Origin of the sequence: Schaalia sp. Marseille-Q2122 (genome assembly GCF_903645355.1) — a bacterium.
Classification (GTDB): Bacteria; Actinomycetota; Actinomycetes; order Actinomycetales; family Actinomycetaceae; genus Pauljensenia.
In genome coordinates this window covers 1-52237 of record NZ_CAHJXR010000010.1, presented here as the reverse complement: position 1 = coordinate 52237, position 52237 = coordinate 1, and the positions used below count along the sequence as shown (strand labels likewise).

Below are 52237 nucleotides of genomic sequence, written 5' to 3'. Positions count from 1 at the left end.
CTATTGGGGTGGGCGCACTCCAGGTTGGTGAGTGATCGGCGGGAGCAAGGGTCTGCCTGCCGTAGGCATCCTGTTGGATCTTTTGAGCGGCTGGGTTGGCCGGTGAGGGCTCGGTGATGATGATTCCGGCGATGCGGTCGGGCAGGGTCTGTCCGTGTTTCGCAAGCAGGTGGGTAAGGAGAGGGCCGATGGCGGTGAGGTGGAGGAGGGCCATGATCAGTGTGTGAACGCTTTGTGCACGCAGCCCGGGTGCTCCTCCGTGCTGAGCGTGGCGTGCTCGCGTGCGGGTGATGAGTGATCCGGGTGTGTGGCCTGTGGCGGCTCGCGTGAAGGTCATGACCACAGCCAGCTCGATCATGGTGGTGAGGGCAAGGAGCAGGGAGGGGCGGAGCAGGTAGGCGCTTATCGAGATGCCGCTGACGATGAGAGCATCGATGACGTAGGCGAGGGTTGCGCGTCCTGCGCGAGCAGGAGCGCAATCTTTCGGGAGAGCGGCAGGTGAGGGAGGGGTGTGGCTACGCATTATGAAGCTACCTGTCGGATGAAGTCGAATAGGCCAGAGGCAAGGGCGGAGGAGGGGAGCAGGAGCAGCAGGGACAGTGCTTGGAGGATGTCTGCTGTTCGGCCGATGAATGCCGAGTGGGGGCGTTGGGAGAGGCTCAGGGTTGTGGTGACGATGAGGAAGGCGGTGACCACAAGTGCGAGGACGGTGCCAGTGGGGGTGAATTCCCAATGTGCGTTGATGGTGATGATGAGGGCGATGAAACCTGCGATCGCGGGGATTCGCGGAAGAAGGTGGATGCCTCGGCCTTTGGCTGTGCGGGGCAGGAGAGAGAGGGAAACGGTAGCAGCAAGGAGGAGGGTCAGGGACGCCCAGCCCTGAAGGCTGGGGGTATCGAGGTTAATGCTGACGAGGGGAATGCAAATGAGGGCGAGGAGGCTCCAGGCTGCGGTGAGGGAGCGTGAGATCTCTTGACCTTCTCGGATGGTGCGCATGACGCGGGCTGCGGTGATTTTGGCTGGGGAGGGCGTGTGGGGCGCGCGGACGGAGGGGGCTACGGTCCGGACGAGGGGAAGATCGATCAGTTGGCTGTCGGGTACGCGAAGCGAGAATGCCGAGGTGCTGGCGATTCCCCAGATTGCGAATGCGAGGGCTAGTGGGGCTAGTGCCGTTAGTGGGATCGACAAGAAGGTCGATAGGAGTGTCAAAACCGCGCCCCCGGCCCACAGGAAAACAAAGGTGGCGGCGGTGTAGCTGCGAGAGCGTATCCACAGTGTGAGGGAGGTGAGGAACGCTCCGGTGGTGACGGTCATTGGGGCGAGGGCGTGGGCTTGTGGGGAGCTAGGCAAGAGTGCCAGCAGGGTGCTCCCCGCCAGAAGGGTGAGGAAGAGGTGGTCGCCTGCAGAGCGGTGGTGAACGCGGTAGATGAGCATGCTGCCCAGGATGAGAGTCGAGAGCGTCGCGATGAGAATGCGCAAGCCCAGGGATGGGGTGGGGAGCAAGCCTAGGAGAGGCAGAAGAACGCCGAGTGTATGGAGGGGGATGAGAAAGAAGGCGACGCTGGCGCGAGTGAGGGCGTGGTTGAACCAGGGGCTTTCGATACGTTCGCGTGCTTCGATTTCGGCTTGGCGACTTGCTGCAGTTCCTGTGACGGAAATGATGCTTCCGGAGGGAAGGTCGTGTCCGAGTGCAGCTGACAGTGATGCCTCTTGACCATTGGGTAGAGAGACAGCGTATTGGCCGTTGGAGGTATCGACTTCCAGCATCGCTAGTAGTCCTGCGACGGTGGTTCCGCGGGGGACGGAAAGGTCGTGCTGGTCACCGTTGTGGCGGATTGTCACGAACGTCATGGGACGGACCACTGTTTCACCTTTCGTAATCCCGTATCAATCGGACCTAAAAATGCTACCGCGTAGCGATAGGATGATTCAGACACTTTGCGCGTTTTCGTTGAATGCATAACGGAGAAACAACTATGACCATGCCGGTTGATCCTGAGACCACCGAGGGAGTACCGGATCTTCCTTCGGGGACGATCCCTCTTCAGCTCCCTCCTGATCAACCGGAAGCTGCTGGTGTGGGAAATGTGCTGCTGATGGTCGTTCCCATGTTGGGCTCGATGGGCGTCATGGTGTTTATGGCAATGTCGCAGTCCTCTAACCCGCGCTTAATGCTGATGGCTGGCGCGATGGTTGTTGCCATGCTCACGATGGTGGGCTTTAACGTGTATCGCCAGATTGGTGGGCACCGCCAGAAGGTGGCGAACTTGCGGCGCGAGTATTTGGCGTATTTGAGTCAGACTCGCGACACGGTGCGTACCGTGGCAAAGAAACAACGTGCTCATCATCGTTGGCATATGCCCGATCCTGCCTCGTTGGTGTTGGTTGCCCAGGAAGGATCGCGCTTGTGGGAACGCCAGGAGGGGTCTCCAACGACGATGAATGTGCGGATCGGGAACACTACCCAGGCGCTCGCGATGGAGCTTGAGGTTCCGGACTTGCCGCCTCTGGCGCGTCCAGATGTGGTGTGCCATTCAGCGATGAGCCGCTTTGTTGAGACGCACGCCAAGGTCGATGATCTTCCTTTTGGCACTCCTCTGGGGGGTTTTTCTCATGTTGAGCTGGTGGGGGATGTTGATGCTGCCCGTGCGCAGCTGCGAGCAATGTTGGTGCACTTGGCGGTGTTTGTGCCGCCTACGGCGTTGAAGATCGCTGTTCTGTGTTCGGATGCGGTGCGTCCTCAGTGGGAGTGGGTGAAGTGGCTTCCGCATGCCCGTTCTGATGAGGCCAAGGATGCCTTGGGTCCTTCGCGCATGATTGTGTCGAGCCAGGCGGATTTGGAGGATCTTCTGGGCGAAGACATTGTGAATCGTCCGCAGTTTATGCCGCGTTCGGAGGAGACGGAATGGCCGCATGTGGTGGTGGTCGTTGATGATATGCATCTTGTTTCGTCTTCTCGTCTCACCTCTTTCGAAGGTGCTCTCGGTGTGACGGTGATGAAGGTATTGAGTTCTTGGGGTCCGTTGACTTCTCAGACGACGATACGCATGATGCTTCACCGTGATGCTTCGGGTTATTCTACTGGTGCAATGGAAGTCATCCTCTTGGACCAGGACTCTTTCATGACGGTGCCCGATGCGATGAGTGTCGTCCAGGCGGAGTCAGTGGCACGTCGGATGACGCACTGGTCTTCTGAAGATGGGACCGAGGCGGCCGCTCCCATTGGCCGTTCGGATCCGAAGCGTTCGGTTGATCTCATGGAGCTGTTGGGGATTGGTGATATCCGCGATTTTGATCCGGAGACTCAGTGGAAACGGCGTGAGGGGCGGGATCGTTTACGTGTGCCATTTGCTGTGACTCCCGAGGGCGTGCCCGTGATTTTGGACATTAAGGAGGCTGCCCAGGAGGGTATGGGGCCTCACGGTGTCCTGGTGGGTGCGACCGGCTCGGGTAAGTCTGAGGTTTTACGTACATTGGTGTTGGCGATGGCGTTGACGCACTCACCGGAGCAGTTGAACTTCGTGCTGGTGGACTTCAAGGGCGGTGCTACCTTTGCGGGCATGGCGGATTTGCCGCATGTGTCGGCAATGATTTCGAATCTGGAGTCGGAGCTGTCTTTGGTGGATCGTATGCAGGATGCGATCCGCGGCGAGATGGTGCGCCGCCAGGAGCTTCTTCGTGCAGCTGGGAATTATGCCAATGTCACCGAATACGAGAAGGAGCGCCTAGCTGGCGAGCACAGTTATCCGGCGCTACCTGCATTGTTTATTGTGCTGGATGAGTTTTCAGAGTTGTTGACGGCTAAGCCGGAATTCTTGGATCTTTTCATTGCGGTGGGCCGTCTGGGTCGTTCAATGGGTATTCACCTGCTCTTGGCTTCCCAGCGCTTGGAGGACGGTCGTTTACGTGGCTTGGATTCCCACCTGTCGTACCGTTTGGGATTGAAGACCTTCAACGCTTCAGAATCAAAGCAGCTTCTGGGTGTATCGGATGCGGCTGCTTTGCCTTCGTATCCAGGCGTGGGGTATTTGAAGACGACCAGTGATCAGATGACGCGTTTCCGAGCTTCCTATGTTGCTGTGCCCCCGCCGCCTCGTCGTATGGATCCGTCGTTGATGAATCAGGCGGGTTCGGCTGCTGCAGCAATCCGAGTCCTTCCTTTTAGCTCTAATCCGGTGATTGCTTTGGAAGAGTCGGCGCCAGCCACTGGGCCCATCCAGATTAGTGTGCCGGGCGATGAGCGTTGGAAGGGTATGACTGAGATTGAAATCGCCGTGGAGCGCTTGCGAGGCAAGGGGGTGCCAGCGCATCAGGTCTGGCTGCCGCCTTTGGATAAGCCCGATACTTTGGATCAGTTGATGCCTGATTTAGGGCCGGTTCCGGGGCTGGGGTTGGTTTCTCCTCAATGGCGCGCGAAGGGTGGATTGCGCTTCCCCTTGGGCACCATCGATGTTCCTTTGGAGCAGCGTCGGGATGTGTTGGAGGTGGACCTGTCGGGTGCGGGTGGCCATGTTTGCGTTTTGGGTGGCCCTTTGTCGGGTAAGTCGACAACTCTGCGTTCGATGGTGTCGGCATTGTCGCTTGTCCATACTCCGCAAGAGGTTCATTTCTTTGTTCTGGATTTCGGTGGTGGTTCCTTCGCCTCGATGCGTCGGGCTCCTCATGTGTCAGCGGTGGTGACTCGAGATCAGCCCGCTATTGTTGAGCGCCTTTTGTCAGAGATCGAGGCGATTGTTGATGATCGTGAGCTGTTTTTCCGCGAGAACGGCATTGAGTCGATGCAGGCCTATCGTCGTGGGCGTGCTCGTGGGCAGTGGGATGACGGCTATGGCGATGTGTTCCTTGTGATTGATGGCTGGGCAACCTTCCGGGCCGAGTTTGAAGGTGTTGACCTGCGTATTTCGGCTCTTCTTCAGCGTGCCTTGTCTTTTGGTGTGCACCTGATGGTGGCGACTTCGCGCTGGAATGATATGCGTCAGCAGATCCAAGAGGTAATTGGCACTCGTCTGGAGTTGCGTTTGGGAACGCCCAGCGAGTCCCTTGTTTCGCGTGATGTGGCTGAGTTGGTTCCTGAAGGCCGCCCGTGCCGCGGTATCGCGATGTCTGGTCATCAGATCTTGGTGTGCCTGCCGCGTATTGATGGTGATCAGGATGCGCAGACTCTGGCTGATGGCGTGTCGGAAATGGTGGACCGTATTGAGGCGGCGCTCCCGGCAGGACATGGGCCGAAGCTGCGCCTGTTGCCGACGATGATTCCCGCTGAGGACGTGGATCGTTTGCGGGGAGCTGAGGGACCTGGTCTGGTTGTGGGTGTCGAGGAGTCGCGGCTTGAGGCTTTGCGCCTGAACGCGGAGGCGACCGCGATGATGTGTGTCTTTGGTGAAAGTCGTTCGGGTAAGACGAATATGGTGCGCACGCTGATTCGCCAGGTGGTGACGAAGTCGAGTAGTTCCGAGGCGCAGATTGTTGTCTTTGATCCTCGCCGTCGACTGCTTGACTTTGTGCCTGCGGATTACCTTGGGGCTTATGGCAACTTGCCTGAGACTTTGCCGGGTCTGGTGGCGACGATTTCAAATGCTTTGAAGAAGCGTTTGCCGACGGGGGACGTGACGACGGAGCAACTGCGTAATCGTTCTTGGTGGTCCGGGCCTGAGGTGTGGTTGTTTATTGATGATTATGACCTTATTCCGGGACAGTCAACGCCTGTTTTGGCTGATTTGAAGCCTTTCATTCAGCAGGCGCGCGATGTTGGTTTTAATTTTGTGCTGACTCGTCGATCAGGTGGGGCTTCTCGCGCCCTGTATGATCCGACGATTCAGACGATGATGGAATCTGGGGCAACAGTTGTCATGTTGTCTGTTGACCCGGATGAGGGCCTGTCCTTCGGACGTGTGAAGGGCACGAAGGCTGAGCCAGGTCGAGCTCAGGTGCTGACTCGAGATTCAGGAAGAGTTGTTGCCCAGATTTCCTGGGTGGATCCTCATGAGGGAGAAATAGGATGAAGATGATGCGTGTTGTGCGGCCGGCGTTCGTCGCTGTTGCGTGTGTGAGCCTTCCGTTGCTGGCGGGCTGTGCTGGCGATCCGGTTGCTTCCGCCACAAGCAAGATCGATGAGCTACCGCATATTGGCGATGGGCGAAAGATTGAGTACCACCGCATGCTTGAGGCTGATGAAGCGAAGGATGCTGAATCGACGCAGTTGATCTACCGCCGCGCGAAGGCTGAGAGCGATCTTGTGGGCCGTGAGCTTCGGTGGGGGGGTAAGTACGGCGAGGTTGATGGTAAGCCTGGTGTTGTGACCTTCAATGAGGATGGCACTGTGTCAGGTGATGAGGAGGTTCTGGAGTGGTTTGGCACACCGACCCATTGGCAAAAGGGTGTGTCAAAGTTCCGCATGTGCTGGAGTGCGGAATGCGAGTACTACTCGTCTTGGACGGTGATGCCATCAATGACCACTCAGGGCATTCAGTATGAGCTGTACCTTGAGGGTTTGGGGGAGAAGGACTATCCCATCACCTTGTCTTTTAAGTCGGGATATCCCGAGGGGGATGAGCCCTTGACGTATAAGTCGCCCGAGTACACGCCGAAGGTGTACTCCGATGAAGAGGATGCTCCGCAGTCCTAGCGTGCTTGTGGGCGGGGATCGTGTGGGTGCCGTGGAGGGGAGCAATGCTTGTTGTGAGGCGGGTTTTTGTGCGTGTGGTGGGTGTGTGTGGTCTTGTGGTGTGTGCTGCCTTGGTGGGGGCTGGGGTGGCGTGGGCTGATGAGGGTGTGATTACGGATCAGCCTTATGTGGAGTATTACGGGTTTAAGAATGCTCATGCGGTGGGGTTGGATGGTTCGGGTGTGACGATTGCGGTGTTGGATGGGTGGGTGGATCAGTCGGTGCCGGAGTTGGCGGGTGCTGATATTGAGTCGGTGGAGAAGTGTCCGGTGCAGAAGGCTTCGTATGACACTGTTCATGCCACGGCGATCGCTTCGATGCGGCTTTCGTCGGATTATGGGTGGGTGCCTCGGGCAAAGATTATGAGTTATCCGCTGAGTTATCAGGAGACGAAGGCGGATAAGTGCAGGTGGGAAACTTCGGATGCTATCCATGATGCCCTCTCTAAGGGCGTGGACATTATTACTATTCAAGTCACAAGTGATGAGGGGGGGAATCGAGAGGCGTCGCTGGCAGTAAGACGGGCTGCCGAAATGGGTGTACCGGTGGTGTGGGGTGCAGGGAATGGAGGTAACTCCCTTGAAACGACGGGGATGGTGACCAACGGTGCTGTTGCTGTGGGGGCTGAGACTCTTGATCAGAAGTCGGTGGAGTGGGGGACTTACGGTGATGGAATGACTGTTTCTGCTGTGGGTGAGGGTATTACTTTGCGTGATCCTGATGCTTCGGGTGTGTTGAGTCGTATTTCTGTGAATCAGCAGGGGACGTCTTTTTCTACTCCGATGGTGTCGGGTGCGTTGGCGTTGGGGGTGCAGAAGTGGCCGGGGGCGTCGGGGAATCAGTTGATTCGTGCGTTGATTGAGACGGCGATTCCGTGTTCTGCGGATGGGGGTTGGTCTGAGAAGTGTGGGTATGGCTTTATGGATGTGGGGGCTTTCTCGAAGCATCCGAATCCTGCAGCGTTGGAGGACTCGAATCCTCTGTTGGAGAAAGCTCAATATCACGTCAAGGGTGACCGAATAGCCTGGCAAGAATACCTGGATGGTATCTCGAACCATGGGTACTTGATGTATGACACGTCTTATGTCTATCGAGGGACCTTTATTCCGGTTGAAAACAAGCGTGCTGCTGATCGAGGGGAGTTTGGAAGTTCTCCGCGCTACATGAGGCGCGTGGCAGAGGCGGAGAAAGCTGCAGGCTTGACGCCGATAGCCAAATGAAATCCTTCCGAAGAGTCGAAGGAATCGGTAGGCTTAGGCTGTCGTGCTCATTTATAGTGAGGGGTCCCTAATGTCCGAAGAAGCGTTGTATAAACCTCAAGAAATTTGTGCCCTGGCCATTCAGGTGACTCATTCAGCAGAGCGTCCGGCGAAGCGGGCAGAGGAACTGGTGATGGATACGGCGAGCTATCAAGACGCTGGAAAATGGGGTGATGGGGATCTTTTCGTCACTCAAGCTTTTGGGGACTTATATGGGAGTCGCCTTTTAGAGCTTGAGGGGCAAATACATAATCTCGCTCGGAAGATAGTTGATTTTTCAGAGCATGTGAAGCAGGCTGCGGAGAAGGCGGTCATTTCGGATGAGATGGTTGCGGAGCAAATGTCGCTTACGGGACGTCTCCTCAACGCCGATGGCGCCGATTCTCTAACTGCGCCTCGAAGGAACGGCTGGGGAAGCTGAGAATAGGCAAATAGGTATGGATACAACAAGTTACGACCTCTTGCAAAAGGTTGCCCAACTCCGTTACCTCGATAGTGACAAAGAAGTACTGGAGTCTGGGCAGAAATCCCTCGCTGAATCGCGAAGCTCACTAGAGGAGATTTCTGCCAATCTTCCAAATGTGATGACTGGCGAAGCACTCAGTAGCGCACAGGCAACCCTTGCCACCCTGACCGAAGAGCTGGCGACGAAAGAACGCCTCATTGCGGCCTTTCTCGGACACCATGAAAGGGCTCGCGCAAGTATGCGCCGGGCAGCGGCTGCCTTTAACGAACTGCCTACCATCCTGGTTGACCATGGCACCGAGCAGATGGTTCGGGCAGAAGAGCGCCTGTTTATTAATGGTTCCTATGTCACCCCGCAGGCCTACCTCCAGGCCCTCCGTATCCAAGCAAATGCTGAACGTGAAGCCCAAGCTGCTGCTGCCCTAGCAACTATGAATGGAGAGGTGTCGCACTACCGAGACGCTCTTGCCAGTGAGGACGGCAGAGTTCGAAACCCCTCAGATGATGCTGATCCGCTAGACCTTTTCCAGGGAGGCAGTGGTGCGACTGCTGGGGCAGCTGTCGGTGCCATAGGGGCAGCCCTTGCCAGGAATCGTTTCAACGCAGGCCGCAAGCAAACAGGCTCGACCGTCGCCGCAGGCTCCACCGGAACCACAGGCGGAGCAGGAATTATCAACCGCCCAGGTGTCTATCGTCGCCCACCCGCCTCCGGGCCAGGCAGCCGCACGGAGCCCATTAACGATCCAAACGCGCTACGCCACCTCGACCTTTACAACACGCCCATTAACCCTCGCATGAGTGCTGACGGCCCCATTGGTGGCTACCTGCCCGCTCAAGTCACCGACGGCACTGACCCACGGTGGAGTTCAGAAGCCGCCCGAGCCGCCGCACACGCCTCACGGCCAACCCTTAGCGCAGGCATGCTCCTCAGCGGAGGAGCGGGCCTCACCGCAGGAGCCCTCGGCCGCGGAACAGCCGCGCATGAAACCCGAGCCATGGGAGCAGGCGGCATCCTGGGCGGAGCCGGAGTCGCTGGCTCACGTGCCGTCATGAGCGCAGGAAGCTCCTCAGCTGCCCTAGCCGGAGGCCTCCACAACAGCGGAGCCGCAGGCACCGCCAACGCAATGGGAGTGGCCGGACGCATGCCAATGGCAGGCAACCTAGCCGCAAGCGGACTTCCTTCAAGCGCCCTCACAGGAACGAGCAGCGCAGCAGGCGCCGGAACTGCCGCCATGAACGCCACAGCAGCCAATAGCCAGGCTACGAACAGCATGAACGGCCTCGCCCGAGCAGGTGCTCCCGGCGGCATGAACCCCGGCGTCGGCGTACCCGCTGGCACCCCAGGTACCCCCGGCATACCCGGCGCCTACGCCCCCGGTGCTGCTGGGACAGCAACCGACCGCAAGGATGAAAATAAGCGCGTCGGGTATCAGGTCATCCGCATCCGCGACGACGAACGTCGACCGATTAGACTCTCTGAAGGAGCCGGAGCAGGAAACTCTGCCGACATGAAGCCCATGAGCTTCAACGACACGGACGACTCCTGGGAGTAACACCACCAAAGAGAAAGCGAACGAGCAGTGCTACAAGTCGGCACCATCGCCCACCGCGGGCACGCACTGATTGCACTGAGCGGACCTGTCGGCGTGGCGCTTGTGGACGAGGAACTGTCCACAAGCGCCCACGCCGTCATCAACGGACAAGCACCAGCCGCTGAACTCCACAACGCTATCGCCCAACACCGCGGACGCGCCCTCTTCCTTGACTGCAGCACGCGGGCACCTCGTCTATCGACAACCGAAGGAATCACGCTCACCCTTCTTCCCTGGGGCGAACAAAGCATCGTCGAATGGAAAGGCACCCGCCTCCGCCACGCCGTTGACCCCTGCGACTGGGAAATCATCACCGCATCCGTCGAAGACGCCAACGGAACGTGGCTCCCCCTCACAAACGGCGCAGCCCGTGCCAGCTCCATCCAAATCGGTATCCGGCCACCCGCCCCCCTCCATGACCTCACCGACAGGCTTAGCGCAGAGGCAGCTTCCACCCCTGCCCAGGCAATGCCGAGCACGCCGACCCCGCAAGATGAGGAACCCTCCGCCACTGCTCCAGCCGACCTCGACATTGCTCTCCCCGAAGCCGCAGAAGAACCCCCACAGCCGATCGAACAGCCCCAACTTCCTCCCCTCGAAACACCCGAACCAACCCTGGACTTCAACCGAGAAACCCCCGCGTTCTCAGCGCCAACAACCCCCGCAGCAATGCACGCCATGATGCTCGGCGCAGCAAACGACGATGATTCAGACCTCGACGACAAGACCCTCACCATCACCCAACTAGCAGAACTACGCAGACAACGCGCCCAAAAAGCAGCCGAAGCCGCCCTGCCCGAACCTCCCCCCGAGCCGCTGGGCGTAGACGCCACAGCTGAAACGTCAACGCCCCCACCACTGACTGATACCCCCACAGAAGCACCGCAAACCCCGCCGGTCGCCGACATCCCAACGAAAGCACCGCAAGGCCCGGCAGTCACCATGCCGCCCAGCGGCCCCAATAGCCTCTACAATCAGATTTTTGGAATGGGACAGCAGGCCGCCGCGCCCACCGGACCCCACACGCAGGACATCGGCGGACAGTTCCCAACTCCACATTTGGAGAGCGCGCCCCAAACGCCTCCCAGAAGCACAACCCCAACAGTGTGGGCAAGGCCAGACTCGCAGCCAGCCACCCCGCCGAGCACACCCCAAATCTGGGGCAGTGCTGCAAGCTGGGCAGACGGGCAAACCTCGCCCGCCGCGTACGCCTCGCCAAATATGCAAACTCCGCCCGGTGCTGACACTCCGCCCGATCCTCGCATCGCACTCACGGCAAACGGCCCAATGCCCCCCACTGGACACGTGGCGCCCGGGTCTTCTCCCCACTCTGCCCCCGCAGGAGGGTCACCAGTCCCCACCACGGCGACGGCCTACCTGCTGCGCGGAGGCCTCAAGCCCATCGCGATTACTGAAGCGATCGTCATCGGACGCGATCCCGACTCCCGCGCGATCGGAGGAATCACCGAGGCTCAGGTGTATCCCGTGCCCAGCCCCACAGCAGAAGTCTCACGCTCGCATTGCGCCGTGTTCTACTCGCAAGGAGGGTGGATGCTACTCGACCTCAGCTCCCGCAATGGAACCTTTATCCAACGCGCTTCTGGCGTCCGCGAACACCTGACAAGTGGGCTGAGCACACCCATCATGAGCGGAGACATTATTGCCCTCGGAGACGGCGTAAACATCGAGTTCCGCATTCACTGAAGGCAGATTAGCGGTGATTGACAGCCCTGGATGCGGCCAAGATGGAATCAGACATCTCCTGCTGATCGGATGAAATATTAACGAATCAAACTGCCGTGGGGTGGGGTGTCTCCTTGTTACGATGAAGTGAGAAATCTACTTCAAGTTGTTGGGAGATCTCGGTGAGTGGTATTGAGTTCGATCGCGACGCTGTCGGTGTGAACGCAAAAGCCAATTGGACAGATAGTCGCAGCTTTGTTGAGATTGCCGCTGGTTTTGGTGCTACCGGGGTTGACGGCGTTGCCTACCCAATTCCTGGAGCTGATGGCACAGGAGCCGCAGCGCTCACTGGCGCGTTGAGGTACTACACCGACACGTTGCGGACCGTCTGCCTCGAGTTCTCTGATGCGTGCGCAGTACTTGGCTCCGGCCAAGAAGCAGCCATTTCGAATACCGATCAAACCGAAAAAGACATTATGGCACAGTTTTCCACTTTGGCTTCACGCCTGGAGGGTCGATTGTGAGCGCCGAATCCTTAATGCCACTGCCTATCAATAGCTCAACGGGCGCTGAGCATTTCACTGAGTCGATCGAGCGACTGGCAAGCCGCCTTTCCGGCACGCAGGTTGCATCGGCATCCTCCCACGCAGTGCCCAACTGGATTGGCGAAGCTGCTGACGCCTACACAGACGAGATTGTTAAACTACGCGGCTGTGTGGATCGCCTCATCAACGTGATTCCACCCGTGAAGAAGGCAGTGACAGCATGGGGTGAGTCCGTTCATCGCGCTGCGACGATCACAGTGCCCCAACTTCACGACGAGTACGACACCGCGACCAGCAGCTACCACAGCCAAAAGGACGAGTTGCGGGCAATGCGTGAAGAGATCGACTCCGGAATCTACTACGCGGAGCTGTCTGCAATCGAAGAACACTACAACTCACGCGTGTCAGATATCGTCAGCCGATACAAGCGCGCCATGAACGAACTCGACACCGAAGCCCATGACACTGCTGTCAAGATTCGCGCGGCCATTGACGCCTACATCTCCCCTGAGGTTGTCAAGAAGGGGCGTGACGCTATCGGCGCCTCACTATTCGATGGACTGCCGCTAGTTGACGGTCAAGCAGAGTGGGAGTATGCCCAGAAGGAAGCCATTGAAGCAGCAGCCCTTCTTGGGGACGGCACAGCGACACCTGAGAAGGTTCGAGAATTTCATGAAAAGTATGGGGATATGTGTAAGAGTTCATTCTTCACATATGCGTTGTTTCAAAATATACCACCTCACAAGCTTGTGGAATTCAGTGTGGGAATCGATACACTCCGAGGTAATGTTGTAAAGGATGGCAAAGTAGATCCTGATTTTGACAGGATGCTTGATCGCGTCATTGAAAATATGGGTACCCTGTTTGTGCTTTCGACCGGGGGAATGAACCTTGCAGACGGCGGGTATAGTCAGCGGAGCTTCGAACTCGTTAAGGTAGGTCTGACTGGTGATGACGGGGCAACAATTGAGCAAATGACACAGAGGAATATTGCCGATTGGAAAGCTGTCGGAGTCACTACATATGATGAAAATGGTAACCTCGTCAATGATGAAAATCTGAAAGGTAGTAACTACGTTCACTATGGTTACGAGTACATCGGCGCAATGCTTAATCATGCGGCGTTGAAGAATGAGAACCTTGCGCTAGGTGTCAACTTCTTTGACGGGAGGAATTCTCTTGCGCAAAGCCTTCTTCGTTGGGATCGTGATACGCTACTTAGTGTAAATGGTGAGAATTCTGGGTATGGCAATTGGTTTCCGAAGCCTTATGGCGGAGATTTTCGAATGCTTGATCCCGTTCAGGGCATGCTTAGGCTAATGGATCAACCCGCCGCTCTTAGCAATGGTGTAATCGACTTTAAGGGTGATGAAGCCCTTAGGGAACTCGTGAATGATCGTTACGACGCGGTTCAACAGTTTTTAGCCGGAGACACCGCGTTCTCTGTGGATCAGAAGAATGCTCTTGAGCGAGTCCCACCTCTGTTTGAAGGTCATTTTGGGCCGAATGAGCCTATGAACGTGACTCGCTATCTGACATCCTTCCGCGGGACAGATTCTTACAGAGCAATGCCCGACGGAGGTGATGCGCTCGGCCGAGTCCTGGCTCAGAGTGCTGCAATAGCAAAGATTCCCGATGGCGTAGAGCCGGGGAGCGAAGAGTATGTGCGCTGGCTTGAGCGACAACGGCGTTCAACACAGATTGCGGCGAGCTTCCTGCAAGGCTATCAGGATGGCCTTGATATTAAATGGAGCGCTTATGGTGGAGAAAACGCTTTTGGAATCGCTAATCGTAGTCTCCGTTCGTGGTCGGGAGAAATTCTTGCGCCTCACATCGATGATATTGCGGAAATGCTGAATGCTCCCGACGGGGACACTCCCGGTCTTATTGTTGATACTCTTCCTGATAAGGAAGGCGATTGGGATATTAAAGGCTCTCCTAGCTTTAAAAAGCGCCTACTTTCCTCAAGCGGGTTATTTATTGACCTTGCATTCGATCGGGCAGATGTAAACGATGCTGAAACGCCTGAAGACCCATCTGATGATTTCTATCAAAGGGGAAGGATGCCCGCGGTTGATCGCCTCTTGCTGGCCACACAGCAGGGGTATCGAGCGGAAATAGGTGAATTGCTCTCTCGAGGTGAGATTTCTTCCATGGGTCGTGCAAGCAGAGATTGGGGGGCGTTGGTTAAGCCTTTGACAGTGGCTCCCGAAGGGGCAACGGAAAAACAGATGGATGCAATAAACGATAACAATAGGCGTCTGCGCTCTTTCTTCGATGGAGCTCTGTCATTAGTTCCACTGGATAAAATTGTTCCGCCTCAAGCAAAGCCCTTTGTAGGTGTTGCTTTTAACTACGTAAAAGCTCCCACTTTAGATGCTCTGCTTCCAACAGACTTGAGTAATGAGGAGGGCATCGATGCGGCAGAGGGGCGGGCAAAGACCTCTGCGCAGCGCCTCTTCGTTGCCGCACTTAGCGACGATCCGCAGTTGATGGAGAAGAATCCAGAGCTTAAGGCGTCAATGATTGATCGTTTAAAAACGATCCAACAGCCTATTCCTCTGTGGCTTACTGAAGACAGTTATCCGATGCCCTCGGTTGAACAAATGACAGAGGGGGAGCGGCGAGTGTTTCGAGAGGCGATAGGTGACTACAGTAAATTTCAGGATCTATATGACCAAGTGCCTGGCCTATTCCTCATGCAAGCAGAGTAGGTAATCGTGAGTCGTTTGTTATCCCAGGGAAACGTCGCGGCGTTGCGTTCGTGGTTGCGTGTTGTGGTTGCCGGTGTTGTTGCGGTGGTGGTGTTGGCGGGTTGTGGGCCTGTTGGTGGGGTTGTGGCTGATGTGGGTGTTGGTGAGTCCTTGCGGGTTGGGGGTGAGGGTGACCGGTGGGTGCGTGCTGGGGAGCTGGCGGGTGAGGCTGCTGGTGTTGTCGGGCTTGGGAGTGTGTCTGCTCAGGATGTTCGTGGGTTTTATGAGCGTTTTGGGTCGGTGTTTGACTCTGTTGTGTTTGCTCGTGCTCTGGGTGAGCGTGTTGGGCCGGGTGTGCTTGTGGATTTTGCGGTGAAGGTGGGGGAGCGTCGGGGGTCTTTTGAGACTGTTGATGGTCGTGATGTTGCTGGTGAGGTTGTTGCTGTTCTTGGTGCTGTGGCGCTCTTGTCTGCAGGTGGTGTGATTGTTGGTCAGGATCAGGAGGGGTTGAGGGAGGTTTCCGCTTCGGAGATTGAGGGGCGTGTGGGTCAGTGGCGTGCTTTGGGTGGTGCGCGTGGTTTTGATGGTGTGGAGCAGATGTTTTCTGCTGCTGGGCAGCGGTATCCGATGTTGGTGGCGGGTCCGGAGTTTGTGTTGGGTGTTGTGCCTGCGGCGTTGGAGTGGGATTTTGGGCGTGTGAAGGCGGCTTGGGAGCCGGGGTGGGTGTCGGCTCGTAGGGGTGGTGATGTTGTTGGTGCGCTTTTGTCGGTGATGGATGAGCCTGGTCCTGTTGTGGGTGATGATGGGTGGGCTCGTGTTGATGCGGTGCAGGAGGTGTTGAGTGCTCAGACTCCTTTTGATGTGGATGTGAATGAGGAGTTGAAGTGGGTTCCACGAGTGTCGTTCTATGAGGAGGGGAAGGCCCCTGTTGGGCCGATGCCGGTGGCGCAGTATTTGGTGGGGCATCGTTTTGTGGAGGGCTTTAAGGTTGGTGCTGACGGGGGTGAGGGGCTGGGTCGTGTGTTGGCTCAGGCTGCCTCTGTTGGTCGTGTGCCAGATGGTGTTGTGGATGGTGATCCTGCTTTTGATGTATGGAAGGATCGTCAGAAGCGTTCAACGTTGCTCGCTGCTCAAACACTGTTGGGTTTCCAGGAGGGGCTGGAGGTTGAGGCGCCTCGTGTGAAGGGCCAGAATGCTTTTAGCGCGGCGAATGCGGGGTTGCGTTCGTGGATGGGCGAAATCCTCGCACCACACATGGGCAATATTGCAGAAGCTCTAGACCTTTCCCTTTTGTTTCCCGATGGGGAAAATCCTTTCTTCGACCTTATTTTCCCCGGTGGGAACTGGGAGCTCCTTCTCTCGGATGAGATGGCGGATCGTCTGAAAGGCCCGGAGGGTTTGTTTGTTGAGCTTAGGTTTGATCAGCCTGAGGTAGATGATGGGGGCACTTCGGAAGATCCTTCTGATGATGTGTATCCGCGTGGACGCATCCCCGCAAGCGAACGCCTGCTGCTCGCTTCCATTAAGGGGTATCACGAACGCCTTCTTAACCCCGATCCCGCCCAAATAGATGATAGCTGGATGGTTACGATCCATGAGTGGGCGCATGTGTTTGATGCTCTGTTGGGTGACGGAGCACCCTCGTTGGAAGATGCTGTGCCAGTGAGTGCGGCGTTGAATGAGCGTGTTGCTCAATTGCTTGCTGGGAATGTGCTGAATGCTCCTCTTGCCGTAGGCGCCCAACGTCACGAGCTTGATCGGATTCAGGCATCCCCATGGACACGCGAGGCCGTTCCAACGCTTCAGGCGATCTTCCCGCAGGAAGAAGAGATTGCGGATGCTGCTGAGGCGACCTGCCGGGACAACAGGATCAACTTCCTTGAAGGTGGTTTCATTACCGCCCTAGCGTTCGATCGGGAGCTGCTGGTCAATAATCCGATTCTTCTTGAGGACCTGAGAGCGAGCACTGTTGATGCGCAAAAGAATTGGGATGCTGTGCCATTTTGGAATGCGGATGGGAGCATCCCAGAAGCAACAATGTTGACTTCTGGGCAGCGCGCGTGGCTTTCAACGATAGTGTTCAAGGAAGCACCCTTCGATGCCCAGCATGACTGGATGAACAGGGCTTTGCGAAAGGTAGAAAGGGATAGAAAGATTCTTGATCCGCAGTAGTTTTTTGATGCGGATCCGTGTTTGAAAGTTGGAGTGTGGAGGTGTTTGTGGTGAGTGGTGTGGGTTCGTGGTTGCGTGTTGTGGTTGCCGGTGTTGTTGCGGTGGTGGTGTTGGCGGGTTGTGGGCCTGTTGGTGGGGTTGTGGCTGATGTGGGTGTTGGTGAGTCCTTGCGGGTTGGGGGTGAGGGTGACCGGTGGGTGCGTGCTGGGGAGCTGGCGGGTGAGGCTGCTGGTGTTGTCGGGCTTGGGAGTGTGTCTGCTCAGGATGTTCGTGGGTTTTATGAGCGTTTTGGGTCGGTGTTTGACTCTGTTGTGTTTGCTCGTGCTCTGGGTGAGCGTGTTGAGCCGGGTGTGCTTGTGGATTTTGCGGTGAAGGTGGGGGAGCGTCGGGGGTCTTTTGAGACTGTTGATGGTCGTGATGTTGCTGGTGAGGTTGTTGCTGGTCTTGGTGCTGTGGCGCTCTTGTCTGCAGGTGGTGTGATTGTTGGTCAGGATCAGGAGGGGTTGAGGGAGGTTTCCGCTTCGGAGATTGAGGGGCGTGTTGGTCAGTGGCGTTCTTTGGGTGGTGCGCGTGGTTTTGATGGTGTGGAGCAGATGTTTTCTGCTGCTGGGCAGCGGTATCCGATGTTGGTGGCGGGTCCGGAGTTTGTGTTGGGTGTTGTGCCTGCGGCGTTGGAGTGGGATTTTGGGCGTGTGAAGGCGGCTTGGGAGCCGGGGTGGGTGTCGGCTCGTAGGGGTGGTGATGTTGTTGGTGCGCTTTTGTCGGTGATGGATGAGCCTGGTCCTGTTGTGGGTGATGATGGGTGGGCTCGTGTTGATGCGGTGCAGGAGGTGTTGAGTGCTCAGACTCCTTTTGATGTGGATGTGAATGAGGAGTTGAAGTGGGTTCCACGAGTGTCGTTCTATGAGGAGGGGAAGGCCCCTGTTGGGCCGATGCCGGTGGCGCAGTATTTGGTGGGGCATCGTTTTGTGGAGGGCTTTAAGGTTGGTGCTGACGGGGGTGAGGGGCTGGGTCGTGTGTTGGCTCAGGCTGCCTCTGTTGGTCGTGTGCCAGATGGTGTTGTGGATGGTGATCCTGCTTTTGATGTATGGAAGGATCGTCAGAAGCGTTCAACGTTGCTCGCTGCTCAAACACTGTTGGGTTTCCAGGAGGGGCTGGAGGTTGAGGCGCCTCGTGTGAAGGGCCAGAATGCTTTTAGCGCGGCGAATGCGGGGTTGCGTTCGTGGATGGGCGAAATCCTCACTCCGCATATCGACGATCTCATGGAAATGTTGTCTGCTCCTGATTTTCTTGCGCCTTCCCCTGGCGCTGATATTCTCCCCGATCAGGCGGGAGATCAAGACATTAAGCTGTCGCCTCTTGTGGTGAGTCGTCTCACCAGCCCCGAGGGTTTGTTTGTTGATCTTAGGTTTGATCAGCCTGAGGTAGATGATGGGGGCACTCCGGAAGATCCTTCTGATGATGTGTATCCGCGTGGACGCATCCCCGCAAGCGAACGCCTGCTGCTCGCTTCCATTAAGGGGTATCACGAACAACTCATCAAGGAAGTCATTACGCCTTGGAATTTTGGGCGGGAGTCTGTGTTTTATCGTTGGGCGCTGATGGTTGATGTTGTGTTAAATGACGGGAAGCGGTCGTTAGAGGAAGCTGCTGGGGTGAGTGCTGAGTTGAATGAGAGTGTTGCACGGTTGCATGCTGGAAACTTAACAGCTGTCCCACTAGTCACTGGCGAGCAGCGCCAAATGCTTGATCAGATTGAGAGTGCACCGTGGACTCGGCAGTCTGTTCCTAGTCTCCACGCGGTGTTCTCCAGTCAAGGAAAAACGGTGGACAAGTCTGATATGCCTGCACAAGACAACAGGATTGCTCTTATGAGGCGAGGCTTCCTTGTAGCTCTCACGAGTGATCCCCAGTTTTTAGAGAAGAATCCAGATTTCCGTGAGCGTATGACTATCCATTTACGGGGAGCTGAGTTTAGCGATACGACCAGGGGCGCTGTAGGGGAAGAGATCAGTGTGCCTGCTTGGTTGGAAGATCCCAGTGTTCCTATGCCTAACTATGCGGAGATGACCGACAAGGAACGGTTAAGTTTCCGTTCGAGTATCGACGCGGACCGTAAGTTGGCGGACTATTACCAACTCACTGTTAAAGGTTCGCTGAGGTGGCCTCGGTGAAGCTTGTCAAGTAGTAGTAGTACCGGTTTTGTGTTGGAAGGTTTGGGTGTTTGTGGTGAGTGGTGTGGGTTCGTGGTTGCGTGTTGTGGCTGCCGGCGTTGTTGCGGTGGTGGTGTTGGCGGGTTGTGGGCCTGTTGGTGGGGTTGTGGCTGATGTGGGTGTTGGTGAGTCCTTGCGGGTTGGGGGTGAGGGTGACCGGTGGGTGCGTGCTGGGGAGCTGGCGGGTGAGGCTGCTGGTGTTGTTGGGCTTGGGAGTGTGTCTGTTCAGGATGTTCGTGGGTTTTATGAGCGTTTTGGGTCGGTGTTTGACTCTGTTGTGTTTGCTCGTGCTCTGGGTGAGCGTGTTGAGCCGGGTGTGCTTGTGGATTTTGCGGTGAAGGTGGGGGAGCGTCGGGGGTCTTTTGAGACTGTTGATGGTCGTGATGTTGCTGGTGAGGTTGTTGCTGGTCTTGGTGCTGTGGCGCTCTTGTCTGCAGGTGGTGTGATTGTTGGTCAGGATCAGGAGGGGTTGAGGGAGGTTTCCGCTTCGGAGATTGAGGGGCGTGTGGGTCAGTGGCGTGCTTTGGGTGGTGCGCGTGGTTTTGATGGTGTGGAGCAGATGTTTTCTGCTGCTGGGCAGCGGTATCCGATGTTGGTGGCGGGTCCGGAGTTTGTGTTGGGTGTTGTGCCTGCGGTGTTGGAGTGGGATGTTGAGCGCAGTAACATGCCTGAGTCGGGGTGGTTTGCGGCTAAGGAGAGTGACGATGTTGTTGGCGCCCTACTGTCAGTAATGGATGAGCCCGTGCCGGTTATGGATGAGATGGGGTGGGCTCGTGTTGATGCGGTGCAGGAGGTGTTGGCTGGCGATACGTCGTTTGATGTGGATATGAATGAGCGGCTTGCTCGGGTTCCTCGATTGTCGTTCTATGAGGAGGGGAAGGCTCCTGTTGGGCCGATGACGGTTGCGCGTTACCTGGTGGGGCATCGTTTTGTGGAGGGCTTTAAGGTTGGTGCTGACGGGGGTGAGGGGCTGGGTCGTGTGTTGGCTCAGGCTGCTTCTGTTGGTCGTGTTCCACAGGGCCTTTCCGAGGGTGATCCTGGGTTTGATGTGTGGCAGGAGCGTCAAAAGCGTTCGACGGTGATTGCTGGTAATGCCCTGTTGGGTTTCCAGGAGGGTCTGGAGGTTAAGGCGTCTCGTGTGAAGGGGCGGAATGCTTTTAGTGCGGCGAATGCGGGATTGCTGTCGTGGATGGGGGAGATCCTCGCACCACACGCAGACGACCTAGCAGCCTACCTCGGCAATCCGTGGGAATTTGACTTCGAAATAGGACTTGATGCGTCGGGAGAATGGGATATCAAGATCTCGCAGATGATGGCCGATCGTGTGAATGGTCCTGAGGGGATGTTTGTTGAGCTCAGGTTTGACCAACCTGACGTTGATGATGGTGGTACTCCACAAGATGCGTCAGATGATGTGTATCCGCGCGGGCGTATACCCGCAAGTGAGCGTCTGGTGTTGGCCTCTCTTGAGAGGTATCACGAGCAGCTTCTTCGGGAGGTTATTGAGCCCCAAGAATTTACGCGACAGTCTGTAGTTCATGCCTGGGTTCGGATGTTTGATGCTCTGTTGGGTGATGGGGATCCTGTGCAAAAGGATGCCATTGATGTCAGTGCTGGGCTGAATGAGCGTGTCGCTCAGTTGCGTGCCGGGGATGTCATGTATGCGCCTGTGCTGGAAGGGGAACGCCGACAGATGCTTGATCAGATTCAAGGCTCCCCATGGGCTCATGAGGCCATTCCGACGCTGCAGGCGATCTTCCCGCGGAAAGAAGATGTTGCTGATGCTGCTGGGCTGACCGGCTTGCAAAACAGGAGGGATCTCCTTGGAAAGGGTTTTATCGTTGCCCTCGCAACAGATCCTCAGTTCTTGCAGAAATATCCGTCTGTTCGCGAGGCTATGTCTGCCGATATCCTCGGAGATAATTACATTGAGAAGGACGAGAGCAATACGGGGGCCGCAGTTGTCCTTCCAGTATGGCTGGAAGACCCCAGCATTCCTATGCCGCGACTTGAAGAAATGACTGAGCGGGAAAAAATTGCTTTTATGGCATCTTTTACAACTGATGCACGCTTGTTAAATTTCTTTGCGCTAACGGATAAGGAGTCCCTGAACTAGAGGTAATGCGGTACAACCTATGCGAGGCTGCTCGTTTGAGAGAGACAGTCAAGGAGCTTGGTCCTTGACGTACCAGGTGCCCTGGTTTTTCTTTGAGTGATCTCTCTGCCAATGTGACGTGTTAGTGCATGGGCGCTGTGCGTTTGTGCTTAACAAAGAGGGAGGCCTATGGGACATCCCCCATTTCAGTAGCTACGCTTAGAAACGGTACGACACAGCCAGAAGGGGCACGCCAGTGCACGCAGACTCATCAGCGCAGCAGAACGGACACCCAGAATCACCGGGCCGCACAACCAAGCGACCCCTCCGCGCGTCGACCTCGATAAACGCGAGGGTCCTCATCGGCGCATCCCTAGGCGTCGTCGCCATCGCACTGTGGGCAATCCTGAACCCCACAAGCGCCCAAGAAGCCCTCGGCGTCACCGTCAACGGCATCGCCCGCTGGTTTGGCGGCTTCTACATTGCCCTTGCAACCGCCATCCTCATCTTCGTTATTGGCCTGGCCGCCTCACGCTTTGGCACCACCCGGCTAGGCTCGCAAAGCGCCCGCCCCGAATTCTCCACCTTCGCCTGGGCATCCATGCTCTTCGCTGCCGGCATCGGTACAGACATCATGTTCTTCGCCGTGGCAGAGCCCATCAACCACTACATGCTGCCCCCCACGGCTGAACCGGAAAGCGTGCAAGCGGCCCGTGAAGCCATCACCTGGACGCTCTTTCACTACGGCGTGACCGGGTGGGGCATGTACGCCCTCATGGGCATTGCCCTGGGCTACTTCGCCTACAACCGAAAAAAGCCACTGGCTGTGCGCTCCGCCCTCTACCCAGTGCTGGGCAAGAAAGCTGACGGGCTCGTCGGCGACATGGTAGATATCGCCGCCATAATGGGCACCATCTTCGGCGTCGCCGCCACACTCGGCATCGGCGTCGTCCAACTCAATGTCGGCCTCGAACTCATCTTCGGTATCGAACGAGGCATCGGCGCGCAAGTCGCCCTCGTCCTTCTAGCAATCGCGGTCTCCATCCTGTCGGCCGTCTCCGGCGTCAACAAAGGCATCCGTTTCCTCTCCCAACTCAACGTCGTCCTCGCAATCGGCCTGGCCGGATGGGTGCTGATCGCCGGAAAGAGCGACTTCCTGATCAGCGCGATCATTATGAACATTGGTGACTTCGTCGCCACCTTCCCCCTGCGCACCCTCGAAACCTTCGCCTACTCCGATATGACAGCCTGGATGAGCGCCTGGACCCTGTTCTTCTGGGCCTGGTGGATCGCGTGGGCCTCCTTCGTGGGCATGTTCCTGGCGCGCATTTCACGAGGCCGCACCCTGCGCGAGTTCGTTGTCGGCACCATGATCATTCCCTTCCTCTACGTCCTCATGTGGATCGGCGTTTTCGGTAACGCCGCCATTGATCTTGTGCGTAGCGGGGACGCGGACTTTGCAAAAATGACCCTCGAAGTACCTGAGCTGGGCTTGTACCACCTGCTGCAAAACTACCCCGGAGCGAGCGTCATCATTGTCCTGGCAACCCTCGTGGGCCTACTCTTCTACGTGACCTCAGCCGACTCGGGCGCCCTCGTCATGGCAAACCTGTCCTCCTACCTACCGACAGTCTCTGATGATGCCCCCCGCCGCGTGCGCACCTGGTGGGCGGTGCTCACCGGCATACTGACCATCGCAATGCTCACCGTCGACGGGATCCCCGCACTGCAAAACGCCACCATCGTCATGGGACTACCCTTCGCCTTCGTCATGGTGCTGGTCATGATCGGCCTGTACATGGCCCTGCGCGACGACGCCCAGAGGCGTTTCTCTGAGGAACGCTCCGCCCGCAATATCGTCACCGGCGCGGGCGCAGCTTCAGAGCAGGCGGGCGCCTCGTGGCAGCAGCGACTGACCTGGATCTTTAAGAACGTCACGGTGGAGGAAGCCGTCGACTACCTCGACCGGGTCGCCGAACCTGCCATGAACAACCTCGCCACACACTTCAACGGTCAGCTCAACGCGACGGTGGTACGCGGCCTGGACCCGGCGGTGACGGAACTGATGGACCTCACCCCAGATCGCAAGGTCTTTGACGCCCTCAGCCTCCTCATCCCCCTGGACGACGAGCCCTTCCTCTACCACATCATTGCCGTGGAGGGCCCCATGCCCGCCTGGGGTGGCCCCTTCACCTCAGCGGCGGAAACAACGATCCGTCTGGAGGTGCACCTTCCTGAAGGCGGCCAAGACTACGACGTCATGGGCTACTCGGCTGACGCCCTCATTCACGACATTCTTGACCACTTCGACCGCCACCAGGACTACCTGCGCCTGCGTGACCAGCAATTCGCTGCCCGCGTGGAGGGAATGGGCGCCCTGGAGGGCTTGCCACGCGCGTCAACGCTGGCACGAGGCACCCGCGAAAATCTGCGGGCAATCGCCGACCGTCTGGCGCGCACCGCAAAAAAGAAAAACCCCCGCAAGTAGAGCCCTACATTGGCGGGCCTCCGCGCCAGAGCATGTCTGCGCGGCACTCCTTACGAGGTAGATGAGGGACGCCGAGCCGGAAGCGCCTGTCGGCGCGAAGGCCGCTCGTAGCGGCAGAGTTTGGAGCCCGGGGCTTACCGACCCGGCGTCACTACAAGCATACGCGCGCGCAGACAGGGCGGCGACACATACGCCCCCTCCCACGAGGTCACCGCCCGCCACTTTTAGGCCAAAGTCGGCCGTTTTGTCGAAAGGAAGTGGGCTGACAATGAGAGAAGTGGCACTGCTGGCGCAAGGACGTAGCTCCCCTGATCATCCCTCTCGCGCCCAAGGTCCACTGACGCTCTGGAAAAATGTGGGACCATGTGCGTATGGATATGTCGCACCTGCCGAGTCGCCGTGACCTCCACGCGCGCCCCGACACCGCCCCCACTCCCGCGCCGCAGACGCAACCTCCCACCAGAGGCGCGCGCCTGGGAGGCATGAGTAAGTGGATCTCGGCAGCGACCGTTGTCCTCCTCTCCCTCGTCATCGCAATCCCCGTCGGCGTCGCCTCCCTCGTGTGGCCAACCGTTCTGGCCACCAGCCTCGGAGCCCTCGCCATCGCAGTGGGGTGGGGCAAACTCGTTGACATTCCCCTAGCCCTCCCCAGCCAAATCCTCGTCGGAGCCGCAGGGATGATCTCTGCCTGCGCGGTCGCCCTCGTCGGCGATCAATCCGTCGTGTTCTTCGTCGCCGGGCTTGCCCTCGTCCTCCTCATGGGCGTGGAAGTATGGATGGCGCCAACGCCCCGCAACCACGCTGGCGTCACCGAAAGCGAGGCCATGAGTGAAGAAGAGGTGATGGCCATGCGGCGTGCAATGTGGGTGCATTCGTCGACGACGGCCTCACTGACCGCTTCGGTCAGCGGCCTACTGGTCGCTATCGGCGGAGCTACCTGGGTGGCCTTGGCCTCTCAGGAGGGCTGGCGCCTACTCCTTCCCATTGCGGCAATCCTGGTAGCAGTCGTGGTCCTCGGCGATCAGGTGGGCAACACCTGGGGTGGACAATCCCTCGGGGCTTTCATCAGCGGCATCATTGGCGGCGTGGGGGGCGCGGCGATCCTCCTCGCTGGCGGGCAGGGCGTTCCCCTGGGGGACCTCATTTTGCCGTGGACAGCCAAAATGATTGGCGAATCCGGCGCGGTAGTCCTGCTGGGGATCCTGGCCGGTACCCTCGTCGCGCTGATCGTCATCGTCGTTGACGCGCTTATGGGGGAACATCATGGGCAACGAGGCGCCCGCGCCGCCGTCGGTCGCGGGGCCGTGAAGTTCTTGATTTCCGGCATTGTTATCTACACGATCATCCGTGTGGGCGGGGCATAATCCCCAGAAACAGGGTGGACACCTTAGGCTAAGAGCCATGATCGTTATTCCTGACAACCTTCCCGTTGAACTCGCCCCCGTCGCCTGGATGCTAGGCACCTGGCAAGGCTGGGGCATGCTCTGCCAGGAGGGCGAAGCCCCCGACCTGCCTGTCATCGAGGAAATCCGCGCCGAGATTTGCGGCACCCAGATGCGCCTGACCACCAGCATCTACGCCGCAACCACCGTCAATGGGGCTGAGATCGACCCCATGCTGGACTCCTTCCAAGGCCTTGCCGCGCTTGACGCAGGCGACCTGCTGCGTGAAGAAACCATGTACCTGCGCGTCCTTCCTGGCTCGGGTCAACTGCCCCCTCCTGGCGAGTACGAGCCCCGCGAACTCATGGGCTCTGCTGCGACCACCGACGGCCTGGCCGTCCTGTGGGCGGGCGTGAGCATGGGGCCGCGCGTACAGATGATCTCCGACGCGATCGCCCGCGACGCTCAGGCGCAGCCGATCGAACACCAGGGCCGCATGTATGGCCTCGTCGGCGGGGAAATGATGTGGACTCAGGAACACACCCTGGCCGACCAGGAGACCGCTGTTGATATCTCCGGCCGCCTCGCCCGCGTTGAAGACAGCGCCGAGGCCGCCTCGACAGAAAACGAGTGACCGATGAAGCCCTCCCCTTTTGCCTCCCTTCCCGGCGCAGTCCTGAGCAACCAGCTCACCCCGGAGATGGACCTGTCCACCTCGCTGAGTGTGCCACCCATCCCCCTGCACTACGGCGACCCCGCTGGGGAACAGTGGGCGCTGGAGGCGGGCGAGGGCCTCGTTGACCGCTCTGACCTGGGGATCGTCGCCGTCAGCGGCGTGGACCGCCAAACGTGGCTGACGTCGTTGGCCTCGCAAATCGTCACCGGCATGGGGCCGGGCGACTCTCGCGAACTGCTGATCCTCGACCCTCAAGGGCATGTCGAATATGCGGCAGCAGTCGTTGATGATGGTGCGACGACCTTCCTCATCGTCGAGGGGTCCGAGGCCGAGCCTCTTGCGCAGTGGCTGGACTCCATGCGTTTCGCCCTGCGTGTCGAGGTCGAGGTGCGCGCAGACCTGCGCGTTGTTGGGACCGTGACGCGCACCGGAAAGGAAGCGCCGCTTGTGGAAGGTGCGCTGGCCTGCTGGGATGACCCGTGGCCTGGGGTTGTCGAGGGCGGCACCGCCTACTTCCAGGGCGCCCACCCTGGCCGCCACCGCCGCGCACAATTGCATATGCTGCCCGAGGATGCCCTCGGCGCTGCCCTGGAGGCGTGGCTGGCTGTGCCCGGACAACGCACGGCTGGCCTGAACGCGTGGGAGGCTGTGCGTATTGCCTCATGGCGTCCCCGTCACGGTTTCGACACGGACGAACGCACGATCCCAGCGGAGGTGGACTGGCTACGCACCGCCGTTCACATCGCCAAGGGCTGCTACCGCGGGCAAGAATCCGTGGCGCGTGTGCTGAACTTGGGCCGACCGCCGCGCCGCCTCGTTGCCTTGCAACTTGATGGATCTCGAGGCGAGCTGCCCGCTGTTGGCACGGCGATCATGCGCGGAGCCCGCCAGGTGGGTGTCGTGACATCAGTTGCCCGCCACGCTGACGAGGGCCCCATCGCGCTGGCTCTGGTGGCGCGCAATGTTCCCGTTGACGAGGTCTTTGACCTTGAGGGCGTGGCGGCAGCTCAGGAAGTGATTGTGCCGGTGGACGGTAAGGCGGATGCCTCGCCAGAGGAGCGTCCAGGTGCGGGGCTGGCGCGTTCGGAACTGCGCCGCCCGGATATGCGTGGTTCGGCGTCGGGAGGCTTGTCGCCGCGCTGACCGGGGGACGGTCGGCATCGGACCATGCTGGTTCGGATGATGTTGGTGCAGGCCACGCATGATGGGTGAGCCTGCCGCACAGCTGTGAAGGACGAGTGAAAGGGGTGGCGCTATGCGCGCCGTTATTCAGCGGGCAACCCGCGGAGTCGTTCGCGTTGACGATGAAATCGTCGGTGCTATTGACCGGCCTGGTCTCGTGGTCCTTCTCGGCGTTGCGAAGGGGGACAGTGCCGAGCAGGTAAAAACCCTGGTTCGGAAGATCGCCGAACTGCGCATCCTCAACGACGAGGAGTCTGTCCTGGATGCGGGAGCACCCGTGCTAATGATCTCCCAATTCACTCTCTATGGGGACACCCGCAAGGGGCGGCGCCCCTCATGGTCGCATGCTGCCGCCGGCCCTGAGGCTGAGCCCTTGTTTGATGCCGTGGTGGAAGGCCTACGTGAGCGTGGCATCGAGGTGGCCACTGGGCGTTTCGGGGCGATGATGCAGGTGGAGCTTGTGAACGACGGGCCCTTTACTGTTCTTGTCGAGGCTTGAGCGCAACCCAAGTTGCACCACAGGTTGCCTGTGCTGACGTTGTTCGTCTTGAACTGCCCTTTAGTTCCCGGATTGGGCCGGGCTGCTGCTTTGGGGGGCTTGGTCGGATTGTTGGCTGGATTGGGCGCTTGATTGGAGTGAGTCGAAGAAGACGGTGTCCATGGGGAGGTGTTTTTCCCATTTGGAGGTGAAGTTGACGCATTGGTCTTGGGTGAGTGAGCCTGGGCGTACTCCGGAGACGGCGTCTGCGGTCAGGCGTGGTCCGATGGTGATGGCGACCCAGCCGCCGTTTTCGAGGTCGCTCCAGTAGATGCTTGTGAGGCCGTCTCCACTGTGAGTACTCACCTTGTCGAGGCCGAGGGGGATGAAGTGTTTGTCGCCGATGTGTCGGACACGTTCAACGGGCAGGGCTTTAGGAATGAGAGTGTTAGCACTGTATACGTCGAAGCGCTTTAATTCCACGCATGTCATGAGGCTGTTCTCACTTATATAGAGTTGTGCTCCGACTTCGTTGGCGAGTTCGTTCATGAACGCCCCGTATGCGGGTACGACTGTGTCAATGTATTCCTCAATGGGTTGGCGCTGCGCCAAAGGCAGATCGCCATCACCTGCAGCCTCGTAGTGTCCGCTGTTGCTTTGGAGTGTGCAGCTGGTTAATAAGGTTGTGGCGAGCAGCAGGCTGAGGGTGAGGGCTGTGAGGGAGCGTATGTTTGACACGGTTGCTCCTTGTTAGTTCCCGGATTGGCCGGTGCTCTGGGGGGCTTGGTCGGATTGTTGGCCGGATTGGGCGTTTGATTGGAGTGAGTCGAAGAAGACGGTGTCCATGGGGAGGTGTTTTTCCCATTTGGAGGTGAAGTTGACGCATTGGTCTTGGGTGAGTGAGCCGGGGCGTACTCCGGAGACGGCGTCGGCGGCCGTGTATACACCTATTGAGATGGCGACCCACCCACCGTTTTCTGGGTCGTGCCAGTAGATGTCGGTGCTTTCTTCATCCCCTGGGGATGTCACATGATCAAGGCCGAGGGGGATGAAGTGTTTATCGCCGATTTGCCTGACGCGTTCAACGGGCAGGGCTTTAGGGATGAATGTATTGGCAGTGTAGAGGGAGAATTCAGTGAGATCGTAGCAGTGCATGTTCGTGTGGTCTGAGATGTAGAGGTCTGTCCCGGCTTCGTTGGCGAGTTCGTTCATGAACGCCCCGTATGCGGGCACGACCGTGTCAATGTATTCCTCGATAGGCTGGCGCTGCTCAAGCGGTAGATCACCATCACCAAAAGACTCGTACTGTCCGCTGTTGCTTAGGAGTGTGCAGCTGGATAAAAAGGCTGTGGTGAGCAGCAGGCTGAGGGTGAGGGTTGTGAGGGAGCGTATGTTTGACACGGTTGGTCCTTGTTAGTTCCCGGATTGGGCCGGGCTGCTGCTTTGAGGCTCCTGGCCGGACTGGAGGGTGTTGTACACATCAATCGAGGGGAGTGGTTTCTCCCAGTCTGGAAGAAGAGGGTTGGCGCAGTACTCCCTGCTGAGACTACCGGGGCGTATTCCGGAGACAGCATCAGCGGCCATGCGTTGGCCGACAGAGATGACTACCCATCCGCCATTTTCAGGGTCATGCCAGAAAATGTCTGTGCTTTTCTCGTCTCCGGGGGTGGTGACGTGGTCAAGCCCGATAGGGAAGAAGTATTTGTCTCCAATTTCTCTGACGCGTTCAACGGGTAGGCCTTTGGGGAGAAAGGTATTGGCCGTGTAGAGGTCGAATCTTTCTGGTCTGTCGGCTCCTATGCAGTACAGGATCGAGTTCTCATAGACATAGAGTTGTTCGCCGACTTCGTTGGCGAGTTCGTTCATGAACGCCCCGTATGCGGGTACGACGGTGTCAATGTATTCCTCGATAGGCTGGCGTTTGCCAAGAGGCAACGCTCCGTCGCCGAAAGCTCGATCCATTCCATTACCTCCAAACACGCAGCCAGCTAATAAAGAAGCGGTAGCTAGCAAACTGATATAGATGCCCGCGTGACGGGGCATACTTCGCGAATTCATCGCTTTGTTCCTCCAATGACACGCCCCATATCACGAAGAGTTTCAGATCCTTCGGCAAGATAGATCTCTGTTCCATGCCGAGCGAAGAACCCCCAGCCATCAGGATCAGGTGCTACGTTCGACAGATGCTTGAAACCTGGCATATCCACTGGATTTCCCCCGAAATCATCAGGATGGAATCTTGAGCCCAGGCCTTGTACCCAGTCTTCGCTGTCAACTCCCGATACGTGCGGTTGGCAGGAATCCAGGTTATAGAGCTCTGTATCTCTAACGCCTGCTCCAGGGGAGGCAAAGAGAACGAGGTCATCAATCGTATTCGTCATCGCGTGATCAGCAGCGATGCCTGCGGTTGTGGATCCGTATGAGTGTCCCAGTACGGTGAGATGCGCTCCGGTCGTTCCACTGGCCACACGCGTGGTTTCAATCCCGGCGGTAAAGGAACTCAAGCGTTCGGCTCCAGCTTTCGCGGCATCGGTATCCAGCACCGTTTGCCACCCAGGATCGGCAAATTCAGCGGGGGCATCGTATCCAAGCCACGCGACCATTGCCACTGAATCTGAGCTTTGACCTTCGAGCATAAGTGCTCTGCCAGCAGAGTCTTTTAGTCGCTTTGAATCAGCAACATACTGCTCCAGTTTCGAGTCCACCCTGGTTCCCATACCTGGCACGAAGACCCCAACATGGTCAGCTTTATCGACATCGCCAATACCAACAGCCGCTCGGAGGCGTCCGCCGCTTGTATCAAGAGTGAGAAGGCTGAGAGTCTTCGCTTCAGGGGAACTAAACTGCCGTTTCACGGCTTTAAGATCATTCAATCGTCCTTCAGCTAAGGTGAAGCGCTCACGTGAAGGCGGGTCAAGCTTTGGTCGAGTGAAGGAAGTAATATCCCCACCCTCTTCTTTAATTCTCTTATTACGATACTCCCGCCGCGCGGCATCATACTCTGCTTTCGCAGCGTCGTATTCCTTCTGAGCGGCCTCCAGCTCCCGGTCAATACGCGCCCGATTCGCTTTATCCCTCCAGGAAAACTCCACACCGTCGAGATTGCCAATCGCCTCTGGATGATGATCGACCAGCCACTGCTTCTCAGTGTCACTCATAGACGACCACCACAGAGATACTTCCGTGCTCGACCAGCTCGGATCAGGCAAATCCGCTAACCCCTGCGAACGCGCATCAGCGCCCTCGCGCGCTGACGCCGAAGCATGAGAGCTAATACTCACACCACGTTCTACTGCGGCCAATCGGCGCGCAAAATCAGCATCCACCTGCCCAGCCAAAGCCAAAGTATCTGCCACCATCTGACGTAAATCCGCACCAGCCTGACGACGAAAGGCCATCTTCTCATGCAGAAAGTAATCCTCATCTGGTGAGCTTGACGATGAAACCAGTTCTTCCAGGCGCTCGTCAACGTGGCCCGTCACCGGATCAAGGTACACGCCGCTCACCTGCGCGAGCTGCTCGCAGTCCATCACCTTGGTCTGCACCTGCCATACCCCATCGCAAGCCTCAGCGCAGGCCATCATGAGTTCAGACGTGTCAGCCACCAGATTGGAGGTGCTGTCTATCAGCTGCTTGCTCGCCTTCCGGATCGCATCGGGTGCTTCGCCCTGAGAAATGAACCTGCGTCGGCCACCCTCAAGATCATCGCAGGCACCTTCCAATAGGCTGCGAACGCCTCGAACGTCATACGAGGCATGCTCAAGTGCACTCGGAGCCCATAACTTCACATCAGACCAGGTCAAGGACACCATTAACCTCCTAAACGCATTCGCAGCCTATCGGCATCAAAAAAAGCAGGAGACGCTGCGGGTGTTGACTGAACCGTGTCACCGCTTGCTAGATGATCAAGGTCGTGGCTCACTGCTGTATCGCTGTGACTGTAATTCGCTCGTGCCTGAAGGGCATGAGCTGAGAGGTCGCGACACTCTCTCTCCCGTAAATCAATGCGATGGGCAACAGCATCAAGGGCAGCCCTCCACGCGGAAAGGGAACGCGCTCCGGGCATCGTGGAGTGGATCGATGTCATATTGCCTTCAATGTCGAGGCGGGCAAGATCATCGCCAACACTGTCGATTGCGTCGGCGAAAGCCTCGAAATCGCCCTGCACAACGTGGATGAACTCAGCCACCGTGTCCCTTCCGTCAACAAGCAGAGGACTATTGAAAACTCATAATAATGAATGAAGGGCAATTACGCTGGACATTGGAAGAGAGGGATGCACTTGCCGAAGTGCCTATTTCGCTAATGACCTGCGCTGGACTAGGGCAGCGTCCAGTTCACGGGCTCAGCACCCATCTCTACTAACAGGGCATTGGCGCGACTAAAGGGCCGGGATCCGAAGAAGCCGCGGCTCGCCGACAGGGGTGAGGGGTGCGGCGAGGCGATGACCGGCGTTGACCCCAGGCGGGGGGCGAGGTTTTGCGCGTCGCGTCCCCATAGGATCGCCACCAGCGGGGTGCCTCGTGAAACGAGGGCGTCAATCGCGCAAGCGGTCACGTCCTCCCAGCCTCGTCCGCGATGCGAGCCGGCCTCGCCAGGTTGAACGGTCAGCACCCGGTTGAGCAGGCACACGCCCTCGCGCGCCCAAGGAGAGAGGTCGCCCGAGGTCGGGCGGGGAATCTGCAGGTCAGCGCTGAGCTCGGTGAAGATATTGACCAGCGAGCGCGGTGGCGCAACGCCGGGGGCGACGGAGAAGGAGAGTCCCATAGCGTGCCCAGGCGTGGGGTAGGGGTCCTGCCCGACGATCAGCACCTTGACCTGGTCGAGGGGGTAGGTGAAGGCGCGCAGGACGTCCGTTCCAGCCGGCAAGTAGCCGCGGCCGGCGGCTGTTTCTGCGCGCAACATGTTTCCCAGCTCGTGAATGCGCTCCTCTACGGGCGCCAGGGCTGCAGCCCATCCGGGGTCGATAATCTCAGTCAGAGGGCGGGGCGTCGTCGATGAAGTCACGTCTTTCAGTGTAGGGGCACCGGAGTGAGGGAGGGGAGTATGCAGGTGTTGGGGTGTGTTTTTTGACAACGCTCGGCAGTAAACATCGAGATTTCGCCAATGTGCCGCTAGTCTGTGAGTGTGAGTTCTCAGTACCCCAAGGATGAATTTGATCTTGCTGGCGAGGATATGCCGGTAGGAATGCACCGTCCCCAGCCGTCGCGCTGGAAGAACGTCATTCCTTTCCTGGTGATCCTGGTGGCTGTTCCCGTGCTCGGTTGGGGAGCAAGCCAACTATTGACCAGCTCCAGCACGGTCACCGCACAATCGGATGTGCCGACGGTTTCTGATCAGCTTCAGTCGCAACCCCAATCTGATGCGATGGTTGAGGCGCCTCAATCTGAGCCCGCCCCTGCACCAGCTCCTGAACCCGCACAGGATCAACCTCAGTCCGAACCCCAGTCTCAGGCTGCGCAGATCAACCACAATGTTGCGATCACGGTCCTCAATGGCACGGACACTCAAGGCTTGGCTGCAAGCAAGGCCGGCACCCTGAATGAGGCTGGCTTCCCTGGTACCACCGCAGCAAATGCTGACGGCTGGGAAAGCCAAGTGTCGACGGTCTACTACGAGAGCCCCCAGGTGGAGGCCACCGCCCATGAAATCGCCCGAATCCTGGGTATTGACGCGGTTGCTGTCAACACCACCGATCTGGGTAATGCTGACGTCGTTGTCCTGCTGCGATAACGTCTGAGCGCTTTAACTGTCTGATGCTGGGGGGCGCGTCCGAAAGGACGCACCCCCCGTTGTGTTTCGGCCACCTTTGTCAACCCTGGGTTCATGCCTCGCCCGCTGCTTGGATCGCGCCCGGACCGGTTGTACCGGCGAGCCTTGGTTGCACTTCGCGCGTCTGGTTGTACCGCTGTCGCCTGGTCGATCTGCGAAGCCCGGGCCCGGAGACTCTGGATCGACCCGGAGGCAGCGGTGGAGGTTGCGCTGACGTTAATGAGCGTTGAATCTGAAACCTGGATACCTACGCATTTAGGTGGGAGTAACCTGGCTATTTCCGGAAATTTAGGTAACAGTTTGAGGTAGCCGGTGAAAGATCTTCTCTTTTGGTGAGGTGGAGTATTACACTTGCCGCTATCGACAAATGGATCATGGGAGCCAACCCTCGCAACGAGTGGCGCAAAGAAAGAATTGAGACCAGACCATTGAGTTATCCTACTCCCAGCCCAAGAGGGCAGGATCAGGCAGTTAAGCAGGACGCACACGGGGAAGTGGGCGTGTATCTCGACGCTCTTGCTCGAAGTCGAGAGATTCGCACAGACAGACGTTCGAGAGGTGGTTATGCCTTCACTGAAAGTGTTTCTTACGGCATGCCTCCAGCTGTCAGGGAGAAGATCCAGCGCCCCCTGCGAGCCTTCAGAGGAAACTGAGCGCGCTTGCTCTCTGAAACGGCCTCCTACCGCTCAGGAGGTGGCGGATTATGCTGAAGGGGTATACCGCGCAGCCATTGGGCGAGAAACGTGGATTACACGGAAGATTTCTACGTATCAGATGGTGACTCGTCGGGCAGCGAGTCAAGAATTCTCTTTCGATCTTGATATTGCGGAGATTCGTTCCTACCAGCGTGGGCTTCGGGATCTGACTGGCCGACTTTGGCTTCCGTTAATGTATCTCTCGCGTAAGTATCTCATGAGTGTTGATCTTGAGGGCCCTTGGGAGCGTCAAGTGTCTCTCGCTTCCCATCGAGAATCCGCTTTTATATGTACCCTCGCCTTGATGGGATACATGAAGTGTAGTGGGGCTGATCTGAGCTTGCTTTCAGATCAGGACTATTCTTGCCTTTTCTCCTTCATCATTGCGTTCAGCGATAAGAAGACGATTGAGGAAGATGAGCGTCTAGCAAAGTGGCCAAAAGCTCTCTATCAGTCTATCGAGGATAATGCAGAAATCTCGTTTCCCTTTGCACCGAAGCGAATGGAGGATTGCTTCCAGGATTCAGGGTTCCGTGAATTTCTGCTTGAGCTGGGCTCTCGGCATCATGTGGCGATTTCAATCCCTGACGACCCGGGGGTTCTGCGTGCAATTATTAAACTTAAGGTAATGACCCGAGATGATTCGCAGATCTCGTCATTGCGCTGGGGCCTATTTCCTGTCGCTCGTTGGCGGCTTCTTGTTCCGGATGTCCTGGATGGCGAGAACCCTCACTTGCGGTTCAGGGTGCCAGAAGGTGCCTCTATTCTGGCGGCTGGACTAAAAATACCGTTGCGTACCCCTGACGGAGATTTGTGTACTCTTTCATCGGCTATAGATCAATGTCTTCCGGATTTGAGGGAGAGATCGCTGCCTGAGGCCGAGGTTCAGGATGAGTTCATGGCGGCGCTCGATGTGGAGTGTACCCCGGATCAAGTAAACCTTCGAGTAAATCATGGGAGGCTTGCCCACTTCTACAGTTTCCTAGAAAGTAGAGGTGCCGCTGTCGGAGACTCTCCTGAAGTGCTATTGGGAAATGGGTGGTTACTTGATCTTTACGTCGCTACGGCGCGCAGGATTTTTCTTGTGCCTGCATTGTTCGTTGCCGTCGTCGCATATTTTGTTGCGCGGATAACTTTGGAAGTCGCTCTCGTTTCCACCAGTGGAGGAGCTGGCGGCAATGTTGGAACCTTTCTTAGTCTCCTTGCGACATTTCCCGTACTCGTAGCGACAGTTTTCATCTATCGCATTGAAAGCGATTGGGTCACAGTTTCTCTTACCTTAACGCGCTTATTTCTTTTGGTGGGAACGCTTTCTCCGGTTCTTGCCCTGTTGCTGATTACGTCGAACCGGAGAGGTATCTTTGGAATCTCCTTGGAGGGCATGGTCTCTGGCGTGCTGGCATTGATGCTGTTGAGCGTGCTCTATTTTGCATGGGCGATTATCAATATCCAGTGGTGGAAGAAGCTGAAAGTGCCTGAAGAGGCTCACTGGCGAACGGGCTTGTTCGTTGCCGCGGTGCTCTATGCGGTCCTCTTTTTGGCGCTTCCCTCGATGTTGTCGTTAGACCCTGTTGACTACCCAGTCGTCTACTATGTTCGATACCTCCTTATTCGCGCTTAGTTTCGCACTTAAGGCTGTGATCTTTCCCCGGAAAATCAATGAAAGCCCCGCCTCGTCTTGCACTCGTAGGGGGTGAGTGCCAAACTTGGTGTTAGCACTCGCCATGGTCGAGTGAAAGACAATCCGGGATCCGATGAGGTTCTCCCTGCGCGTGACCAGAACGCGCATGGCGCAGAATCGTCCGTCGCGGGCATCGGCCCCCAATCCGCACCGCGGAAGGAACAACAGCCAAATGGCAAAGATCATTCACTTTGATGAGGAAGCGCGCCGCGGCATGGAGCGCGGCCTCAACCTCCTGGCCGACACCGTCAAGGTCACCCTGGGCCCCAAGGGCCGCAATGTCGTCCTCGACAAGAAGTGGGGCGCCCCCACCATCACCAAGGACGGCGTGTCCGTCGCTAAGGAAATCGACCTTGAAGATCCCTTCGAGCGTATCGGCGCCGAACTGGTGAAGGAAGTTGCCAAGAAGACCGACGACGTCGCAGGCGACGGCACCACCACCGCCACCGTCCTCGCCCAGGCCCTCGTGCGTGAAGGCCTGCGCAACGTTGCTGCCGGCTCCAACCCCATCGCCCTCAAGCGCGGCATCGACCAGGCCGTTGAGGTCATCGTCGCTCAGCTCCACAAGGATGCTCGCCCCGTCGAAACCACCGAGCAGATCGCCGCCACCGCCTCCATCTCCGCTAACGACCCCGCCATCGGCGCCCTGATCGCCCAGGCGTTCGAGAAGGTCGGCGCTGAAGGCGTCGTCACCGTTGAGGAAACCAACTCCTTCGAAACCACCCTGGAAACCACCGAGGGTATGCGCTTCGACAAGGGCTTCCTCTCGGCCTACTTCGTCACCGACAACGAGCGTCAGGAAGCCGTCCTCGAAGACGCTTACGTCCTGCTCATGGAGTCCAAGATCTCCAACGTCAAGGACCTCCTTCCCGTCCTTGAAAAGGTCATGCAGACCGGCAAGCCCCTCCTCATCATTGCTGAGGACATCGAGGGCGAAGCCCTGGCCACCCTCGTGGTCAACAAGATCCGCGGCACCTTCAAGTCCGTGGCCGTCAAGGCCCCCGGCTTTGGTGACCGTCGCAAGGCCATGCTGCAGGATATGGCGATCCTGACCGGCGGCCAGGTCATCTCCGAGACCGTTGGCCTGTCCCTGGAAGCTGCCGACCTTGACCTGCTGGGCCGTGCCCGCAAGGTCGTCGTCTCCAAGGACGAGACCACCATCGTTGAAGGCGCTGGCGACAAGGACATGCTCGAAGGCCGCATCCGCCAGATCAAGTCCGAGATCGAAAACACCGATTCGGACTACGACCGTGAGAAGCTCCAGGAACGCCTGGCTAAGCTCTCCGGCGGCGTTGCCGTCATCAAGTCCGGCGCTGCCACCGAGGTTGAGCTCAAGGAACGCAAGCACCGCATCGAAGATGCGATTCGTAACGCTCGCGCCGCCTCCGAAGAGGGTCTGGTCGCCGGCGGTGGCGTGGCCCTCATCCAGGCCGCCAACGTCGCGCTCGACTCCCTCGCTGTTGAAGGCGACGAGGCGACCGGCGTGAACATCGTTCGCGTGGCTGTTTCCGCTCCCCTCAAGCAGATCGCTGAGAACGCTGGCCTGGAAGGTGGCGTTGTCGCCGACCGCGTTGCCAACATGGAAGCCGGCCACGGCCTCAACGCCGCTACCGGCGAGTACGGCGACCTCATGGCTCAGGGCATCTCCGACCCGGTGAAGGTCACCCGTTCTGCACTGCAGAACGCTGCCTCCATCGCCGGCATGTTCCTCACCACCGAGGCCGTCGTTGCCGACAAGCCTGAGCCCCCCGCAGCAGGCGGCGGCGAAGGCGACATGGGCGGCATGTACTGATAGCCCCCTGAGTTCCCCGGAACTCACACGAAAAGCGCCCTACCGGGCCACGCCAATGGGTTGTTATGCGCGTATTCATAGCGTAGAAACACTCCAGGCGACCCGGTGGGGCGCTTTCCTGCGCCCAGCCTAAAGAACGGGCGGGCGATGACGCCTTAGCGGCCAGCAAACAACGCCGTGCTCTGGGCCTCTGCCTCGGCGTAGACGCTGGCAGCTGTGCCCAGCTGCGTGCCGATGGCCGTCAGCGCGCTTTCAACCTGGGCTTGGGTGGCCTGCCACTGGGTGACGCAGTCAGAGAAGCTGGCTGAGGCTGCGCCAGCCCACGTGCCCTGCAGGTTCACGAGGTCAGCCATGAGGGAGGCAACCTCGGCGCGAATAGTCTCACTGCTGGCTGCCACACGCGCAGCGGAGGAAGCAACAAGCTCAGAGTCAACGGTATAGGTGGCCATGGGAATTCCTTTCCTGAGCGCCCGATCCTTCTTGCCAGGCGGTTACTCCCAGGCTAGAAAAACAGCTGGCACACACCGAATGTGTGCCAGCTGCACTGTGGATAACCCATTTCGACCCTCAGGGCCTGTGGATAACTCGCAGGGAAGTTCTCAAACCCGCCGATCAGGGGACATTGAGTGCGTCAATCGCAGTCTCCAAAGACGAGGCATCGTCATCGTCGCCCGCCACCGGTGGAACGGCGTCCTCCTCGACGGGAGCCAAAACCGGGAGCACCCCTGTCGTTGTCGGCGTCTCTTCAGCGGCAGCGGCCTGGTTCTTCTTGAGCTGCTTACGTTTAATAATGACCGTTTCTGCAGGGGGAAGGCTGTCCTCGTCAGCTCTCGTCCCAGGGTCAACGGCAGGGGACTTCCTCACCGCGGGAACGACGGGAGCATCATCATCGTCCGTGTCGTCAAGATTGGCATCGGGGTTGAGGGCGCGAATGCGCTCCTCCAAGCGAAGAAGCTCAACCTCAAGATTTGCTCGGGCCGTATCCTCCCACTCCTGAGCGGCGGTGGTGTGGTAGACGGTCTCGCGAGCAAGCAGGCGGCGGATCGCATTTCGACGGGCAGTGAAGTAGGTCAGATCGTCAACAGCGTGGTATTCCTCGCGCAGATTCTCGCAGTACTTCTTAAAGTCACGCGGAGAGTCAGCCAGGCGAGCAAGATCAGCGTCAACAAGCACCTGAGCGTCAGTGTCGTCGCGTGCCGCCTCGTGGCGGGAAATAGTGAGGATGAGTTCGAGGACGCGGGTGATGACATCCTCGCTCACCCCCAGGCCCTCAAGGCGGCTGCGCGTCAGATCCGGGCAGTTCGAGGCAGTGGCAGAGGGGTCAAGTTCGTCGCGCGCCGTGCAGGGGGTGCGGTCGAGAATTGCTCCGTGATACCAGGCGGCCACACGCAAGATGTCAGGGTCGTGGACGCTAGCGGAGAGCTCGTCAATGTGGGCGAGCACGTTGATGAGGTGGCGAAAAGAATGCGCGGTGCGTTCAGGCGCTGACCAGCGTGCGACGAGGTCACGCGCCTCCGCCTCGCATTCGGCTCTCGACGCGGTTGCACCGATCTCTTGCAGTGCGTCCACAAAAGAACTGAAAAGCCACTGAGGTGCTTCTGCACCCATGAGACAACCACTCCTGATAGTCAGACCTTACCGAGCAATGCTAACGCCTGTGCGGTGTTTCCCACACTTCCGGTGGTGGTAATCACGTTAGTGCGTCGCCTTGTCGTTCTTCGATGATGACAGATCGTCGTCATCTTCGCGATCCAGAGGAAGAGCAATACGAACCGTCAAACCACCCCCATTCGTATGCGAAAGGGTGGCCGCACCGTGATGGGCGTGCATAATTCCCGACACGATGGACAGGCCAAGGCCCGATCCGCCCAGGGAGCGTGCGCGCGAGTCCTCCGCTCGGTAGAAACGCTGCCACACGCGCTCGTGATCCTTCGCGGCAATACCCGGACCGTGGTCGCGGAATTCAATAATGGCATCCCGGTCACGGACGCCCACTGCCAGCTCCACAGGTGAACCAGCGGGGGTGTAGCGGACGATATTACCAATAAGGTTGGTGAACACCTGTTGGATGCGATCGCGGTCGGCGGTGATGAGGAGCTTGCGGGGCAGCGGATGTTTGCCCAGGCCGCGCACCTGTACCTTCCGATCAGGATCAAGAGCCCTGAGGTCAAAGGCCGCGTGTTCGGCCATTTCCACCATATCCAATTCAGTGAAGTCCAGGGGGCGGCCTTCGTCGAGGCGAGCCAGGGTGAGTAGATCCTCGACGAGGTTGCCCATGCGCGTGGATTCGGATTGAATCCTGCCCATGACGTCAGCCGTACGATCCTCAGGCACGCCGCCCAGAGCGTAGAGCTCGCAGTAGCCGCGGATGGCAGCCAGGGGGGTGCGCAACTCATGGGAGGCATCGGAGACGAAACGGCGGATCTTGCGTTCGGAGGCTTGACGGGCCTCAAAGGACTGTTCGACCTGCGACAGCATGGTGTTGAGCGACTGTCCGAGGGAGCCGACCTCGGTGGTGGGCGGTTCGGGATCAATACGCTGCGTAAGGTCGCCGGCGGCGATCTTGCCCGCCGTTGACTCAATGTGGCGCAGGCCCGTGAGGGCGTGGCGCACGAGAAGACGCCCCAGGAAACCGCCGCTGGCGATGATGACCATGCCCACCAGAGTGAAGTAGGCCGAAGTTGTGCGCATGGTGTGCTGGACATTTGTCAGTGGCAATGCGATTGTTACCACGCCAACAAAGTGGTCTGTGCTGCGAATTTCCATGGGGATGGCCATGGCCCGCCACGTTGCCCCCGTTTTCGACGAGGACACTGTGACGGGCTGAGTGGCTGAAACTTGTGAGGCGGGGCGCCCATCAAGCTTAATGAGGTCCGGGATCTCCGGGTGACCAGCCTCTTTAATGGTGATAGGGAAGTAGGACTCACGGGGAGTTTGGTCGCCAACCTGCTTGTAGCGGATGTAGTAGGAGGTTGGTGAGTCGGATTCGCCCAGGGCGTCTTGAAGACTCTTGTCGTGGGTCCGATTGGCCAGCGCTTCAGCGGAGGAGATGAGTTGACTGTCAATCTGCTCAATGAGGTGCCGCTGCAAGAGACCCACCATGACTGTCCCCGAGACGGTCATACCAAAGGTCAGCAGGGTAACAATGAGCCCTACCAGGCGGAACACCAGGGGTTTGGCGTTCCACATATCGTGAAGCTGGTCGATCCAGCGCATGGCTTAACTGTCCTCGCGAAGGATGTAGCCCACTCCTCGTTTCGTTTGAATCAGGTCGCCGCTGGCGCCGTCAACGGCGAGCTTGCGACGTAGGTAGGAAATATAGGACTCGACGATGGCGGCCTCGCCGTCCCAGTCGTATTCCCACACGTGGTCAAGGATTTGCATCTTGGAGACGACGCGGCCCTCGTTAATCATGAGGTAGCGTAGGAGCTTGAACTCGGTGGGGGAGAGGTCGATGTCAACCCCGGCGCGGCGGACTTCGTGTGCGTCCTCGTCAAGAACGAGATCGCCGACGCGCAGGGTGCCGTCGTCGTTGGACGAGGCCATAGTGCGGCGGAGGATGGCGCGGATGCGGGCGACGACCTCTTCAAGTCCGAAGGGTTTGGTGACGTAGTCGTCGCCGCCGACGGTGAGGCCTTGGATCTTGTCGCGCATGTCGTCGCGAGCGGTGAGGAAGAGGACGGGGATGGTGATGCCAGCTTCGCGTAGGCGCCTGGTGACAGTGAAGCCATCCATGTCGGGGAGCATGACATCAAGGACGATGAGGTCGATGTTTTCCTCGGTGGCCGTGCGGTAGGCGCTGGCGCCATCTTCAGCGGAGAGGACGTCGAAACCGGCGAAACGGAGGGAGGAGGCGAGGAGATCGCGGATATTGGGTTCGTCGTCAACGACGAGTAGGCGCGCCTCGGCGGGGGTGCTTTCAGGTTCAGACATATGACAATCCTGCCCCACTTATCTGGATGTTTACTGGGAGTTATATGAATAAAATTGTGGTCGTATTTTTCGGCGTGGGACAATGAACCCCAGCGAAGAAAACCCCGCCCACAAAGGACGCCCCGATGCTCAACCCAACACTGCCTCAAGACGTTGAATTCCGCCCAATCTCCGAATCCCTCATCCCCGTGCGACGACTCGGCAGCCTCATCGGAAACCTCCCCTTCATCATCGCCACAGCCCTCCTGGGCTACTTCCTCCACTGGGCCTTCTACATCGGCACAGCCTTCTTCCTCGCCATCCTCATGTGGACCATGTGGCTCATCCCCCGCCAAGTCCGCAACATCAAATACGCCGAAAGCGACGACGAATTCATCATCCGCCGCGGCGTCATGTTCCGCTCCCTCACCGCCGTCCCCTACGGGCGCATCCAATACGTCGACGTCAACGAAGGCCCCATCGCCCGCCACTACGGCATCGCCTCCATCACCCTGCACACCGCATCAGCAGAAACCGCGGGCTCCCTCGACGGCCTACCCGCCGCCGAAGCGAACCGCCTACGCGACCTCCTCGCACAGCGCGGATCCGCCGAACTCGCCGGACTGTGAGGCACCCATGAAAGACACCTCCCCAACCACCTCCCGCGCCGTCGATACCGGAGTGCCCGCCGAACAATGGCGACGCCTCCACCCTGTCTCTCCAGCACTCAACGCCTGGAAAGCCCTAGCAGCCCTCGTTGCCTTCCTTGTTTATCAGAATTCGCAGGTCATCGCCGACCTCTACTCCCTGGGCGTTGCAGAATCATTCGGCCTCCTCACAGTCGTCATCATCGGAGGCGGATCCTTCCTGCTCGTCCTCGTCGCCATCGTCCTCTTCTCCTGGCTCTCATGGCGCAACACCACCTACGCGCTTACCCCGGATGCCCTCTGGTTCCGCAAAGGCATCATCTTCCGCAGCCAACGCCACGCACGCCTTGACCGCATCCAAGCTGTCGACGTCGTCCACCCCGTACTCGGCCGACTCTTCGGCCTCGGACAACTTCACGTCGAGGTCGCAGGCGGCGCGGATTCGAACTTCACCTTCGGCTACTCAGCGAGCCTCGCTACGCGCGAATCCCCTCGCAGCCGGACTCAGGCAGCCCAGCCCGTCAGCCACTGTTCCCAACGACGAGGCCACCGCCACCGACGGAAACGCCCACCCCGAGCCTTCCGCCGCGCCACACCCCACCCCGCCTTCGCCGAAGCGCCCGAACGCCCTCTACCAGGTCTCGGCGGGCACACTCATCGAATCCTCCTGCGCTCCACCGGCGTTCTCATCGGAGCGCTCCTCACCGTCGCCATGGTGATCGTCATCATCGGCCTCTTCCTCTGGAAACCCAACGTCGCCTTCGCCGCACTGCCCGGCCTACTCCCACTGGTACTGGGCCTCATCTCCTACCTGTGGAACCGCTTCGTCGGCGAATTTAACTTCACCGCAGCAGTATCAGCCGACGGCATCCGCATCCGCCGAGGCCTACTCGAAACCCGCTCCCAAACCATCCCCCCACGCAGAATCCACGCCGTCCACGTCGTCCAACCCCTGCTGTGGCGCTCACGCGACTGGTACCGCGTCCGCATCCTCCAAGCCGGGTACGTCACCGGAGCCGAATCCAACGGGTCCACCTCGCAAAACTCTGATGTGCTACTGCCCGTCGGCACCCGCCAAGAGGCAGAACTCGCCCTCTGGCTGGTCGTGCGCGACCTGGGAGTGGACGACCCCCTCGCCTTCATCCAAGAAGCCCTCCACGGCGTCAACGCCACAGACAACCGCTACTTCCACCCCAACCGCCCCGACACGCGCTGGCTGGACTGGGTGACCTGGAAGCGCAGAGCCGTCGCTCTCACGCAGACCGTCTTCGCAATCCGCGACGGCTGGTTCAACCGCCGAATGACCATCGCCCCCGTCGAACGCCTCCAATCCATGTCCATCCACGAGGGGCCCATTGAGCGCCGCTACAACCTGTGCTCCCTCCACATGGAAATCGTCCCCGGATCCGTCACGGCTCACGCCGAGCATGTTGATGGGGCGCTCGCGGCCGAACTCATGGCACAACTCCTCGAATTGTCGAGTCAGCGTCGCGCCTCAGAGCCGCCTGAAAAGTGGATGCAGCGTGTCACGACCGCTCTCGATGGGGAGAAGAGCGCCCCGGCCTCGCCAGATAGTGAAGGACACGCACCATGAACCAACCCGGTCGCCTTGGCGTCGGCATCATTGGCATGGGACACGTCGGCCCCGTCATCGGCTCCGCCCTGCGCGCCGCCGGTCACAGCATCGTGGGCGTCACCGCCTCATCTGAGGCCTCCCGCGAACGCGCCGACGCCATGCTGCCCGGTGTGCCCATCCTCGATGTGCAAACCCTTGTTGAACGCAGTGAACTGGTCATTATTGCCATTCCTGACGATGAGATCGGCCCCCTCGTTGAAGGACTTGCCGCACTGAAAGCCTGGCAGCCCGGTCAACTGGTGATTCACCTGTCCGGCGCGCATGGGGTCGGTCTGCTCGCCCCCGCCCAAGCCTGCGGCGCCATTACCCTGGCTATCCACCCGGCCATGACCTTCACCGGCACCTCCGTCGATGTGGCGCGCCTGGTGGGAACACCTTTTGCAGTGACCGCTGCCGGCCCCGTCCTGCCCATCGCTCAGGCCCTCGTGGTAGAGATGGGCGGAGAGCCCGTGGTGGTCTCCGAGCAGGCACGCACCCTCTACCACGCAGCACTGGCGCACGGAGCAAACTTCCTAGTCACACTGCTTGCCCAAGCTCAGGACCTCCTACGTGCCGCCGGGGTGGACAACCCCGGCGACTACCTGCGGCCCCTGTGCGAAGCGGCCCTTGACAGGGTCTTGCGTGATGGCAGCGCCGGATTGACAGGACCGATCATGCGCGGCGATGCGGGCACCATTCGATCCCATATGAAGGCTCTGATTGGGGAACCCTGCGGTACTGGTACTGGTACTGGTACTGGCTTGGGCGCTGGATCCGGGCAGGGGGATGGGAAGGCCAGCGACACGGCGGGGGTCGAAACCCTGGACTTCACCACCGCCCAAGTGGCACGGACCTACGCGCACATGACCCGCCAAACCGTGGACATGCTCGTGCGCAAAGGCAGCCTGTCCGAGCGGGCAGCTGCCGAAATCCTCCGCGCCTTGGACGACACTGAGGCTGATCACTAAGGCACGCCATCACCGACTACTCTCTGTCCATCTACCTATTTGCACAGAGCCGTAGTTCCTTGGGGTTCCCACGTGTGAGCTCAAACCTTGATCGGGTAGTTTCACCCCGATTTCCTGCCTGGACGCACACCTGGGTGCTGCACATCAGCCTAGGCCCCCGCCGTTCCAGTCTGACCTTCTCTGCCACCCGGCGCCCGCATGTGAGCCCAAGGCTTAAATGGCCTGCTTCAGGATCGTTTCTTGCCTGGGCGCACACGTGGGCGCCGGAGGCCTCCCCAGGCATGCCCCTACCCCAGCCGTGGGCGATCGCTCATTCTTTCCTGCGCACAGCTGCAGGTGAAAGGGGGAGAATAGACCCATGACTTCTGGCAACGCGAAGAATCATCACCACGCAGCAGCTCCCACCAACGCAAGCCCCTCAGCAGCAAGACAGCGCCCCCACGTAGTCCACAGCCGCGCCGACTACCTCAGCGCCCTGACAGAACTACCCGGCAGCGTCGGCCTCGTGATGACCATGGGTGCCCTCCACGACGGGCACCTCGAACTCGTCCGCCAAGCCCACACCCACGCCGACCACGTCGTCGTCACCATCTTCGTCAACCCCACCCAATTCGCCCCGGGCGAGGACTTCGACGCCTACCCCCGCACCCTCGAAGCCGACATCGCCGCCCTCACCACAGTCGGAGCCGACCTCGTCTGGGCACCCGCCCCAGAAGACGTCTACCCCGAAGCACCCCTCATCACCCTTGACCCCGGCCCGGTTGGCCACCACCTCGAAGGCGCATCGCGCCCCACCCACTTCGCCGGGGTCGCCCTCGTCGTCACGAAGGTACTCAACCTGACCCGCCCAAAGGTCGCACTCTTCGGCGAAAAAGACGCCCAACAGCTGGCCGTCATCCGCGCCTTCGTGCGTGACCTCGACATGCCAGTTGAAATCGTGGGCGTGCCAATCGTGCGCGACACTGACGGCGTGGCCCTCTCCAGCCGCAACCAATACCTCTCCCCTGAGGAGCGCACCCGCGCCCGCGCGCTCAACCGCGCACTGACGGTCGGTGCCGAGGCCGCAGCCGTCGGCGCCGCTCCCACCCTCGTCATCGCAGCCGCTCGCCAAGTACTGGATGCTGAAGGTGGCGTGGACATCGACTATGTTGAACTGGTGGACGACCACTCCTTCCAGCCCCTCAATGCTGGAAGCGCGCGCGGCAGAGTCCAAGCACGCCTGCTCATCGCCGCCCGGGTGGGCACAACCCGCCTGATCGACAATATGGCCATGACCGTGGAGGTCCGAGGATGACCATGAATACCTCGCAGGGCATGATGCAGCCCGAAATCATGCGCGAAATGGTGCACGGCAAGATTCACCGCGCCACCGTCACCAGCGCAGACCTGCACTACGTTGGGTCAGTCACCATTGATGCTGACCTGCTGGATGCCGCTGACATCGCTGAAGGGCAGCGCGTCGACATCGTCGACATCAACAATGGTTCGCGCCTGTCGACCTACACCATCGCTGGCAAGCGCGGCTCGGGTGTCCTACAAATCAACGGTGCCGCCGCCCACCTGGTCAACCCCGGTGACCTCGTCATCATCATCGCCTACTCTCACGTGCCCGAATCGCGCGTGCGCACCTGGAAACCTAGCGTTGTCTTCGTCGACGCTCAGAATCGCATTGTCGAAACGGGCGAGAACCCCGGCGAAGTACCCGAGGCTCACCCTGCTGCGCAGGCCCAGGGCCTGAAGTCCGCAGGCGTGTGAAGGGCCGAATCAGCCTGAGGCTGGGCGCTGATAGGACGTGCCCCTAGAGGTTGAGGGAGAGCTTGAGTCAACACGCTGGACTCCACACATCAAGCTCGTGTCGGGCTCAACGGACCTCGCTCCAGGCCAGTGTTATGAGGTCGCACACGCATCAGCCTCGCGGCCACTCTCAGGCCACCACTCCGCGAGGGCCTCGCGCATCTCCTCGTCAAAAGGAGCCTGCTCAACCAGGCTCTTTTGCCCGAGGAACACAAAACCGCGCCAACGGAACAACAACGCGCTCAGCAGCGTCACCAACCAATAAATGACAAACGAAGCCACCAACAGTGCTGTCGCATTCTCAGCGGGTGGCACAAAATCATCACTGCCCGCGTCCATCAACATACCGTTGAGCCACCCCGGCAGATCCGTGTACACCCACACCGCGAAGATCACCCACGGAATCGCGTAGGAAATCAACAGTGGCACCTGACAGCGCCAACTCCTCCACGTACGCACATGCCACGAAAAAGGCGCCTGAGCCACAGGGAAAAGAACGCTAATCAAGTTCCCCACCGCCATAAACAACACCATCGGGTAGAGCACACCCGGCACCGTCCGCAGCATCTCCGAATCGTGGTAGAGATACTCCGTCCACCCCGCCGTAATCACAAGCATCGGCAGGACAATCACCACGCACTGCACAGCATTCTTCCGCAAAAGAATCCGCAGGAAAGACTGCCCCTCCTTGAGGGCCTCCGTCGTACGAGGAACATCCAGGCCAAAAATATTCGTCGTCGTCACATCAGCCAGGATGAAGGTCGAAAAATACACGCAATAGAGCAACACCGTGTCGTAGTGCCCGCCCAGATTCGGCTGGCGAAACAGCAGATAAAACACAGCCAGAGCAAGGTTCACGGCGACGCTCTGAATCCACAGCATCGGCCAGGTGAAGGTCCACCGCAGCTCCTGCATGAAACGTGAACTCAGCGCGCGCGACCACAGGCTGTGAGGCTGCTCGCCGCCCGCTGCGCGTCGTGCGTTCTGATCGCCTTCCTTGCGAAGCCCATCTGCTTGGCGCTGCTTTGCCGACGAACGTGACGCAGACAATCCCATCACACCCCCAGTCAACCCTCTCTCCAACAGCAATCTCGCGCAGAGTACCGCGATAGAGCCATATGCCACCATCCTAAGCGCACCCGCACCCACCCACCGCAACCGTCCACACGAGGACTGATATTCCCTAAGGAGGCGCGGCGGGAGCCTCGTCAAACGAAGAAAACAGGCCCAAACGCAAGGCGCTAAGATGATAGACGTGACTGACGCAAAGATTGACACCCCCGAACTCCCCACTGACGTTGCCGACGACGCACCCGAGCAGGTGCGAGTTCGTGCGGAAAAGCGTCAGCGAATGCTTGATGCCGGCACCGAGGCCTACCCCGTGGTGCTGCCGATCTCCTCCACCATTGAAGAGGTGCGCGAAAAGTACGCCCACCTCGAGGCGGGCGATGAAACCACTGACGAGGTCGGCATCGCCGGGCGCGTCATGCTCGCCCGCAACGGCGGCAAACTCTGCTTCGCCACCCTCCAAGACGGTGCCGGGAACCGCATCCAGGTCATGCTCTCCGCCGCTGAAGTTGGCGTTGACTCCCTCGCACAGTACAAGGCCGACGTTGACCTGGGCGATCACCTCTTCGTTCACGGCCGCGTCATTTCCTCGCGCCGCGGCGAACTGTCGATTCTGGCCTGCCCCGGCACCGCCCCCGCAGGCCTCTTCACCCCCGGTATCAACGAGGGCGACCCCGTCCCCGCCTGGGCTGTTGCCGCGAAGTCTCTGCGCCCCCTGCCCAAGACCTACACCGCCGAAGACGGCACCGAAATGAGCCTGTCCGAGGACATGCGCGTGCGCCGCCGCTACCTCGACATGATCGTGCGCCCAGCCGCCCGCGACATGGTGCGCATGCGCGCCCAGGTGGTCAAGTCCCTGCGCGCCTACTTCGACGAGGCCGGCTTCATTGAAATCGAAACCCCCATGCTGCAGGTCCTGCACGGTGGCGCCGCCGCCCGCCCCTTCAGCACCCACATGAACGCCTACGACACCGAACTGTTCTTGCGTATCGCGCCCGAGCTCTTCCTCAAGCGCGCGGTCGTGGGCGGCGTCGATAAGGTCTTTGAAATCAACCGCAACTTCCGCAATGAAGGCGCTGACTCCTCGCACTCGCCCGAGTTCACCATGCTGGAAGCCTACGAAGCCTACGGCTCCTACGACACCATGGCCCGCCGCACGCGCGAATTTATCCAGCGCGCCGCCCGCGAAGCCCTGGGTAGCGAGGTCGTTACCCTGCCTGACGGCTCCACCTACGACCTGTCCGGTACGTGGAAGGAAATCTCCATGTACGAGGCAACCTCCGAAGCCATCGGCCGCCCCATCACCGCTCAGACTCCCCGCGAGGAGCTGGTGGAGATTCTCAAGCGAGACTTCGACGAGGAAGTGCCCGACCACTACGTCACCGGTAAGGTCGCTGAAACCCTCTTCGAAGCCGCCGTTGGCGATCAGCTGTGGGAGCCCACCTTCGTACGAGACTACCCCGAGGATTCGTCGCCATTGACCCGAGGGCACCGCTCTAAGCCGGGCGTGGTTGAAAAGTGGGACCTGTACGTGCGAGGCTTCGAGCTGGCCACCGCCTACTCTGAGCTGGTTGATCCGGTGATTCAGCGCCAGCGTTTCGAGGCTCAGGCCCTGGCTGCCGCCGATGGTGATCCCGAGGCCATGGTGCTGGACGAGGACTTCCTGCTGGCTATGGAGTACGGCATGCCGCCCGCCGGTGGCATGGGTATGGGCCTGGATCGCCTGCTCATGGCCCTGACCGGCCAGGGTATTCGCGAGACCATCACCTTCCCCCTGGTCAAGAAGCTGTAGGTTCAGTTTCTCGGTGTTGGTGAGGCGGTTCCGGTTTTCCGGGGCCGCCTCGTTCGCCCATGAGCCTGACACTACGCGTCGGCTCAACGCCCACCTAACCTGACGAGGCGCCCCTGCCTCACCTTGGCGAAAGCTGTCCTTTCGCTGCGGTGGGGTGGGGGCCTCTGCATGTGCGATAGCGGGTGTGGTTTTCTGCCCGGGCCTACCCCACCGCCGCCAGCACACCCTGCCGCTGGTGGAGGTTTGCCCGCCTAGCCTGACGAGGCGTCCCTGCCTTGTCCGCGCGGCTATGGGTGCGAGTTAGCGCTGTTGGTATGTCTGGAGGTGAGGTGGCCTGGGGTGGGTATGTCTGGGCGCTGTGGGTATGTCTGGGCGCTGTTGGTATGGGGTGTTCCTCGTACCGATGGCGATGATCCGTACCAATGGCGTTGGTCTGTACCGGTGGCTCTTAGGTGTGCCTGTGGGGGGTGGGTGTGTTAGGGGTGGGTTGCCTGGGGCTTTGTCTGGAGGTGAGGTGGCCTGGGGTGGTATGTCTGGGCGCTGTGGTATGTCTGGGCGCTGTTGGTATGGGGTGTGCCTCGTACCGGTGGTGACGATCCGTACCAATGGCGTTGGTCTGTACCGGTGGCTCTTAGGTGTGCCTGTGGGGTGTGGTTAGGGGGTGGGTTGCCTGGGGGCTTTGTCTGGAGGTGAGGTGGCCTGGGGTGGGTATGTCTGGGTGCTGTGGGTATGTCTGGGTGCTGTGGGTATGTCTGGGCGCTGTTGGTATGGGGTGTGCCTCGTACCGATGGCGATGATCTGTACCAATGGCACTTGAGGATACCTGTCGAAGCTATGAGCTGGAGGGAAACAGTGGGAGGTGCCTGGCAGTGAACGCTTAGCCTGCCTGCGCTTTGGCCGCCGCTGCTCTCACCGCTTCAATAGCCGCCTCAAGGGAAGGAAGAGGCCGACAGCCCAGAGCCGTCCACTCGCGGATCTGAGCGGGCTCACGCTGGGTGAGGTACAGGCCTCGGCGAATCAACACCGGCACGGACTTGCGGTTTTTCTTGATGTCGCGGATAAAGCGGAAGTAAGCATTGCGCCAGGGGTTGCGAGCAATGCAGATGGCGTCGGCTAACAGGCCGTGCTCTTTCAGGGCGGGAACGCAGTGAGCGGCGAAGATGCCTTCGGCAATGATGACCTTCTCGGAAGGATCGAGGCGTAGATGTCGAGTGCCCACGACGGAACTGGTGGGGATGTCGTAGTCGGGGGTGTCGGTCTGCCCGGTGGTGCACAGTTCAATGAGGGCGGTGATGGCGGCCTCCTGATTCCAGGAGCGCACATCATCCCAGTCGATGAGGTGCTCGTCGACCATGGGCATATTGGGAGCGTCATAGCTGCGGTAGAAGTCATCCAAACGCACAGAGCGTAGGCCCAAGCGGCGGGCGAGGGAGGACTTCCCTGAACCGGAAGGTCCCGTAATGATAATGACGCGCACCGGAGCCTTAGACATGATGATGAGGATACCGTCTTTCAGCCAAAACTTTCCCCCTCCCCGCACTGTGGGGCGCCACATGTGACACAGGTGTCGTGGCGCCCCACAGTCATGTGAGGGAAGGGGATGAGAGTCCTCTCAAGGAAGTCAGCGGCGAGAACGCACAGGCGCCGAGGCGCCAGCCGCCAGCGCCAGGCCCGACATGAGGAGCAGTAGGGCTACGTCCTCGCCGTTGTCACCGACGCCGGTCTGAGCGAGGCGAGGCTTGCGACGAATGGTCGACTGAGGGCTGCTCGCCGACGGAGCGTCGGATGGTGGAGTGGTGGCCGGTGGAGTGACAGCCGGAGGATTGACTGTGGGAGAGGTGCCAGGAGTGGGAGCACCGCCAGGCGTGTGCCCACCAGGCGTGTGCCCACCCCCTGGCGGGAGGGAGGCCTTGAGGACATTCAACTTCAGGATTGTCTGAGGCTTAGCGCTCCCGCGCTCCCTAAGGGTCAGGAAGTGAATCCCGGGGCTGAGGTCAGCAGGAATGGAGATGCTGGTGGAAACGCGGCCATGCGCATCAGCGCTGACCGTCCCCAGCAGGCGAGGCGTCGAGTAACTGTAAATGTCCACTGTCGACGAGGGCGTGAAGCCCTGCGCGTCAACGCTGAAAGGCAAGCCCTGCGTCACCACGTTCACTGGGACGCCGGGTGCGCCGAGCTCAGGATGTGCGTTGAGTAGTTCATCCGATGTTGCAAATGGTGGCTGGGGGTTGACCACATCAAAGATCTGCCTGAACTTCCAGTACAGCACGTGAGTGTGTGTCTCGATCAGGCCATCAGGCGACAGGTTCGTGCCGCTTTCGCTCCAGCCTTGGGAGATCCACTCCCCGCCAGGCACCGTGACCTTCGCCGGGGTGACTGTCGGGTAGACAACAGGCTGGCCCTCGTAATCCGGGTAGGTGGTGACAACTTCGGGTGGTAGGGGCTTATCGGTGCCGAGAGTTTCAACGCTGAAACGATGGGTGTGCGTGCGTTCCTTTGCCACCAGGGTGATGGTTGGGGCTTCGCTCACCGGGCCAGTTGGCGCTCCTTCGACGGATTGGAGTACGTACAGTGGGGTGTCAGCGCCGTTGACGGTGAAGGTGTCTCCAGGGCTGATCGGCAGTGTGAGAGTGGAGTTTTCCCGTACATGCGTGGGAAGAGGCGTTCCGCCGGTGGTGGGGGCTGTGACGGCGGTCGAGGTCCCAGGTGAGCGCAGCATGTACGACACGGTGTATGTCTCCCACTTGCGGTAGTCCCAGACGGCACTGTGCCTCTCGGTTTGGGTGAGGCCATCAACGGAGATCGTCGTTGATACTGAGCGCCACTCCATCAGAGTCCATACGCCCTCGCCGGAGGGGTCGGGGCTGGTGGCTCCTGCCGCTAGGGGGAAGGTGGCGGTGGCCTCGTGGGTGGG

General features: G+C 59.2%; 38 protein-coding genes and 2 pseudogenes. 25 read left to right on the top strand and 15 right to left on the bottom strand.

The window, feature by feature from the left end; all coding sequences use genetic code 11:
* Together HWX48_RS10950 and HWX48_RS10945 are read right to left on the bottom strand one after the other, a co-directional pair.
* Nucleotides 1-523 (bottom strand): annotated as a pseudogene (locus HWX48_RS10950) (RDD family protein); the annotation flags it as partial.
* Nucleotides 523-1851 (bottom strand): hypothetical protein, encoded by a 1329-nt coding sequence (locus HWX48_RS10945; protein WP_175957503.1) that lies wholly within the window; start codon nucleotides 1849-1851, stop codon nucleotides 523-525. The gene HWX48_RS10945 and the pseudogene HWX48_RS10950, both read right to left, overlap by 1 nt.
* Before the next feature lie 125 nt (nucleotides 1852-1976).
* Here HWX48_RS10945 and eccCa point away from each other — a divergent pair, with 125 nt between their 5' ends.
* The 16 genes from eccCa to dtd all read left to right on the top strand — a co-directional run bounded on the left by eccCa (nucleotide 1977) and on the right by dtd (nucleotide 27608).
* Nucleotides 1977-6002: a type VII secretion protein EccCa gene (eccCa, locus tag HWX48_RS10940; RefSeq protein WP_254873087.1), complete on the top strand. Its 4026-nt coding sequence runs from the start codon at nucleotides 1977-1979 to the stop codon at nucleotides 6000-6002.
* Nucleotides 5999-6625: a hypothetical protein gene (locus tag HWX48_RS10935; RefSeq protein ID WP_175957501.1), complete on the top strand. Its 627-nt coding sequence runs from the start codon at nucleotides 5999-6001 to the stop codon at nucleotides 6623-6625. The genes eccCa and HWX48_RS10935 overlap by 4 nt, the downstream gene beginning before the upstream one ends.
* 44 nt (nucleotides 6626-6669) lie before the next feature.
* Nucleotides 6670-7884, top strand: coding sequence for a S8 family serine peptidase (locus HWX48_RS10930; protein WP_175957499.1), 1215 nt, complete (start codon nucleotides 6670-6672; stop codon nucleotides 7882-7884).
* A gap of 70 nt (nucleotides 7885-7954) precedes the next feature.
* Complete coding sequence (locus HWX48_RS10925) at nucleotides 7955-8344, top strand: hypothetical protein (RefSeq protein ID WP_175957497.1); 390 nt, start codon at nucleotides 7955-7957, stop codon at nucleotides 8342-8344.
* 16 nt (nucleotides 8345-8360) lie between these two features.
* Entirely contained in the window at nucleotides 8361-9941 is a 1581-nt protein-coding gene (locus tag HWX48_RS10920) for a hypothetical protein (RefSeq protein WP_175957495.1), read from the top strand.
* A 27-nt stretch (nucleotides 9942-9968) separates the two neighbouring features.
* The gene (locus tag HWX48_RS10915; RefSeq protein WP_175957493.1) at nucleotides 9969-11684 is read left to right on the top strand and encodes an FHA domain-containing protein; all 1716 of its coding nucleotides are present in this window, start codon (nucleotides 9969-9971) and stop codon (nucleotides 11682-11684) included.
* A 161-nt stretch (nucleotides 11685-11845) separates the two neighbouring features.
* Nucleotides 11846-12187: a hypothetical protein gene (locus HWX48_RS10910; protein WP_175957491.1), complete on the top strand. Its 342-nt coding sequence runs from the start codon at nucleotides 11846-11848 to the stop codon at nucleotides 12185-12187.
* Nucleotides 12184-14922 carry a hypothetical protein gene (locus tag HWX48_RS10905; RefSeq protein WP_175957489.1) on the top strand — a complete coding sequence of 913 codons (2739 nt, stop codon included), beginning with the start codon at nucleotides 12184-12186 and terminating at the stop codon, nucleotides 14920-14922. The genes HWX48_RS10910 and HWX48_RS10905 overlap by 4 nt, the downstream gene beginning before the upstream one ends.
* Before the next feature lie 6 nt (nucleotides 14923-14928).
* Entirely contained in the window at nucleotides 14929-17073 is a 2145-nt protein-coding gene (locus tag HWX48_RS10900; protein WP_175957487.1) for a hypothetical protein, read from the top strand.
* A gap of 50 nt (nucleotides 17074-17123) precedes the next feature.
* Nucleotides 17124-19247: a hypothetical protein gene (locus tag HWX48_RS10895; RefSeq protein ID WP_175957485.1), complete on the top strand. Its 2124-nt coding sequence runs from the start codon at nucleotides 17124-17126 to the stop codon at nucleotides 19245-19247.
* Between the two features lie 55 nt (nucleotides 19248-19302).
* Nucleotides 19303-21402 (top strand): hypothetical protein, encoded by a 2100-nt coding sequence (locus tag HWX48_RS10890; RefSeq protein ID WP_175957483.1) that lies wholly within the window; start codon nucleotides 19303-19305, stop codon nucleotides 21400-21402.
* A 235-nt stretch (nucleotides 21403-21637) separates the two neighbouring features.
* Nucleotides 21638-23869 (top strand): choline BCCT transporter BetT, encoded by a 2232-nt coding sequence (gene betT, locus HWX48_RS10885; RefSeq protein ID WP_175957481.1) that lies wholly within the window; start codon nucleotides 21638-21640, stop codon nucleotides 23867-23869.
* Between the two features lie 482 nt (nucleotides 23870-24351).
* Nucleotides 24352-25233 (top strand): hypothetical protein, encoded by an 882-nt coding sequence (locus HWX48_RS10880; protein WP_175957479.1) that lies wholly within the window; start codon nucleotides 24352-24354, stop codon nucleotides 25231-25233.
* Between the two features lie 37 nt (nucleotides 25234-25270).
* A complete protein-coding gene (locus tag HWX48_RS10875; protein WP_175957478.1) occupies nucleotides 25271-25885 on the top strand; it encodes a heme-binding beta-barrel domain-containing protein in 615 nt (204 codons plus the stop codon).
* 66 nt (nucleotides 25886-25951) lie between these two features.
* A complete protein-coding gene (locus HWX48_RS10870; RefSeq protein ID WP_254873088.1) occupies nucleotides 25952-27070 on the top strand; it encodes a folate-binding protein YgfZ in 1119 nt (372 codons plus the stop codon).
* 112 nt (nucleotides 27071-27182) lie between these two features.
* Nucleotides 27183-27608: a D-aminoacyl-tRNA deacylase gene (gene dtd, locus HWX48_RS10865; protein WP_175957476.1), complete on the top strand. Its 426-nt coding sequence runs from the start codon at nucleotides 27183-27185 to the stop codon at nucleotides 27606-27608.
* Between the two features lie 60 nt (nucleotides 27609-27668).
* On the opposite strand, the gene HWX48_RS10860 is transcribed toward dtd, so the two are convergent.
* From HWX48_RS10860 to HWX48_RS10835, 6 genes are all read right to left on the bottom strand, one after another.
* Nucleotides 27669-28325, bottom strand: a complete 657-nt coding sequence (locus HWX48_RS10860) for a DUF4853 domain-containing protein (RefSeq protein ID WP_175957475.1) — start codon at nucleotides 28323-28325, stop codon at nucleotides 27669-27671.
* A 12-nt stretch (nucleotides 28326-28337) separates the two neighbouring features.
* Nucleotides 28338-28988 carry a DUF4853 domain-containing protein gene (locus HWX48_RS10855; protein WP_175957474.1) on the bottom strand — a complete coding sequence of 217 codons (651 nt, stop codon included), beginning with the start codon at nucleotides 28986-28988 and terminating at the stop codon, nucleotides 28338-28340.
* 12 nt (nucleotides 28989-29000) lie between these two features.
* Nucleotides 29001-29549: a DUF4853 domain-containing protein gene (locus tag HWX48_RS10850; protein WP_175957473.1), complete on the bottom strand. Its 549-nt coding sequence runs from the start codon at nucleotides 29547-29549 to the stop codon at nucleotides 29001-29003.
* 92 nt (nucleotides 29550-29641) lie between these two features.
* Entirely contained in the window at nucleotides 29642-31399 is a 1758-nt protein-coding gene (locus HWX48_RS10845) for an alpha/beta hydrolase (protein ID WP_175957472.1), read from the bottom strand.
* Complete coding sequence (locus HWX48_RS10840) at nucleotides 31399-31776, bottom strand: hypothetical protein (RefSeq protein ID WP_175957470.1); 378 nt, start codon at nucleotides 31774-31776, stop codon at nucleotides 31399-31401. The genes HWX48_RS10845 and HWX48_RS10840 overlap by 1 nt, the downstream gene beginning before the upstream one ends.
* A gap of 131 nt (nucleotides 31777-31907) precedes the next feature.
* Nucleotides 31908-32594: a uracil-DNA glycosylase gene (locus tag HWX48_RS10835; RefSeq protein WP_175957469.1), complete on the bottom strand. Its 687-nt coding sequence runs from the start codon at nucleotides 32592-32594 to the stop codon at nucleotides 31908-31910.
* A 120-nt stretch (nucleotides 32595-32714) separates the two neighbouring features.
* Here HWX48_RS10835 and HWX48_RS10830 point away from each other — a divergent pair, with 120 nt between their 5' ends.
* From HWX48_RS10830 to groL, 3 genes are all read left to right on the top strand, one after another.
* Nucleotides 32715-33320: a LytR C-terminal domain-containing protein gene (locus HWX48_RS10830; protein ID WP_175957468.1), complete on the top strand. Its 606-nt coding sequence runs from the start codon at nucleotides 32715-32717 to the stop codon at nucleotides 33318-33320.
* Nucleotides 33321-34307: 987 nt separating this feature from the next.
* Complete coding sequence (locus tag HWX48_RS10825) at nucleotides 34308-35675, top strand: hypothetical protein (RefSeq protein ID WP_175957467.1); 1368 nt, start codon at nucleotides 34308-34310, stop codon at nucleotides 35673-35675.
* Nucleotides 35676-35907: 232 nt separating this feature from the next.
* A complete protein-coding gene (groL, locus tag HWX48_RS10820; RefSeq protein ID WP_175957466.1) occupies nucleotides 35908-37527 on the top strand; it encodes a chaperonin GroEL in 1620 nt (539 codons plus the stop codon).
* A gap of 155 nt (nucleotides 37528-37682) precedes the next feature.
* On the opposite strand, the gene HWX48_RS10815 is transcribed toward groL, so the two are convergent.
* The 4 genes from HWX48_RS10815 to HWX48_RS10800 all read right to left on the bottom strand — a co-directional run bounded on the left by HWX48_RS10815 (nucleotide 37683) and on the right by HWX48_RS10800 (nucleotide 41460).
* Nucleotides 37683-37976 carry a WXG100 family type VII secretion target gene (locus HWX48_RS10815; RefSeq protein ID WP_175957465.1) on the bottom strand — a complete coding sequence of 98 codons (294 nt, stop codon included), beginning with the start codon at nucleotides 37974-37976 and terminating at the stop codon, nucleotides 37683-37685.
* Nucleotides 37977-38139: 163 nt separating this feature from the next.
* Nucleotides 38140-39135 carry a hypothetical protein gene (locus HWX48_RS10810; protein ID WP_175957464.1) on the bottom strand — a complete coding sequence of 332 codons (996 nt, stop codon included), beginning with the start codon at nucleotides 39133-39135 and terminating at the stop codon, nucleotides 38140-38142.
* Between the two features lie 87 nt (nucleotides 39136-39222).
* A complete protein-coding gene (locus tag HWX48_RS10805) occupies nucleotides 39223-40743 on the bottom strand; it encodes a cell wall metabolism sensor histidine kinase WalK (RefSeq protein WP_254873086.1) in 1521 nt (506 codons plus the stop codon).
* Nucleotides 40744-40746: 3 nt separating this feature from the next.
* Nucleotides 40747-41460, bottom strand: a complete 714-nt coding sequence (locus tag HWX48_RS10800) for a response regulator transcription factor (RefSeq protein WP_175957463.1) — start codon at nucleotides 41458-41460, stop codon at nucleotides 40747-40749.
* Between the two features lie 125 nt (nucleotides 41461-41585).
* Here HWX48_RS10800 and HWX48_RS10795 point away from each other — a divergent pair, with 125 nt between their 5' ends.
* The 5 genes from HWX48_RS10795 to panD all read left to right on the top strand — a co-directional run bounded on the left by HWX48_RS10795 (nucleotide 41586) and on the right by panD (nucleotide 46424).
* Nucleotides 41586-42068, top strand: a complete 483-nt coding sequence (locus HWX48_RS10795) for a PH domain-containing protein (RefSeq protein WP_175957462.1) — start codon at nucleotides 41586-41588, stop codon at nucleotides 42066-42068.
* Nucleotides 42069-42075: 7 nt separating this feature from the next.
* Nucleotides 42076-43680: a PH domain-containing protein gene (locus HWX48_RS10790; RefSeq protein ID WP_175957454.1), complete on the top strand. Its 1605-nt coding sequence runs from the start codon at nucleotides 42076-42078 to the stop codon at nucleotides 43678-43680.
* A complete protein-coding gene (locus tag HWX48_RS10785; protein WP_175957445.1) occupies nucleotides 43677-44669 on the top strand; it encodes a Rossmann-like and DUF2520 domain-containing protein in 993 nt (330 codons plus the stop codon). Before HWX48_RS10790 ends, HWX48_RS10785 begins: the two co-directional genes overlap by 4 nt.
* Nucleotides 44670-45027: 358 nt before the next feature.
* Nucleotides 45028-45963, top strand: coding sequence for a pantoate--beta-alanine ligase (panC, locus tag HWX48_RS10780; protein WP_175957443.1), 936 nt, complete (start codon nucleotides 45028-45030; stop codon nucleotides 45961-45963).
* Entirely contained in the window at nucleotides 45960-46424 is a 465-nt protein-coding gene (gene panD / locus HWX48_RS10775; RefSeq protein ID WP_303048079.1) for an aspartate 1-decarboxylase, read from the top strand. The genes panC and panD overlap by 4 nt, the downstream gene beginning before the upstream one ends.
* Nucleotides 46425-46556: 132 nt before the next feature.
* Here the strand turns inward: panD and HWX48_RS10770 are convergent, their stop codons facing one another.
* On the bottom strand, nucleotides 46557-47519 hold the full coding sequence (locus HWX48_RS10770) for a hypothetical protein (protein WP_175957441.1): 963 nt from the start codon (nucleotides 47517-47519) through the stop codon (nucleotides 46557-46559).
* A 190-nt stretch (nucleotides 47520-47709) separates the two neighbouring features.
* Between HWX48_RS10770 and HWX48_RS10765 the strand changes: the two genes are divergently transcribed.
* Entirely contained in the window at nucleotides 47710-49323 is a 1614-nt protein-coding gene (locus HWX48_RS10765; protein ID WP_175957439.1) for a lysine--tRNA ligase, read from the top strand.
* An 877-nt stretch (nucleotides 49324-50200) separates the two neighbouring features.
* Here HWX48_RS10765 and HWX48_RS10760 read toward each other — a convergent pair.
* Both HWX48_RS10760 and HWX48_RS10755 read right to left on the bottom strand, forming a co-directional pair.
* The gene (locus HWX48_RS10760; RefSeq protein WP_175957437.1) at nucleotides 50201-50815 is read right to left on the bottom strand and encodes a uridine kinase; all 615 of its coding nucleotides are present in this window, start codon (nucleotides 50813-50815) and stop codon (nucleotides 50201-50203) included.
* Nucleotides 50816-50944: 129 nt separating this feature from the next.
* A pseudogene (locus HWX48_RS10755) lies at nucleotides 50945-52237 on the bottom strand (hypothetical protein); the annotation flags it as partial.

Excerpts from the sequence above, each read along its gene's own strand:
- HWX48_RS10850 (WP_175957473.1), bottom strand. The coding sequence starts at position 29,549 with ATGGATCGAGCTTTCGGCGACGGAGCGTTGCCTCTTGGCAAACGCCAG.
- HWX48_RS10920 (WP_175957495.1), top strand. The coding sequence starts at position 8,361 with ATGGATACAACAAGTTACGACCTCTTGCAAAAGGTTGCCCAACTCCGT.
- HWX48_RS10790 (WP_175957454.1), top strand. The coding sequence starts at position 42,076 with ATGAAAGACACCTCCCCAACCACCTCCCGCGCCGTCGATACCGGAGTG.
- HWX48_RS10845 (WP_175957472.1), bottom strand. The coding sequence starts at position 31,399 with ATGGTGTCCTTGACCTGGTCTGATGTGAAGTTATGGGCTCCGAGTGCA.
- HWX48_RS10815 (WP_175957465.1), bottom strand. The coding sequence starts at position 37,976 with ATGGCCACCTATACCGTTGACTCTGAGCTTGTTGCTTCCTCCGCTGCG.
- panC (WP_175957443.1), top strand. The coding sequence starts at position 45,028 with ATGACTTCTGGCAACGCGAAGAATCATCACCACGCAGCAGCTCCCACC.
- HWX48_RS10765 (WP_175957439.1), top strand. The coding sequence starts at position 47,710 with ATGATAGACGTGACTGACGCAAAGATTGACACCCCCGAACTCCCCACT.
- HWX48_RS10770 (WP_175957441.1), bottom strand. The coding sequence starts at position 47,519 with ATGGGATTGTCTGCGTCACGTTCGTCGGCAAAGCAGCGCCAAGCAGAT.
- panD (WP_303048079.1), top strand. The coding sequence starts at position 45,960 with ATGACCATGAATACCTCGCAGGGCATGATGCAGCCCGAAATCATGCGC.
- HWX48_RS10800 (WP_175957463.1), bottom strand. The coding sequence starts at position 41,460 with ATGTCTGAACCTGAAAGCACCCCCGCCGAGGCGCGCCTACTCGTCGTT.
- HWX48_RS10795 (WP_175957462.1), top strand. The coding sequence starts at position 41,586 with ATGCTCAACCCAACACTGCCTCAAGACGTTGAATTCCGCCCAATCTCC.
- HWX48_RS10870 (WP_254873088.1), top strand. The coding sequence starts at position 25,952 with ATGGACCTGTCCACCTCGCTGAGTGTGCCACCCATCCCCCTGCACTAC.
- HWX48_RS10945 (WP_175957503.1), bottom strand. The coding sequence starts at position 1,851 with ATGACGTTCGTGACAATCCGCCACAACGGTGACCAGCACGACCTTTCC.
- HWX48_RS10875 (WP_175957478.1), top strand. The coding sequence starts at position 25,271 with ATGATCGTTATTCCTGACAACCTTCCCGTTGAACTCGCCCCCGTCGCC.
- eccCa (WP_254873087.1), top strand. The coding sequence starts at position 1,977 with ATGACCATGCCGGTTGATCCTGAGACCACCGAGGGAGTACCGGATCTT.
- HWX48_RS10785 (WP_175957445.1), top strand. The coding sequence starts at position 43,677 with ATGAACCAACCCGGTCGCCTTGGCGTCGGCATCATTGGCATGGGACAC.
- groL (WP_175957466.1), top strand. The coding sequence starts at position 35,908 with ATGGCAAAGATCATTCACTTTGATGAGGAAGCGCGCCGCGGCATGGAG.
- HWX48_RS10805 (WP_254873086.1), bottom strand. The coding sequence starts at position 40,743 with ATGCGCTGGATCGACCAGCTTCACGATATGTGGAACGCCAAACCCCTG.
- HWX48_RS10930 (WP_175957499.1), top strand. The coding sequence starts at position 6,670 with ATGCTTGTTGTGAGGCGGGTTTTTGTGCGTGTGGTGGGTGTGTGTGGT.
- dtd (WP_175957476.1), top strand. The coding sequence starts at position 27,183 with ATGCGCGCCGTTATTCAGCGGGCAACCCGCGGAGTCGTTCGCGTTGAC.
- HWX48_RS10925 (WP_175957497.1), top strand. The coding sequence starts at position 7,955 with ATGTCCGAAGAAGCGTTGTATAAACCTCAAGAAATTTGTGCCCTGGCC.
- HWX48_RS10880 (WP_175957479.1), top strand. The coding sequence starts at position 24,352 with ATGAGTAAGTGGATCTCGGCAGCGACCGTTGTCCTCCTCTCCCTCGTC.
- HWX48_RS10935 (WP_175957501.1), top strand. The coding sequence starts at position 5,999 with ATGAAGATGATGCGTGTTGTGCGGCCGGCGTTCGTCGCTGTTGCGTGT.
- HWX48_RS10810 (WP_175957464.1), bottom strand. The coding sequence starts at position 39,135 with ATGGGTGCAGAAGCACCTCAGTGGCTTTTCAGTTCTTTTGTGGACGCA.
- HWX48_RS10760 (WP_175957437.1), bottom strand. The coding sequence starts at position 50,815 with ATGTCTAAGGCTCCGGTGCGCGTCATTATCATTACGGGACCTTCCGGT.